This window comes from Klebsiella sp. 10-1, assembly GCF_009758445.1.
GTDB classification, from domain to species: Bacteria; Pseudomonadota; Gammaproteobacteria; order Enterobacterales; family Enterobacteriaceae; genus Klebsiella; species Klebsiella scottii.
On record NZ_WQRE01000008.1, the window covers coordinates 227,868 to 285,538 of the forward strand.

Genomic DNA, 57,671 nt, shown 5'->3' on the forward strand with positions numbered 1-57,671 from the left:
CGCAGCCGGAACCGCTGACCGCCAAACAGCGTCAGCGCTTCCTCCCGGAGCTGATCCCGCTGCTGAATAGCCGCTGTGACGACTGGCAAAACAAAGATATTCCCGCGCAGGAGCGGCAAATCACCGCCACCGTTCTCGATAAAAGCCACTGGCTTCTCCAGGCGCTGTGCTGGCGAGCCGCCTATAACGACGGTTACGCCATGTGGGTGGTGGATAGCGCGCCGCAGGCTAAACCTCAGCCGATCTCCACCGATGCCTCCAGCTATGCCGATGGCGTCATCGCGTTCTTCAGCAAAGGCCGCGGTATCGCCGACTGCGTGAGCGGAGAGGAGCGGGTCTGGAACGGCAAAGCGTTTGTCCAGAGCCTGAAATATACCACCGGCATGTGTCGTGAAATCACGCCCGGCGGGACCTGGATGCTGCCAACCTTCGTCAGCCAGGTGCGTCCTAAGCAGCAGAAAGACGCCGATAATAGCGCGCTCAAAGCGCTGTATAGCGCCGTGCTGAAAGAGCAAAAGGCCAATCCGGAGCTGGAGCTAAATAAAATCGCCGAGCAGTTCCCGCTCACCGGGCACGTCACCAACTTTACGCTGACCTACGCCGACGATACCTTAGTGTCAACAAACAAGCCTTCCGCCGATATTAGCGACGATGAATGGCAGGCGTTTCTTCATTCTGATATCAGCGCTGACTCGGAAAACGGCAAGGTTAGCTTCACGCTTATCGACCTCGATAACGACGGCAGGCGCGATTTAATTATCGACAGCTACGTCGGCGGAACCGGCTTATTCAGCTATACCGGGGTCTTAAAACGCGGTGATGACACCTTCGATAGCGTCAACGGCAGCGATAGCGATGACGACGATGATTTTGACGCCGGCGTGCCCGGCGCGCTGTACTCCCTCAACGGGCGCGGTGCCAACCAGTGGAGTCGGTGGGTCAGAATTAACGGCCAGGTATATGCGCTTTGGTACAACGGCCAGTTTGGCGAGGATAATCTGTATCTGCTGCGTCCGTTCAGCCCGACGGACAGGACCCCTGCGGTGACGATTCGCTACCGCTATACGCTGGATACCATCAGCTCGCCGGAGAAAGACCAGCCGTTAACGCCGGCGCTGAATGCCAGGGATAAGGCGGATTTACTTAAGTCGCTGGAGATCATGCAGGGCAGCCTGCTGAAGGATAAACCGCAAACCGATAGCGACGCGCCGATTTGCCCCATTCCTCCCGGCACCTCCTCCGACGACGCGGATAACTACTACAGCGGCATCCCCTCAAACTATATCTATGAAACGGTGGCCTATATTCCCGTCTGGCTGAATGATAAGTGCTTCATAGGCACGATTTTTAGCCACCACGGAACCTACCGCCACGGCGTCGATGCGGAGATTACCATCAGCTCTCCGCGCGAAGATGAAGAGGTGATCGGCGACTATACCCTTTCCGGCTTACGCCACGTCATCTCTGCGGTTAGCGGCTGGAAAATCCGTCAGGGCGACAACGGTATGATGTGAATTATGGCCAAAACGCGGCTTCCGATGCAAAACTGCCGTAAAGTTAAGCAATCGGCAGGAAAATCAAGAAATGTGGTTGACGCGCGAAGTGTATTACGGTTTAATTCGCCCCGTTGCCCGGATAGCTCAGTCGGTAGAGCAGGGGATTGAAAATCCCCGTGTCCTTGGTTCGATTCCGAGTCCGGGCACCACTATTCAGAGAACCCAGCCTATGGCTGGGTTTTTGCATTTCTGCGGCCGGACTCTCCATCGAACTGCGTTCGATTATTCGCCGCCAGCGGCTCACCCCTTCGGGGCCGGCGCGACAGGCGCGCCGTTCAACGCCTTCGGCGTTAGTCCGAGCCGGGCACCACTATTCAGAGAACCCAGCCTATGGCTGGGTTTTTGCATTTCTACGGCCGGACTCTCCATCGAACTGCGTTCGATTATTCGCCGCCAGCGGCTCACCCCTTCGGGGCCGGCGCGGCAGGCGCGCCGTTCAACGCCTTCGGCGTTAGTCCGAGTCCGGGCACCACTGTTCAGAGAACCCGCCCAAAAGGCGGGTTTTTGCGTTTCTGCGGCCGGACTCTCCATCGAACTACGAAGGATTTCGTCTGCGCCAGCACTTCCACTCCGGCACGATGGTTAACCCCGTGACAGTAATGCCAGCCCTGCATCAGCCCCGTTGCCACACAGGAGATCCACAACCTGCGGCGACGGGAGTGATAAAGCCACTGGCCGTTTTCACTTGCCAGGTTAGGCTCTAAAAACAGAACGTCACGAAACCCGTTGTGTTTTATCCAGTGACTGGAACATCGCATTTTTAGCGCAGGGGTATTTCCCATAAACGTCCGAGTCGTGAAAGCTTGTCCGGGTTGCGTACAATAAATATCTGCGCAAGATGGCCATCGATATCAAGAGCAAAACTGACTGCCGCTGCGATATGGTTTTGGTCAAAGAGCAAAACGCCTTGCAGGCCGTTGATGCGCGCGGGTCGCCATTCATAGGTTCGCCAAAACGCAGACAGTTTACCGCCGATGAACTCAAGAACGTCGATTTTGCCGATAATCGGTGTCAGATTGGCGGAAACTTTGCCGCCGCCATCAGCTCTGAGCGCAATATCTTCTGACAGCAGAGCAGAAAGCGGTTTGATATTCCCGGTTTCCACCGCGGCTTTGAAAGAGGCAAGCAACGCTTCCTGCCGTTCCTCTGGAATAACGCTACATACCTGCGGGTGGCCAACCTTTTCCCGCGCACGTGACACCAGTTTACGACAGGTTGCCTCTTCTGCGTCCAGAGTTATGGCAAGATCTGCATAGGGGAGGTCAAAGATATCATGAAGCAAATACGCCGCACGTTCGCGGGGCGTAAGCCTTTCGAGCAGTAGCATAAAGGCCATTGATAGCGATGATGAAAGGTCCAGCATTTGCTGCTCGGATGTTTCAACGGCCATTGTCTGAAGAGGTTCCGGAAGCCAAACGCCGATATAGTCAGTGCGAGCCTGCTGCGCGCCGCGCAGCAGATCAAGGCAGCGACGAGTACAGACCGTAGTCAGCCAGGCAGCTGGATTCAGGATTGGGCGGCGATCCACATGCAGCCACTTAATAAAGGTGTCTTGCACAGCATCTTCCGCATCGGCCAAAGAGCCTAAAATGCGATAGGCGAGGCCGTTCAGAAACGGCCTTCTGGATTCGAACAGATCTGCGTACTTTTCGTCTTGCATATTAATGGCCGGAAATATGGATTCTATTCCAAAGATTTATCATAGTGATATTGGCGGTCAGCGCACTAATTTCCTCCTCAGAAAAGTGCTCACGCAACTCCGCGCGCAGAGGGCCATAATCGGTGTGACGTTCAAGCCGCGTTAGCGCCTCCGTCCAGGCTAACGCCGCCCGTTCGCGAGGCGTGAAATCATCGACATGCCTCCATACTATCAAGCTGTCCAGACGAGCATCGGTTTCACCGTCCTCGCGTGCCTCTTTAGTATGCATTTTGACACAGTAGCCACAGCCGTTGATTTGCGAAGCACACAACAACACGAGATGGTAGATCTTACGTTCCAGACCGTGCGAGTCGATACTGCCATGCACTTTCAGCAGGGCGGAGAAAACATTGGCAATAGTTTGCGAGTGATTTACCGGGGCGGTATTCATTAAAGGTGTCGACATTTCAATTCCTCATTTATGTAGTTAGCACATAAAGATGACGAATGAGAGAGGTGAGTTGTGACCGTCCGGACAATAAAATTTATTAGCTCAGACCTGATCTGACAGTTACCGGTTATTTATACAGGTGCCTTTTCCAGCTCTCAGGAATGAAATCCCGTGAAGCTGACGGGGAATCTTTCGTAGCTTCTTACAATACATCTCACGGATAGTATCGAGGGCGTCATTAAGAGGTAAGGCGGCCGGAGTGCCCCTCAGTTACAGGGCCGAACCGGCAGCAACTGGCCAGTATCCTGCAGCAGCTGGCATCCACAATGTGATATCCAGCGCGTGGCCGTTCAGAAGTCAGAAGGTCATGTAAAACCACATCCATACATTGATAAGGAACGGCGCGGATTTAATAAAACGACCGTGGCGGTCGCTAACAAAAACGCGAGAATAATCTGGTCGATGCTGAAAAATGAGACCGAGTATCAGGCAGTGGGAAGTTACTACCCGGCCAGAAAAGTTGCAGCGTACTGAGAAATGGCGACAGGTTGCACCTGCACAATCGGAACCTGATTTTTATACTGGCCTTTGAGGCCGTCCAGTTGTTGAAGCGATTGCGTACGGATTACCCATTTGGGCACAGATTTTCCTGATGCCGGATAGATGTAAGTAACAACCCAAAACCAGATTCAGTACTTGCAAAACAGAAGTAGTCCATGGATGTAAAATGTTGTCTCGGAAATCCCCATCTTTCTGCAGACTTCCCCGACGCGGGTGCCGGTTTCAGCGCAAATGCAATCTGTTCTTCGGTATAGCGGATCTTTTTCATGGCAATAAGCCTCTCTGTGAGCAGGAATAAAGACCGGACACTTCAGTTTAGACTGGCACTGTTTTCAGGGAGGAGATCAAGTCCAAAAATGACTCTGAGGTGGCTGTTAAACCCGTGGCGATTCAAAAGAATCGCCGATATAAGTGAGAATAATTATCGTTTCCTCTTGTTCGTTATATCTCTTTGGTCTGATAATACTTCACTATCGTTTCCTGATTTCCTGTGACGAACATGACCAATCATCACGCCGCCACGCCGTCGGCGCAATCATTCTTAGTTGAAGACTTCTTAGATTTTGGCGAACGTTATGGAATCGACTATCGTTTTCCGGCGCTTTCGTCGCGCTACAGTAGCGATAAAGATCGGCGCATTGTCGTACGGGGGAGCGTTGAAGAGATGCTGCTGCCATCCGGCATTCGGCTCACCCATTCCCACGTGCAGGTTATGCAGCCGTATGAATCCACTTCGCTGCGTAGTTCACCGATGTACACGCTAATTATTCTGGAGGGCTGCTTACGCATTCGTCTGGGAGAACGGTATTTTATCGTGCGTCCGGGGATGGCGCTAACCACCCGATTAGGCGAGCAATGGGTGATGAATGTCAGTCATCTGGCGGATACGCAGTTGAAGACGATAGTGCTGGGATTCTCTCCTGAGACCCTGCAGCTATTGCCGGCAATGACTGAGCTGCTATTCGAATGGGGGCAGATGAAATGTCCTTGTTATCTGTGGTCTGTGCCGGAGTACTTACTGGCCGGCATCCATGCCGCTCTGGCGTCCAACTCCCCGCTCATAACACGCCAGTTAATGTTGAACGGAGTGGCGATGCAGGTTCTGGGGCATGCAATGACGGCGGAATGTCCGGTATCGCCCCTGTTCTCTCCCGGCGAGTGGGGACGGCTTGAAAGCGTACGCCAGCGACTGGAACAGCAGCCACAACAAGAGCATACGCTGTGTGAGCTGGCGCGCAACGCGGCAATGAGCCCCAGCAGTCTGAGCGCCAAGTTTCGTCAGGCGTATGGCGACTCGGTGTTCGATTACCTACGTGACTGTAGACTGGCGCTGGCGTATCACCATCTGCAACAGGGTTACAGCGTCCAGCAGGCGGCCTGGATGTCCGGCTATCAACACGCCACGAATTTTGCCACTGCTTTTCGCCGCCGCTACGGTATCGCGCCAAGCGCGGTACGCAATAGTTAACCCTCTTTTGTTGTTGCTCATACATAACTCATCGCCGCGCATAGCCTGAAAACGGCACGATGCAGTGATAATGACGTTTCCTGCGCTTTAAATAATGAGGATTTGATAATGGGGATCGCCTTTACGCTGAAACGTTCTGTTTTTTTGTGTGGTCTGGCAGCCACCGTTCCCTCCTGCGGCTTTGCCGAAGATAGCATGACGGTTATTGGCTCTGCAGTGGACTCTGCGGATGCACCAACCAGCGGCTACACGGTTACCAGCAGTAAAGGAGCGACCAAAACAGACAAACCGTTGATCACCACCGGGCAGTCGATTTCAGTCATTACCCGTCAACAGATGGAAGATCAAGGCGCTTTAACTGTCAATGAAGCGCTGAACTACACCGCCGGAGCTTTCACCAACTTTGCCGGCGCGGCAACGCGCTATGACACGGTGTCTCTGCGAGGGTTCCACGGTAGCGACGTTGACAACGTTTTCCTCGATGGTCTGCGGCTGATGAGTGATGCCGGTAGTTATAACGTGTTACAAGTCGACCCCTGGTTCCTGGAACGTATTGACGTGATTAAAGGGCCGTCCTCCGCACTGTATGGTCAGACTGTCCCTGGAGGTCTGGTGATGGAGACCTCAAAAAATCCGCTGTTCACAGAACAGGGTCATATACGCCTGCTTGGCGGCAGCAATAACACCAAAGGGGCCGCTTTTGATTACACCAACGCGATTAACGATCAGCTGGCGTTTCGCCTGACTGGCCTGACGCGTTCCAGCGATACACAGTACCAGCACACGCGTGAAGAAAAATACGCCATTTCTCCGTCGCTGCTCTGGCAACCCGGTGAAGATACCTCGCTACTACTGCGAGCCTATCTGGAAAAAGCGCCTTCCGGGGGTTACCACAGCGCTGTACCGGGCGAAGGCAGCATTACCGAACATAACGGCTATAAACTGAGTAATGGTTTCTATGATGGCGACAGTAGCCTCGATCAGTTTAAACGCCGCCAGCAGATCTATAGTCTGGCGTTTGCGCATCGCTTCAACGAAACCTGGGCGTTCCGCACTAATGCCAGTTATTCCCACTCTAATGTCGATCTCGATCAGGTGTATCAGATAGGCTGGGACTCCAGCAATTCGGACTTGTTGAATCGCTACTATTCCGGCTCGCGGTCATCCCTGGACGCCTGGGCGATCGATAACCAGTTGGAAGCGGACTTCAACACCGGTGATCTCCAGCATAAAGTCGTGCTCGGCGCGGAATACCATCAGTACAAAAACGATCTCAGAGACGCGAGTGGCTACGCTAATCAGTTGAACGCCCGTACAGGGGAAGCCGTAGGAGCCCGTTATAATTACGACTTCTATGGCAGTCAGCGGCGTTACTATCAGACGGGGATATATCTGCAGGATGAGGCGGTGTGGAACCGTTGGCATTTGGATCTTTCTGGCCGCTATGACCGCATTGTGTCACAGACGGATACCTACTCAACCGGTGTAAAACATCGCCGTCAGGACGACAATGTCGGCGGCCGAGCTTCATTGCTTTATGCTTTCGACCACGGTATTTCACCTTACGTCAGCTATAGTCAGGCTATTACGCCACAGTCGCTGTCCGGGCAGGACGGCAGTATCCTGAAACCCACCACCGCAGAGCAGTATGAAGTCGGGGTGAAATACCAGCCGGTCGGTACCAGGGATCTCTACAGCATTGCGATATACGATCTGACCCAGAAAGACGTGGGGAATCGCATCGTACGTGAGGCTTACTACGAGCCGGTAGGGAAAGTGCATTCGCAAGGGATCGAGCTGGAAGCGCATAACCAGCTGACGTCGAATTTGAGCATCATCGCCAGTTATACCTTAAGCCGGGTGCGCTTTAAGGACGCGGTTGACGGCAACGATGGCCACACACCGTACCTGTCCCCCAACTCTATGGCTTCCGCCTGGGGGCGCTACCAGTTTGATTACGGTTTGTCCGCAGGCGCAGGCGTGCGCTACATCGGTAAACAGTGGGCTGATAACGAAAACAGTACCCGTTTAGCGTCTGTCACGCTGATGGATGCTTCCGTACGCGCGGATCTCGGAGCCTGGAACAGCAGTCTGAAAGGAGCCTGGCTACAGGTGAACGCTAATAACTTGACCGATCGTAAATATGTGGCCGCCTGCTACGGTACCGGCTATTGCTACTGGGGAGCGGAACGCGCCATCGTTGCCACCGTGGGTTACGATTTCTGATCTTTAGCGCCTTGAGCCCTTCGATAACCAGGGTATCCATACCTGTAGCTGGAAGGGTCGTTAAGCAGCAAACTGTAACGGTGTGACTGCTCCTCGCTGTTTATGGCGGGAAGCAGTCGCTGTTCAGATATCTTCGCAACTCATCAATAAATGTTCGAACACGCGCTGGTAGATGTCTGCGGCTGGGATATATGACATGGACGGCGAGCTCTGCCGCACTTATTCCCGGCAAAACTTCTACCAGCTTGCCTTCGCTCAGTCCCCGTTTCACAACAAAGGGGGGGCAAGAGTCCGATCCCATTCCTTCCGTCGCTGCGGCCCGGATGGGGGGGAATTCACCAGCGGGGAGTACATGCAGATGACCGCCGCTCAAAACGTGGCGATGAGTTACGGGCGTTAACCCCCCGATGTGGGCTGATATTTATCGTAGCCCGGAGGTAGGACATTTCGGCGTTGAGAGCCGCCTCAACGCCGATTTTCTTCAGGAGGAGAGCGAACTGGCTGAGATCTTCAGGGATTTTGAGATTTTTGGCCAGTTCGTTAGCCAGAGCCTGCAACTGTTTTTTTGTCCATAACACAACCTGTTTTTGATGGTGGATTGAACCTATCAAAATCAGGCAATGACACAATCTTATGTACAGGCTCACAAGGCCGGCTTTTCCATGCTATTTCAGTTCCCCCAGTCCGAAACCTCAGACGGTAAAAACTCAGTTACTGACAGGGATCACCGCGCCTTTATACTTAGTGCGGATCCAATCCTGAATCTCTTTTGAGTGCAGCACGGCCACCAGTGCCTTAATATCCGGCTTATTCTCATCACCGCGGTGCACGGTAATAATATTAGCATACGGGTTATTCTCACCGCTCTCTACCGCGATAGGATCTTTAACTGGGTTAAGGCCCGCATCAATCGCATAGTTGGCGTTAATCACCACCGCATCGCCTTCATCATTGTTATACATCTGCGGCAGCAACGCGCCCTCAACGTTAGGCAGGAACTTCAGGTGCTTCGGGTTTTCAACGATGTCGGTAATGCGCGCATCGATCTTGCTCACGCCTGGCTTCAGCTTAATCACGCCCTCTTTCTCAAAGATAGACAGAATCCGCCCCTCTTCCGCCACCGCATCACGCATAATCACTTTGCCGTTCTCCGGCAGGTCTTTCAGTGACTTAAACTTCCTGGAATAGATACCGATTGGCTCGATATGAATTGCGCCCGCGCTGACAAAATCATAGGTCTTATCGCCCGCGTGATCTTTCAGTACGCTGTTCAGATACGGAATATGCTGGAAATAGTTAGCATCTATATCATGGCTCGCCAACGCAGTGTTCGGCAGGATGTAATCCTGGAACGGTTTGATCTCCAGATCGATACCCTGCTTCGCCAGAATTGGCTTCGCTTGCTCCAGAATTTCAGCGTGCGGTACGTTGGATGCGCCAACGGTCAACGTGTCCGCCCATGCGCTGAGGCTCATGGCACCCAGGGTTGCTGCAGCCAGCAGCGTCAGTGTTTTTTTCATTTAGATTTTCCTAAAAGTTAACGTTTATCGAGCCATGTGGTCAGAACATCACCTAAAAACTGGATGACAAAAACAATCACCAGAATCATTACCGTCGCTACCAGAGTTACATCACCGTGGTTACGTTGAAAACCCTCAAGATATGCCAGATTACCCAGGCCACCTGCGCCAATGACGCCTGCCATCGCGCTGTAGCTCACCAGCGCAATCAGCGTCACGGTAATACCGGAAACCAGGGCGGGCGAAGACTCCGGCAACAGCACGCGGAAAATCAGCGTACTCAACCGCGCGCCCATTGAGCGCGACGCTTCAATCACGCCTTTATCCACTTCGCGCAGGCCAATCTCCACCAGACGGGCATAGAACGGTGCCGCACCTACAATCAGCGCGGGCAGCGCTGCGTTTGCGCCGAGAATGGTGCCAATCAGCGTTTTGGTAAACGGGATCAGCAAAACGATCAAAATAATGAAAGGAATGGAGCGGAACACATTTACCAGAATGGAAATCACGCCGTAGATGGCGCGGTTCTGGAACAGGCCACCGCGCGCAGTCAGAAACAGCGCCAGTCCAAACAGGATGCCAAGCACAAAGGTCGCCAACCCGGAAAGTGCAGTCATATACAGCGTTTCACCGGTGGCTGCCCACAGCTGGTCAACTTTCAAATGCGGGAACAGAGACTCAAACATGTTTTACCACCTCGGTTGAAATTTCATGGGCGTGCAGATCGGCCAGAATGCTTTCCAGCTGCGTGCCAGAGGCAGGAACCTGCAGCCACAGCTCACCAAAGGTGCCGTTGGCAGTTTGCATCATCTTTCCGTGCAAAATATTAAATGGCAGGGCGTACTTCAGTATCAACTCACCGACGATCGGCTGCTGAGTGTTCTGCCCAACGAAGGTCAGTTTCAGCACAGATCCCGCCCCAGCATCCACCAGGTCAGCATTAAACGGAGTATCGGCGCTGCTGTATACGGCGGTCTGTTTCACGAACTGGCGGGTGATTGGCTGCTGCGGGTGGGTAAAGACTGACAATACCTCGCCCTCTTCCACAATGCGGCCCGCTTCCATCACCGCCACGCGATGACAGATTTTGCGTACCACATGCATCTCGTGAGTGATCAGCACAATGGTCAGCTTCAACTTGCGGTTGATATCCAGCAGCAGATCGAGGATCGCGTCGGTAGTCTGAGGGTCAAGCGCCGAGGTAGCCTCATCGCACAGCAGTACATCCGGGCTGTTGGCCAGCGCACGGGCAATCCCCACTCGCTGCTTCTGACCGCCGCTCAACTGGGAGGGATAAGCACGTTCTTTACCGCTCAGGCCGACCAACTCAATTAGCTCCCGCACCCGGCGCTGGATCATCGCCTTTGGTGCCCCGGCAATTTGCAACGAGAAGGCGATGTTTTCACTTACGGTACGCGACCAAAGCAAATTAAAATGCTGGAACACCATGCTGATTTTCAGCCGTGCCCGGCGCAGCACTTCGCCGCTGGCCTGAGCAATATCCTGGCCGCTAATCATCACACAGCCGGAAGTGGGTTTTTCCAGGCCGTTCAACAGGCGAATTAGGGTACTTTTCCCCGCACCGCTGTAGCCGATAATCCCGTAAATCTGGCCCTGTTCAACCTGCATACTGACGTTGTCAACGGCGGTAACCTGACCGGAACGGACATTAAATATTTTAGAAACGTTGCGTAAAACTATCATCCATCTCCAGCCTGTTTTCTGCCGTCACATCAGCAAATATATTGATTAATTAAACTGATTATTATATGTGAATTATTGATAGAACTAATTCCCAAATGATATTAAGCAGGAAGGAAACTATTGGAAATGACTGAAATGATATGAATTATATCTATAAAGAATATAAACGTAGCTATTGAACCTCTGGCGTTCTGAAAACAGGGGATTTTGGGACAGGGCTGCAACGAAATGATTGCACCACTGGACGGTGGCGCTGAATGTGGTATCAGACCGGCATTTGCACTTCTATGAACTCCTATTTTTTTGATTCAACAGGCTGGCGTAAAAAGTCTTTCCGATCGACAACTGGAATAACCCTCAGATGTTAACTGACAGCAAGATCCGCTCAGCAAAACCTCTCGTAAAATTATACAAACTCCCCGACTCGCAAGGCCTCAGTACCGACCAGCGGCACTAAGCTATAGTATTTCCGCTATAGCCTCAGGGATAAAGAACGCCGTCTGGGCTTTGGCCTCGACCCTCAAACCATGCTGGCAGAAACCCACGCAGATAAAACTCTCAGCTGCCTGAAACGCCTATCTGGAGTACTTATTTAGCGAGGAGAGAATCAACAGAGCTTGCTTTGCAATTTTCGTTATAAGAAAGAATGAATTTCTATTTCATCCCTCATCCTTATGCTGCTAGCTTCGCTGGTTTGTATATACAAGTAAATTCATGCTTTTTTTTCGGAGATACCGGGGATGAACATAAAAAACAAACTGGCAGCATCCTGGCTGGCGCTGGGTCTGATTACCGTGCAGGCGCAGGCAGCAGATTTCGTTGTTGGCAGTAAAAACTTTACCGAACAATATATCCTGGCGGAAATTTATGCCCGTGCGCTGGAGCAGTCGGGCCTCTCCGTTGAGCGTAAAACAAACCTGGGCGGAACCTTAATCGCCCACGCGGCTCTGCTGAAAGGCGAAATTGATATGTATCCGGAATATACCGGTACGGCGCTCAGCGCGGTGGTGAAAGGCACTCCCTCCTCCGACGCCGCACAGGTATTTAAACAGGTCAGCGACGCCTACCAGCAGCAATACCATCTTACCTGGCTACAGCCTGCCCGCGTGAACAACGGCTACGCGCTGCTGGTTAGCAAACAGACGGCAGAAAAATACCACCTGAAAACGCTCTCCGATCTCGCTAAAGCCGCTCCGCAACTGACTATTGGGGCAGGCGCAGAGTTTGGCGATCGCCAGGACGGTCTGAAAGGGCTGGAGCAAACCTATGGCATTAAATTTAAAGCCTTCCGCCAGTTTGCCAAAGTCGGCCTGCGTTACGACGCCCTTGCTGCCGGGCAAATCGACGTAGCAAACGGCTTTGCCACCGACTGGCAAATCGCTGAAAACCAGTACGTTGCGCTTGACGATGACAAACACCTCTTCCCTCCTTACGAAGTTGCGCCGGTTGTGCGCGACGCGGCGCTGCAGGCGCATCCCCAGGTTCGCGACATTTTAAATAACGTCAGCCAACTGCTTGATAACGCCACCATGCAAAAACTGAATGCGGAAGTGGAAAAGAATAAAGAAGAACCGAGCGATGTGGCGGAAGACTTTTTGCGCAAAAAGGGCCTAATCAAATAGGGTACGATCGTGACAACGACACTTATGCTGGGTGATGCACCGCTCACGCTTGAAGACGTGCGGGCGGTCGCCGACTGCGGCCAGACTGTCGCGCTGGGAACGCAGGCGCAGCAGGCCATTGGCGCATCTTTTGATTTTCTGATGCGCAGCATCAGCGCCGGAAAGCGTATCTATGGAGTCACCACCGGACTCGGCGCAAATGTCGATACCACGGTACTGCACGCGCAGGGCGGCCGCCACGATGAGGATCTGCTACAGGCAATTCAGCGGCGAATCCCGCTGGCGCGGGCAGTGGGCGTAGGGCCGCAGGCAACGCCTGCACAGGTCCGCGCGATAATGCTGGCGCGTCTTGCGGGCCTGGCACAGGGCGCATCGGGCATTTCTTTGCCCGTGGTGCAGACGTTGCTGGCCTTTCTCAACGAAGGTATTCATCCCCGAGTTCCGCTTATCGGTTCGATCGGCGAAGCGGATCTCGCGCCGCTGGCGCATATCGGCCGTGCGCTCGTTGCCGATGGCGAGGCCGAATATCGGGGCTCGGTGGAATCGGTCTCCACATTGCTGAACCAGACTAGAGTGGCGCCTGCACCGCTGCGCGGAAAAGACGGGCTGGCGCTTGTCTCATCCAATGCCGCAAGCGTCGGCCTCGGTGCGCTGCTTCTGCTGGATATAGCCCGGTTAATAAACGCTCACGCGGGTGCCATAGCGCTCTCGTTTGAATCGTTTCGCGCCAACGTTACGCCGCTAACGCCCTGGGCGGCGCGAATGCGCCCTGCGCCGCAGCAGGCAGAAACCGCCGCCTGGCTGCTGTCGCTTCTGGATGGCAGCCCGCTGCTCCAGCCCGACGGCGCACGCGCCTTGCAGGATCCGCTCAGCTTCCGCTGCGTCGCACCGGTGCTGGCCTGCGTGCGCCACGCCTGGCTAAATGCGCGCGCGGCGGTCGAACTGGAACTCAACAGCGCCGACGACAACCCCGGCCTGCTGGCAGAGCCGGAACTGGTGCTGGCAAATGCCAATTTTGACGTCACGCATCTGGCGCTGGCGCTGGAAAGCCTCGGGCTGGCCCTCGCCCGCCATGCCGCGTGCAGCGGTGAACGCATCATGAAACTGATGTCGCCCGCCGCCAGCGGCCTGCCGCGTTTTCTCACCCGCCACACCGGGCAGACAGGTTTCGCCACGCTGCAAAAAACGGTTTCCGCACTGGTCAGCGATATCGCGCACCATGCCCAGCCGCTCTCCCCACTGACAATACCGGTGGCCGATCGGGTTGAAGATTACGCCTCGCAGGCAATGGGCATCGTAGCCAAAACCACGCGACTCATGGAAAGCCTACGCTATCTGGTAGCAATTGAACTTTTGGTGGCTGCGCAGGCGCTGGATCTTCAGGAGGCCCCGCAGCCCGGGCGCTATGCAGCGGCGCTACATGACAAAATCCGCGCCCGGGTGGCGCCGCTGGATGAAGACCGCGCCAGCGCTGGCGACATTTCCATTCTGGCCGACGCGATAATGCAGCCGGAATGGCTTGCAGGCCAGGCCGTATTGCTGGAGACCTCCTGATGCGCTGGGCGACACGACACTATGACGACATTCTACTGGCGCTCTGGCAGCACCTGGTACTGGTCGGCGCCGCGATGCTGATGGCGTTCGTTATTTCGCTGTTTCTCGGCATTACCACCGCCCGCCGCCCGCGGCTGTACGCGCTGGTGATGACGGTAACCGGCATGATTTTTTCCATTCCTGGGCTGGCGCTATTCGCCCTGCTCATTCCGTGGCTCGGCATCGGCATGCTGCCGGCTATCGTCGGATTGACGGCCTATGCGCTGATGATCCTCACCCGCAATATTGCTGCCGGTTTTCACGCTGTTCCGCTGGACGTCCGCGAAGCGGCGCGGGGAATGGGGTACGGCACCTGGCGCAATCTGCGCGAAGTGGAGCTGCCGCTGGCGCTACCGTTCATCATCACCGGCCTGCGCATTGCCACCACCACGCTTATCGGCATCGCTACGGTCGCGGCATATATCAACGCCGGTGGGCTTGGCTCGATTATTCTCGCCGGGCTGGATCAGCGCTATCCGGAGAAAATATTTATCGGCGGCGGATTAACGTCACTGCTGGCGATCGGCGCGGATCTGTTTTTTGTCCGGCTCCAGCGGCGTATTTCACAAGGGAGAAGCCAATGATAACGCAGGCATGGCAATGGGTGCTGGATAACCAGCCGCTGTTCTGGCAGGCGGTGTGGCAGCATCTGACGATGTGTGGGCTTGCGCTCAGCATCGCCCTGATTATTGCGATCCCGACGGGTGTGCTGATCGCAAACCTCCCTCGCCTCGCCTTTATCATCACCAGCGGCACCAGCACGCTGCGGACGATCCCAAGCCTTGCGATCCTTGCGGCAGTTATGCCGTTTCTCGGCATTGGCCTGCTGCCCTCGGTCGTCGCGCTGGTGGTGCTGGCCGTGCCGCCGATTTTGCTCAACACGTGCACCAGCATTCAGTCCGTTAACCCGGATACGCTCTCAGCGGCGCACGGCATGGGGCTCACCCCCTGGCAGGTAACAGGCAGAATCGTGCTGCCTTTGGCGGCCCCCGGTATCCTCGCCGGCTGTCGTACCGCCGCCGTACAGGTGGTCGGCGGAGCGGCACTGGCGTCATTTATCGGCGGCGGCGGTCTGGGTGATTTTGTCACCACCGGCATTGCCATCATGGACATGTCGCGCCTGTTAGTAGGCGCGGTGCCAATTATTCTGCTCGCTGTGGGTATCGAAGCGCTTTTCGCCCTGCTAGAGCGTCTGTGTTATCGACCTGGTTAAAGGGCTAATCTAATGATTAAACTGGAAAATATTAGCAAAATTTATCCCGGTTCGCCGCGTAAAGCGCTTGACGATCTCTCCATGACGTTTGAAGAGGGAACCACCACGGCCCTGATTGGTCCTTCCGGCTGCGGCAAAACCACCACCATGCGCCTAATTAACCGCCTGGAACAGCCCACCTCCGGGCGTGTCTGGGTAAACGGGCACGATGTCGCAGCGGAAGATCCGGTGATGCTGCGTCGGCATATCGGCTACGTCATTCAGAACGTCGGGCTGTTTCCGCATATGACCGTCGCGGACAACATTGCCACGGTGCCGCGTCTGCTGGGCTGGAGCACCGCGCGCATTCAGACACGGGTGGAAACGTTGCTTGAGCTGGTAGGACTGGATGCCCGGCAATACGCCAGCCGCTTTCCTGCGGCGCTTTCCGGCGGTCAGCGACAACGGGTAGGCGTTGCCCGCGCGCTGGCAGCGGACCCGCCCGTCATGCTGATGGATGAACCGTTCGGCGCCATCGACCCCTTGGTTCGCGGGCGATTACAGACCGAGTTTAAGCAGATTCTGCAGCGCGTGAAAAAGACGGTGATTATCGTCACTCACGATCTTGATGAGGCCATCAAAATGGGCGATCGCATCGCCATTATGCGCGAAGGGCGACTGTGCCAATACGCCCCTCCCGCCGAAGTGCTCTCAGCTCCGGCAGATGAGTTCGTCGCGGCTTTCGTCGGCAGCGATGCAGCGCTGAAACTTCTGGCTATTACCCCGGTGGCCCAGGCGATGGAAACGTCTCTGACCGCTAATCATCCGCAGCGGCTTGACGTGAACGCCACCCTGAAAGACGCGCTGGCGCTGATGCTTTCCCGGCACGCCGACAGCATCACCGTCACCGAATACGGCTCGCCCGTCGGCGTATTAACCCGCCAGCGGCTTTTCACCCACGTGCGGCCCGATGCGGACCATACGACCTATGAGAGAAATTTATGACTCAAAGCATACACTTAACCTGGCTAAACGGCCCTGATGTTGACCAACTGCAGCTCACGGACGCGGAAATCCTCGCGGCGGTGGAGAACGAGCTGCGGGCGCAGGGGCAGAAAAAAACCGTCATTGAACCGCGCGTGCATTTAATTCCCGATAAAGCGTTTAACGGCCACTTTAACGTACTGCGCGGTTATATCGAGCCGCTGGGGCTCGCGGGGGTAAAAATCGTCGGCGATTATGTCAATAACTATACGCTCGGGCTGCCCTCGGAAATGGCTCTGCTGAACCTTTTCGATCCGCGCACCGGCATGCCGGTTGCCATTCTGGATGCGTCGGCGATTACCGATATGCGCACCGGCGCGCTTACCGCGCTTGGCGCGCGCCACCTCGCCCGCCGCGACAGTAAGGTGCTGGGGCATATCGGCGCACGGGGCACCGCTTACTGGAACGTTCGTCTGCTCAACAGCATTTATGATTTTGATGAAATCCGCATTCATTCCCGTCGCCCGGAAAGCCGTGACGCTTTTGCACGCCGTCTGGAGCAGGATCTCGGCAAAAAAGTCATCGTCACCGACGACTGGGAAAGCTGCGTGCGTAACGCGGATATTGTGGTCGAAGCCTCGCGTCTTGATGCGCCGACGCCGCTGTTAAAAACAGAGTGGATAAAACCCGGCGCCTTTGTCGTGCCCTACGGCACCATGAGCGCCGTGGAGCTGTCGCTTACCGACATTATGGATAAGCTGGTGGTGGACGATTGGGGACAGTGCAAAGGAGGCATGTTTGGATCGCTACGGGCCCATGTAGAGGCCGGAAAATTAAGCGAGCATACTCTGCATGCCGAGCTGGGCGAAATTGTCGCCGGGGCGAAACCCGGTCGTGAAAACGATGGCGAAACCATCCTCTTCTGGCATCGCGGGCTGTCGCTAAGCGATATTGCACTGGGGCATGCGATGCTGGAGAAAGCTCGCGCGCTGGGTGTTGGTCAGGAGCTACGCTACCGGTGATCGTTAACGCGCGAATGTACTCGGTCACCCCGACGGCCGCAGAGGGGTGGAAAAGGCTCCTGCTCGAAGCAGTACGTCGCGCCGGGCTGAAGGCAGAGATTTTTGACTACCCTGCCCCAGCCAGGCTGGAAGGGCTGTGGACTCGTTCCGATCTGCTGGCGGTATTCATGTGTGGCTGGCCCTTCGCGCAGCGGCGCTTTCCGGTACGCCCCGTGGCCGTGCCGATTACGGAAGACGCCGCCGGAGAAGGAATACCAGGGCACTACCGTACCCTGTTTATGGTGCCGAAGTCGTCTACCGCCGAAAGGCTGGAAGAGACCTTCGGCGGGCGGCTGGCGTATACCAACCCTGAGTCGCACTCCGGCTATAACGCGGTGCGCTATCATCTGTCGGCGTACCTTAGGGAATCGCGAAAAACGCTTTATAGCACCCTTGTCGGGCCGCTGGTGACCCCGCGACGCGTGCTGGAAACGCTGGCGGCGGGCGAAGCGGATGTCGGCCCGCTGGATAGCTATGCCTGGTCGCTGCTGCGCCGGTATGAACAGGAATTAACGCGCCATGTGCGTATCCTGGCGCGCAGCGCGCCCGCACCGATGCCTTTACTGGTGGCAAGCGATATGGTTGACCAGCAGGTCATTATGGCGCTGCAAACGGCGTTGCTGACGCTGAATACAGAACAAGATGCCACGCTATTATGGCCTCTGGGGCTTCGGGGATTTATCGCCCCCTCCGCCGACGCCTGGCAAGTGCTTTGCGACCGGGAAGAAGTTGCGTTCTCCAGAGGCTATGACATGCTGCGCTGAAAACGGCGTTTCATGCTGTCGCTCCATTATTCGCGCCGTATGCTATTACATCGTTACATGATAGCCGCGTCTTGAACCGCTCGATAATAGTTTGCCACCCTTGCGCACGCACAAACAGTAGTCTCGACCACCATCTATTGGCAGTTCAAAAATATTCACCAGACAGGCCCTTATCCAGATATGGCATAATGAATAGGTACCGGGCAGAAGCGCTGTCAGTGATAATTCATTGTATCATTGGGGGTACTTTAGCGTTCTTCGGTAATAGCGTAATTGCATGGCTGAATATTACCTACATTATCATAGCGCACGGCCCTTCCACTATTGCCTCGGCCGATCGGACCATCACATTATTATTAATAACCGAGGGATAGCCACTGATGCTTTAAAGCGTCTGCGGCTATTCACCCAACAAATACACAGGAAAAACTGGAACTCATAGCAAACAGAATGTTAATCGTGGATATGATTCCGGGTCCAGCACCACTCCACGCCAGCGTAATAAACGAAGCCGCGCGTCCGGCGCGGAACATCCTCGCTACTGCAGCTGCCGCACGCCTTTCATAAAACCACCTCGAAAGCCCTCTTCTCACCCGATCGCATTGCCTACTTTTTTTTCTCCACATTAAATGTTACGTTATAACATAACATTTAATAATTTGATGCCGATCGATGAAAATTAAGCCCTCTTTGCTGGCTCTCGCAGTCGCAGTAAACATTTCACCTCTGACTTATGCAGCAGATGAAACCCTGGTGGTCACCGGCAGCGGCGCGTCCGACGATGCCGTCCTGTCCGATTCTGCGCTTCTGTCATCCGGTTCGGCCTCGCGCCTCGGTCTGAGCGATAAACAGACGCCGCGCCATACGGAAACCCTCAGCGCCAGAACTATCAAGGCGCAGGGGAAACGGACCCTCACCGAAGTCGTCGAGAGCGCGCCGGGGATGTCCGGCACCAGCTCGCCAACGCTCGCCAACAGCGTTTCGCTGCGCGGCTTCTCCGGCGTCTCCTGGCTGCTAAACGGCGTGGCGGTACCCGGCAGCACGATTCAAATTGCCGATCCGGTGCATTACGAAAACGTCGATATCCTGTACGGCACCGGCTCGGTTCTGAATGGCCTGAGCTCTGCCGGCGGCAGCGTCAACCTGACCTCGCGTAAAGCCACCTTCGGTCGCCAGCCGGTGGAGGCCGACTATAGCTGGTCAAGCTATAACAGCCATCGCGCCCACATCGGCGCGGGAGGCACGCTGGTTGAGGGTATAGCCGCCGGCCGCGTGGATGTCAGCGCCGCCAGTAACGGCACCCAGGTTGAGAAAGAGCGCAGCCGTCCGGAACGCGTCAGCGCGCAGCTTCTGCTGACGCCGACCGCTAACACCCAGATAACCTTTGATATCGATCGTAGCTTAACGGACATGCGCAATCCCTATTTCGGCACGCCGGTTATCAATGGCAAAGTCGATCGCGATTTACGTCATGTGAACTACAACAACCTTCAGGATGCGCATATCCGCAGCCAGGCGACCTCGTTCCAGTCAACCCAGTCCTGGTATGCAACGCCTGATTTGACCTTTGAAAACCAGTTCTACTATTACAAAGGCTTCCGCGAATGGCAGAACGTTGAGCGCTACTACCCGGCGCAGAAAGCAGGCTACGTGACCCGCGATTCTTATGGCGATCTTGCGCATGATGACAAGCTGACGGGCAACCGGACCATGATCGTCTGGGATCGCCCGATTGCGTCATTCGCCAACCGCGTGACCGCCGGCGTCGATTTTTCAAAACGTGAGTTCCAGTACTATTCCAACGGCTTTTCGGGCGGGGAAGATGTTCTCCTGACCCACCCTGCCACCGGTGATTTCCGCACCGGCGCCGGCGGCAAGATGCGCTCTCCCGTCCGCCACATCACCCAGAATCAGTATGCGCTGCTGCTGGAAGATAACCTCAATATCACCGACGCCGTCGCCCTGTTAAGCCAGGCGCGCTACACCAACCTGGACATGCACTGGCACTATCAGCAGGATAATCAAACCATCAATCGGAGCTATAGCTTCATAAGCGTCGGCGTGGGGCCGAGCTGGGCCATTAACGATAGCTGGACGCTGTATGCCAGCTACTCAACGGGTAAAGAACCCGGCAGCGATATCTTCTTTATCAGCCCCGCGCAAACGTCGCTCCCGCTTACCGCCGTTCAGCAATATGAAGCGGGTGTAAAAGGAACGTTCGAGCGCGGCGCAATGAAGCTCGCCGTTTACGATCTGCAGAAAAAGAATATTTACCAGCAGTCGGCAACCCAGGCGGAGGTATGGAACGCGGTTGGTAAACAGACCTCTCGCGGCATCGAATTGAGCTGGTCGATTAAGCCGCTGGATAGCGTCACGCTGACAGGTAATGCCGCCTATACCCACGCGCGCTTTGACGATTTCAAACAGGGTACGCAGGACCTTTCCGGCAACCGGCCGCGCTACATTCCGGAGTGGACAGCGAACCTTGCCGGGCGCTATATGCCGACCGACAAACTGGGTCTCGGCGCGCAGCTCCACTATGTGGGCAGCAGCTATAACGATGACGCCAACACCAACAAAATGGGTGATTACACCACTCTCGACCTGAATGCCGATTATGCCGTGCTGAAGGACGTTATCGTGGGCACCCGCGTGCGTAACCTGACGGATCGTTTCTACACCTGGCAGCGAACCTATGCCGGGCAGGAGATGATTGCGCCAGGTCGCACGTATGAAGCCTATATCAACATGCGTTTCTGATGAAACGCCTTGCCGCCCTCGCCCTGCTGGCAGCCTCTGCCAGCTTTGCGCATCCCGTGACCTTGCAAAACTGTGGGCACTCCTGGACGTTTGCGCGTGTCCCACAGCGGACCATTGTCTATATGCCGACCGCGATGGAAAACATGCTCGCGCTGCGTCTGGGCGATGCCATTATCAGCGCCGTCGGCTATCGGCCGGATGAAGATACCGCGCCGTCTCCCTGGTACAAACCGCTAACGGCCCGTCTCGATGATGCTCCCTGGTCGGCGGAAACCCTGCTGGCCTCGCGGCCAGATTTTATCTATTCCGGCAGCTACTACTGGTTTAACAGCCCGGAAACCGCCGGTCGCGAAAGGATGGCCGAATGGGGCATCGCCAGCTGGCTGATTGAAGGGATGTGCAATGGCCTGCAAAGCGCTTCCCCTGCGTCCGCCACCTTCGCCAGCATCTATGCCGAGCTGCGCAATATTGCGCGTATTTATGCCGTAGAGCCGCGCGCCGAGGCGCTGATCGCTGAGCTGAAGCAGCGGGTCGCTGCCGACAGCCGCATAAAGCTGCCGCCGAGAACGCTGATGTGGTGGTATTCCGGGACGGCGACCCCTTACGTGGCGGGCGGTCATGGCGCGGCGGAGCTGCTAACCCAAACCATCGGCAGCAGAAATATCTTTTCTGATAGCAAGGAACTGTGGCCCGCCATGAGCTGGGAGGCGATCGCCGAACGAGATCCCGACTACCTGATTCTGGGCGACCTGCGCCGGGGCGGAGCCGGCGACAGCGCCCGCAGCAAAATCGATTTTCTTGAACATTACCCGCTCACCGCCGGCATGAAGGCGGTGAAAGCAAAGCATTACATCATCTTACCCGGCTATGACATGGACGCCTCCGCGCGTTCGGTTCTGGCCCTGCACCGGCTTGTCACACAAATACACGCTAAGGAACAACAATGACCTTTCCCGCCCGCGAATTACTGAAGAACTGGGATGAACAACAAAGCGCCTACATCGCCCACCGCGAAGCGCGCTATAACGCCGCGCTGGATGTGCTGGCGATGAGCTATGGAGAAGCCTTCCACGTGGTGGATCTGGCCTGCGGCCCGGGCTCGTTCAGCCTGCGTCTTTTGCAACGTTTTCCGGCCGCAACCGTAACGGCTATTGACCTCGATCCGCTGCTGATGGCGCTGGCTAAAGAAGCGCTGGCGGAATACCGGGACCGCATTCAGTTCTTCAGCGGCGATATGGCATCAGCAGATTGCTTCACCGTCATCGCCAGTAAGCCCCAGGCCGTGGTTTCCAGCACCGCCATCCACTGGCTGCTGCCGGAGCAGCAGGTGGCGCTGTATCGCAACGTTTTTAACCTGCTGGATGAAGGAGGGATGTTCATCAACGCCGACCACCAGCGCTTTGACCAGCGTAGCCCGCGTCAGACGCTGCTTGCCCGGACTCATGACGAAAGCACCCAGGAAAAGGCCTGGGCCGCCGGCGTGCAGGACTGGGACAGCTGGTTTGCAGCGGCCACCCGTTATCCCGAGCTGGCCGATGTAATCGATGCGCGCGCCGCCATCTTTGCCGACCGCCCGACGCCGCTGGCCACCACGGTAGAATTCCAGCTTGCCGCCCTGCGCCAGGCCGGTTTTACGGAAACGGGTACGCTGTGGCAATTCCTCGATGACTATATCGTCGCCGGCTGGAAATAATCATGCTGCGTTCCCCTGTTTTTCGCCTCGCCATGCTGCTTCCGGCGCTGCTGCTGGCCCTGTGCATTGCCGTAATGTATGGCCCGGTGACCTTCTCCATGCAGGAGGTGGCACACGCCATCCTGGCAGGCTACTGGCATAGCGATACGGCGGGAACGCTTCATCAGCGGATCGTCTGGTCCCTGCGCATTCCGCGCTCCCTGCTTGCGGCCCTCGCCGGCGCCACGCTGGCGCTGGCCGGGACGGTTCTCCAGTCGCTGACCCGCAATCCCCTTGCCGACCCCTGGGTGCTGGGCATTTCATCCGGCGCGGGCCTCGGGGCGGTGCTGGTCATCGCGCTCGGCCTCAGCGTGGGCTGGGCCGCGGTGCCTGCCGGCGCTTTCTGCGGCGCAATGCTGGCTTTTTCTTTGGTGCTGCTGATGGCGCGTAAATCGCTATCCGGCCAGTCCAGCCGCTTTGTGCTGACCGGCGTCGCGGTAACGCAGCTGCTCTCTGCAGCCACATCATTGATTACGCTCTGGAAAACGGATGCCGATACCACGCGAGGCGTGATGTTCTGGCTGCTGGGGAGCTTCGCTCAGGCATCCTGGCTACAGGTAGCGCTCTGCGCGGCGGCGCTGCTGCCGATATTTCTGATCTGCTGGTGGCGGGCAACAGAGCTGGATGTCCTGACGTTCGGCAGCGCGACGGCGGCGTCGCTCGGCGTGGAGGTCGGTACTATCAAGCTGGCCATGTACTGCCTGCTGACCCTGTTAACGGCGGTGGTTGTCGCCTGCTGTGGGGCTATCGGTTTTATTGGGCTGACCGTGCCCCATATCGCCCGCATGCTCATTGGATACCGCCATCGCTCGCTGCTGCCGGCATCCATGCTGTGCGGGGCTATCTTTACCGTTCTGGCCGATACCCTCGCCCGCACGCTGTTTACGCCGCGTGAACTCCCCGTCGGTATCCTGACGGCGATGCTCGGGGTCCCGATATTTCTTTTTCTGATCGCCCGCACGTCGCGATAGCCGGCGGCGCTGAGCAGCCGCGCAATGAGCGCTCCGGATTTTTTGTAACATTCAAAATGCGAATGAGATACACTCAATCAAATTACTCTGACATCTGGCTGCATTTTGCACGAACGCACACGAACCTATCCCATAGCTGCATGGCTGGCGCTGCTTGCCATCGCTATGTTGTTCGTTGCTCCCGTCGTCTCGAAGTCCATTGCCCGCCAGGCAGCCTGCCAGCACTTCTCCGCCGTCTCGTCGATGCCCATGCCGGCTATGCACCATGACATGCCGATGGCGGCGCACTGCGCTGAGAGCGTGGCTATGGATCATCAGATGATGTCCGGTCAGGCGATGTCGCCAATGGAAGAGATCGCCTGCGGCTACTGTCAGCTGCTGGTCCATCTGCCGTTTGTCCAGCTACTGCTGGCGATGCTGCTCTGGCTGCTGCTGCTTTTTATTGTCCGTCATCCGTTAATTCCGATCGTTTGCGCGCCGATTTTCCGCGCCTGGACGCCTCAGCGCGCCCGCGCGCCTCCTGCGGTTTTTCTCTCTTCGTTTAACGACTAATAACCGATATTGCGTAGCTTTTGCCCATCGCCTGATGAGCAGGATATTGCTACGCCAGAAAAACAGCAGGCCATGTAATGAAAAAACTCACTCTCGTGCGCACTCCGCTCGCCTCTCTGATCCTGATGACGCTGCTTGCAAACGCGGCGTCCGCGGATGAACAGCACCATCAGGATACGATGCAAGATGACGCCGTCATGATCGTCACGGCGCCGGTCTCCTCTCCGCTGGAGATTGTCACCTCGCCCAAAACGCCGCGTCAGCCGGTCCCCGCCAGCGATGGCTCCGATTACCTGAAAACGATCCCCGGCTTTTCGCAGATTCGTAACGGCGGGACCAACGGCGATCCCGTTTTCCGCGGCATGTTCGGATCGCGCCTGCGCATCCTGACCAATAATGGCGAAATGCTGGGCGCCTGCCCGGCGCGCATGGACGCACCCAGCTCCTATATTTCCCCGGAAAGCTATGATCTCCTGACGCTGATTAAAGGGCCGGAAACCGTACTGTGGGGACCGGGAAATTCAGCCGGAACCCTGCGCTTTGACCGCGAGCCGCCGCGTTTCGACAAGCCCGGCATTCAGGGCACTGCCAGCCTGCTGGCCGGTTCAAATAACCGCTGGGATGAGAATGCGGACCTCAGCCTGGGGAGCGAGCTGGGCTACCTGCGCCTGACGGGGAATAAATCGCGCGCCGATGACTACAAGGACGGGAATGGCGATCGCGTACCGGCAAAATGGGATAAGTGGAACGGCGATATGGCGCTCGGCTGGACGCCGGACAAAGATACCTTAGTCGAGCTCTCGGCAGGAAAAGGGGATGGCGAAGCCCGCTACGCCGGGCGCAGCATGGATGGCTCCCGCTTCAAACGCGAAAGCCTCGGCATGCGCGTCGAAAAGTCCAATATTGGCGAGGTCTTCGATAAATTCGAAGCCAATATCTATTACAACTACGCCGATCATGTCATGGACAACTACTCCCTGCGCTCACCTGGGGGCGGAATGTCGGGGATGGATATGTCCGCCGGAATGGGCGACATGGGGGGCGGGATGGATTCCGGCTCCTCGATGAACATGAGTATGCCGATGGCGATGGAGCTGGACCGCAGAACCGTAGGCGGCCGGATGATGGGAACCTGGCTGTGGTCTGACTTTGAGCTACGCAGCGGCGCCGATACGCAGCTCAATACCCACCGCAGCAAAGGCGACGATGGCTGGGCGAAAGATGCCCGCTTCCATGATTACGGTCTGTTCAGCGAGCTGACGTGGCATGCCACGGAGCAGAGTAAAGTGGTCAGCGGCGCGCGGCTGGATCGGGTGCTGGTCGACAATTTCAGCGACGCGGGATCCGCTGAGCGAACCGATACGCTGCCCGCCGGTTTTGTCCGCATCGAACACAACCTGGTCGGGACGCCGGTCATGTTTTATGCCGGTATCGGCTATACCGAGCGCTTCCCTGATTACTGGGAGCTGTTCTCGCCGACCTACGGCCCGGATGGCTCCACCGACGCCTTTGATAAAGTCAAAACGGAAAAAACGACGCAGATCGATATCGGGGCGCAGTACAAAGGGGAGCGGCTTAACGGCTGGGTGTCGGCCTATGTTGGACGGGTGAACGATTTTATTCTCTTCCGCTACGACCCCAGCAACGCCTATATCAGCCAGGTCGATAACGTGAATGCCACCATTATGGGCGGCGAAGCCGGCGCCAGCTACCAGCTCAGCGACGCCTGGAAAGCCGACGCCAGTCTGGCCTATTCATGGGGCCAAAATACCGCTGACCATCAGCCGCTACCGCAAATCCCGCCGCTGGAGGCGCGACTGGGGCTCACCTGGGAACGCGGCGACTGGAGCAGCACCGGGCTGCTGCGCATGGTCAGCAGTCAGCATCGCGTCGCCATCAACGAAGGCAACGTCGTCGGCAAGGATTTTGCCAACAGCGCCGGTTTTGCGGTCTTTTCGGCGAACGCGGCTTATCGGGTCAACAAGTCGGTTAAGCTGAGCGCAGGCGTGGATAACCTGTTCGACAAGGCTTACAGCGAGCATTTAAATCTGGCCGGGAACAGCAGCTTTGGCTATTCCGCAAATACGTCGGTTAACGAACCAGGAAGAACCTTCTGGGGCAAGCTGAACGTCACATTCTGACAGGCTCCCGGCCCGTACTGGCCGGGAATACCGTTCAGCAGCCGTTGTCCAGCCGGCCTGTTCTCAGCGCCAGTAAGCCCCGGTCACCCGGGGTTTATCAACCTCATCCGCGCGCCGCTCTTGACGCCGATGGCGATCAGTTACCGCCGGCTTTTTTGATTGCCGCATCCAGGGAGTCTTTATCGGCAAGACCCGGGAAGACGGTAATATTCGCCTCCGTGGCGCCGGTGGTCGGCATCACGATCACCCCAGGCGTTCCGCTTAAGCCGATCTCCTGCGCCAGCTGGTTAGTCGCCTCAAGCGCTGGCTCAACGTCTGCGGCCTTCTTCGCGTCGAAATTGACCTTCTTCACCTGCTGCTGAATATCCGCCGCCGTCAGCTTGCCCTCGTTATGCCCGGTGGCATAAATCCCGTTATGGTAGGTCAGGTAGGCTTCCGCCCCCTTCTGCTGATAAATTTGCAGGCCGGTTTTCGCCGCGGTCAGCGACGTTTCCCAGCGGCTGCCGAAAATAGGCCACTCTTTAAACGCGAAGCGGGTCTGCGGATTTTCCTTAATCACCTGAGCCATCACCGGCGCCAGACGGCTACAGTAAATGCACTGGTAATCAAAGAATTCGATAACGGTAACCTTGCCATCCGCCGGTCCGTAGGTCGGCGTATTTTTATCCTGAGTCAGCGCGGCCTGATTTTTAATTACCGCCTGGGTCGCGGCGCTGGCCTGCTGCTCCTGCTGAATCTGCTGTAGCTTCTGGCTTGCCTGCAGCAGAACCTCCGGATGGGCGACTAAATAATCCGCCGCAATCTTGCCGATACGGGCCTCCTGCTCCGGCGTAAAGGTGGCAGCAGGGGCATCAGCGGCCATAGCCAGGGCCGGAAGCAGCGTGGCGCCAATCAAGGCGATGGTCACTATTTTTTTAGAGCCGGACATGAGGATGATCCTTGCGATAGGTAAACGGCAGGTGAGTCTGATAAGACAAAGTAGCATCCTTTGCCGGCGAATAATCATCAGGCGATGCATTGATTCGTAACTTTATTTTTCAATACCGGGCAGACGTCGCGCCGCTCATATTCACCCGAACGGTAGGCAACACGATCGAACGGCGCTACGCTTGCCCCTCATTTTACCCTTGAGAAGGGCGTTTTTCCGGTTAGATGAGTCAGGCATGAACCAGCTAGTTATTCAGTGGGATTTTACCGTCAGGAAGGGCTGCGTCGAAATTAGCGTAAAAATTCAGGCCAACGGGCCAGCCGCCGCATCCTCTTTCGCCGTCGACCCCGACGGCGTCAAGTTTCAGGCACATTCCTCTCACAGGCGTTCTCATTTGCCCTAAGCTTAATGGGGAAAGCTGTTACCACCCCATTCAGTGAAAATGAGATAACGATATGGAATTAAAGGATTATTATGCCATTTTAGGGGTTAAGCCAACGGACGATCTAAAAACCATTAAGACCGCCTACCGTCGCCTGGCTCGTAAATATCACCCCGACGTCAGCAAAGAAAGCGATGCTGAAGCCCAATTTAAAGATCTTGCCGAGGCCTGGGAGGTGCTGAAAGATGAGCAGCGCCGTGCGGAATACGACGAGCTCTGGCAGCATCGCAACGATCCGCACTTTGGTCAGCAGCAGGCCCCCCACGAGCAGAACTACAGCCAGCAGGATTTCGACGATATCTTCTCCTCGATGTTTGGCCAGCAGGCACACCACGCCCGGCGCCAGAAGGCCGCACGCGGCCACGATTTAGAAATTGAAGTCGCGGTATTCCTCGAAGAGACGCTCGCCGAGCAGACCCGCACCATCAGCTACAGGCTGCCGGTGTACAACATTTTCGGGATGGTCGAGAGCGAAACGCCTAAAACGCTGAACGTGAAAATTCCCGCAGGCGTCAGCGACGGCCAGCGCATCCGCCTGAAAGGCCAGGGTACGCCGGGAGAAAACGGCGGCCCGAATGGCGACCTGTGGCTGGTTATCCATATTGCCCCGCATCCGCTGTTCGATATCGTGGGCCATAACCTGGAAATCGTTCTGCCGCTGGCCCCGTGGGAAGCCGCGCTGGGCGCCAGGGTGACAGTCCCCACCCTCAAAGAGAGCATTCTGCTGACGATCCCCCCGGGCAGCCAGCCGGGTCAACGCCTGCGGATCAAAGGCAAGGGGCTGGCGAGCAAAACCGCCACCGGCGACCTGTTTGCGGTGATCAAAATCGTTATGCCGCCGAAGCCAAACGAAAAAGCCAGCGCGCTCTGGCAGCAGCTCGCGGATGCAGAGGCGAGCTTCGAGCCGCGTAAGACATGGGGGAAAGCATAATGGCTAAGATGACAGTGACGTTCTCAATCACCGAGTTTTGTCTGCATACCGGCATTTCTGAAGACGAGCTTAGCGAAATTGTCGGCCTCGGGATGATTGAACCGCGTCAGCCGCAAACCGAGGTTTGGCTGTTTGATGACAGCGCGGTAACGATAATGCACCGCGCGGTGCGCCTGCGCCGCGAGCTGGAGCTGGACTGGCCCGGTATCGCCGTGGCGCTGACGCTGCTGGATGAGAACGCGCGCCTGACCCGCGAGAACCGGCTGCTGCACCAGCAGCTGGCGCGCTTTCTGACCCACAGCTAATCCACCAGCCCGGCAGGCGCAGCGCCTGGCCGGGTTTGGTTTGAGTTAACGCCGGACCCATTCGGGCAGCCACTCGCCGTGGCTGGCAATCAGATCGTCCACCAGCGCATAGATCTCCTCGATCCCCAGCACCGCCGCGGTGTGCGGATCCATCATCGTCGCGTAATAGACGTAATCGCGGTTCTCGGTGAGGATCGCCTCGGTCAGCAGGGTCTGGACGTTGATGTTGGTTTGCATCATGGCCGCCAGGTGAGCAGGCAGCTTGCCTGCTTTAGTCGGCTGAATACCGTTGGCATCAACCAGGCAGGCGACCTCTACGCAGCATCCTTGCGGCAGGTTATCGATCAGCCCGTCGTTGCGCACGTTGCCGTACACCACATTCGGCTCGCCGGTCCAGATCGCGTTCATAATCGTGCTGGCGTACTCGCGCGAGGGCTTAATATCGATGCGATCGCTGGTTTTATACATCTCCAGCTCTTTATGCCAGTTCGCCACCTGCTCTACGCAGCGTTTCGGATATTCATCCAGCGGCACCTGATAGCGGGCGAGCAGGTCTTCACGCCCCGGTTTGATAAACCACGGGGTATATTCTGCGAAGTGCTCCGACGACTCCGTCACGAAGTAGCCCAGCTTTTTGAACATCTCATAGCGAACGATATTCTGACAGCGCGAGTTCTCGCGGTGCTTCGGCGCGCGCCCTTCGGCAAAGGCCTGCAGCATATCCGGATAAATGCTGACGTAACTGCCGTCGCCTGTCTTTTTCTCCAGTGACAGGTAGAACGCCATATGGTTGATACCCGCGCAGCGGTAGCGCAAATCCGCCGGGTCGAGGTCAAGGTCGTGCGCCAGCTCTTCCGCCGTTCCCTGCACGGAATGGCACAGGCCAACCTGCTTGATATGCGGATAGCGCGCGTACATCGCCCAGGTATTCATCGCCATCGGGTTGACGTAGTTCAGCATCGTCGCGTTCGGGCAGACCTCGGTCATATCGTCACAGATGCGCCACAGGTGCGGAATCGTCCGCAGCGCCCGCATGATCCCGCCCGGCCCGAGCGTATCGGCGATGGTCTGCTCCAGCCCGTGCAGCTTGCAGACCTCAAAATCGGTTACCGTACACGGCTGGTAGCCGCCAATCTGGAAAGCGACCACCACAAAATCCGCGTCCATCAGCGCGGTTCTCTGGTCGCGATGGCAGCTAATTTCGCCGTGAGCGCCGACGGAATCCATCAGCTTTTGCACCACGATATACGACTCTTCCAGACGGGTCGCGTCGATATCCATTAGCGCGATATGCGCCGATTTCAGCGCCGGGCGCTGAAAAACGTCGCCGAGAATATTTTTAACGAAAACCGTTGAGCCAGCGCCGATAAAGGTAATTTTTGGGGCAGACATAGTGCTCTCTCCGTAAAGTCATTGAACACCCGCAGCGTGACACGCCGGACGCGCCGCGCGCTGCCCTCTTCCCGACGGAGCATTCCCAAAAGCTCAGATCGAGCGCTGCCCGACATAAAATCTGAGTTTTCGGGAATAATATGGCGGAAAAGGAGAGAAAACGGGCCGTTTAATCCGCTAAGATAGGCGCATATCGGTGCAAAAAAACAGCAACTATGACGATTCAGGAATCCGAAACCTCATGGAAAAAACCCTTACGCCGCAGCCTCCCAACCCGCATATGAGCAGCAGTGACGAGAAAAATACCCGCAGCCCGCTGGCGCTCTATTCTGAGTATCAGCGCATGGATATCGAACTGCGCACCCCGCATGCCATGACCACCAGCCACTGGCACGGTCAGGTGGAGGTTAACGTCCCCTTCGACGGCGACGTGGAGTATCTGATCAACAATGAGGTGGTGAGCATTAAGCAGGGCTATATCACCCTGTTCTGGGCCTGTACGCCGCATCAGCTCACCCGCCCCGGCAGCTGCCGGCAAATGGCCATCTTCAACCTGCCGATGCATCTGTTTTTGTCCTGGCCGCTGGACCGGGAGCTGATCAACAACGTGACCCACGGGATGGTCATTAAATCCCTCGCGGCGCAGCAGCTCAGCGTCTTTGAAATCCAGCGCTGGCAGCAGGAGCTCGCCAGCGACAACGAGCAGATCCGCCAGCTGGCGATCGAAGAGATCGCCCTGATGCTCAAGCGCTTTAGCCTCTCAGGCTGGCAGCCGATTCTGGTTAACAAAACCTCGCGAACGCATAAGCACAGCGTCTCGCGGCACGCGCAGTTTTACGTCAGCCAGATGCTCGAATTTATCGCCGCACACTACGATCGGGCGCTGACCGTCGATGCGGTTGCCGAACACGTTAAGCTCAACCCCAACTATGCGATGGGCATTTTTCAACGGGTGATGCAGCAAACCATGAAGCAGTACATCACCGCCATGCGAATTAACCACGTACGCGCCCTGCTCAGCGACACCGACAAAACCATCCTTGATATCGCCCTCACCGCCGGCTTTCGTTCCAGCAGCCGCTTCTACAGCACCTTTAGCAAGTACGTCGGCATGCCGCCGCAGCAGTACCGCAGGCTCAGCCAGCAGCGTCGGCAAAGCCTGCCGCCGAATGAGGCCTAAGCGCGCATAAAAAATGCCGCCGGGGGAGGCCCGCGGCGGCATTGTTCACACTCCTGGCGAATTAATTAGTCGTTAATTCGCGGGTGCTGCTGCACCAGTCGGGAGCGTTTTTCCTGCAAATCGGCGATTTCCTGATCGAGATCTTCGATTTTGTTTTCAATGTTATCGTAGTGCTCACCGAGGATTTCTTTCGCTTCCTGAATATCCGAAGCCGCCGGCGTCGCCCCTTTCAGCGGACGGTTCGCCGTCTCCTTCATCGTCAGGCCGGTCATCAAACCAATCGCCGCAATCACCATCAGATAGTAGGCCGGCATCATCAGGTTCTGCGTGGTTTCCACCAGCCAGGCCGCCAGAGTTGGCGTCAGACCGGCAATCAGCACCGAGATGTTAAAGGCGCTGGCCAGCGCGCTAAAGCGGATATGGGTCGGGAACATCGCGGGCAGTGAAGAAGCCATCACCCCGATAAAGCAGTTAAGCACCACCGCCAGCAGCAGCAGACCGCCGAAAATCAGGCCGATAACGTCGCTGTTAATCATGATAAAGGCCGGAATCGACAGCGAGAACAGCGCCACGCTGCCGATCAGGATAAACGGACGACGGCCGAAGCGGTCGCTGAGCATCCCGATAACCGGCTGCACAAAGAGCATCCCGACCATAATCGCGATGATAATCAGCACCCCGTGATCTTCCGAGTAGTGCAGGTTATGCGACAGGTAGCTCGGCATATAGGTCAGCAGCATGTAGTAGGTCACGTTGGTGGAAATCACCAGACCGATACAGGTCAGCAGGCTACGCCAGTGCTTGGTCGCAATCTCTCTGAACGATACCTTCGGCCCTTCCTGCAGCCCTTCGCGATCGCCCTGCTCCAGGGTGTCAACGTGCTGCTGGAACGCCGGAGTCTCTTCCAGAGCGTGACGCAGATAGAGGCCGATAAGCCCTAACGGCAGCGCGAGGAAGAACGGCAGGCGCCAGCCCCAGCTGAGGAAGTTTTCCTCGCCGACCACGCTTGAAATCAGCACCACCACGCCCGCGCCGAGGACAAACCCGGCGATGGAGCCGAAGTCCAGCCAGCTGCCCATAAAGCCGCGTTTACGGTCAGGCGAGTATTCCGCGACGAAGATCGAGGCGCCGGTATACTCTCCGCCCACCGAGAAGCCCTGCGCCATCTTACACAGCAGCAGCAGAATCGGTGCCCAGATACCAATCGACGCGTACGACGGAATAAGACCAATACAGAAGGTACTGATCGACATGATAACGATGGTTATCGCCAGAATCTTTTGTCGACCGTATTTATCGCCCAGCATGCCAAAGAACAGGCCGCCTAGCGGACGAATCAGGAACGGAACTGAGAATGTCCCTAGCGCGGCGATCATCTGCACGCTGGGATCGGCATCGGGGAAGAAGACCTTACCTAAGGCGTACGCTACGAAGCCGTACACGCCGAAATCGAACCACTCCATCGCATTGCCTAGCGATGCTGCGGTGATAGCTTTTTTCAGCTTGCCATCGTCAATGATGGTCACATCCCGCAGAGTGATTGGCTTTACTTTTTTCCTTTTAAGCATATTTTTCCTCTAAAGCTTCGCCGTGAGCGCACAGATCTCCGCCAAACGGCAATACCGTTTGCGTCGTGCGTTGGGAGCGGCGAATTGCCGTGCTCCTCTTCTCAAGCGTAGCAGGTTTGCCTGCACTGTCTGCTGACAGTCCGTACAACCGAACCTGTTGACGCCTGCTCTGGCGTAAATGAATCAATAAATAGAGCTACGAATAAACCTGATGGATTTACGAACTCGCCTTTTTACCCTAACAGCGTTTAAATTTGGGATCAACTTCACGAAAAATTGTTCGCCATATTACAGAGCCGAGCGGCATTAATAAGTTCAATGAATATGCACAGGCAGTGATTTATTTTTGGATATTCCCCGTCCGGCAGCACATCAAATATCGCTGATTTTTGATCGCGAAATAGAATATTCCCGCAGCGGTACTATTTGAAAAAGTGGCCGACAAATGGCCGACGGTGCGCTATAATAGCAATAACTTTCGGCTATCAGCCGCCTTTTAATGGGCCAACGGCCTGTTTTATACAGTAATCATGAGGAACGTCATGCAACTCCCACAGTGTCCTAAATGCCATTCTGAGTACACCTATGAAGACAACGGCATGTTTATCTGCCCGGAATGCGCCCATGAATGGAACAATTCCGAGCCGGCTGAAGATAATGATGCATTGACGGTGAAAGATGCCAACGGCAATTTACTCGTCGACGGCGACAGCGTCACCGTGATTAAAGATCTGAAGGTTAAAGGTAGCTCTTCGATGCTGAAAATCGGCACTAAAGTGAAGAATATCCGCCTGGTAGAAGGCGATCATAACATCGACTGCAAAATTGATGGTTTTGGTCAGATGAAGCTCAAATCCGAGTTCGTCAAAAAGAACTAACGCTATTTCCTCCTCGCAGGATCGTTATTTTCCCGGCAATACCTCACCGGCCGGGAAAATGAACGAATATACCCCCGCGCCACCGCCCCATTATTTCCCGCCTCCTCTGCGATGACAGCCGGCCGCATCGCGCTTAGCGCACTGCCGGTATTTTCGCCATTCCGTCGCCTGACCTCGCCGCCTGGCTTAAATCGCCAACCACCCTCTACGCTTAATAAGTCATTCGTTATCTGAGGTCATGATTATGTCTTTAAGCCCCCATATCGCCTTTAGCGGCAACTGCGCTGCGGCCATCGCGTTCTACCAGCAGGCGCTGGGCGCGGAGCTTGTCCACCAAATCACCTACGGCGAGATGCCGCAGAACGGGCAGGATGCCGAGGACGGCTGCCCTTCCGGCCAGCATCTCGCCGCCGACTGTATCGCCCACGCCAGCCTGCGCGTGGCGGGTAGCGAGCTGATGCTGTGCGACAGCCCCACCAGCGACAGCGAACGCTATGCCGGCTTCACCCTGGTGCTGGATACTCAGGACCTGGATGAGGGTAAACGCTGGTTTGACGGCCTCGCCGCTGAAGGACGTATCGAAATGGCCTGGCAGGAAACCTTCTGGGCCCACGGCTTCGGCAAAGTTTTCGATCGCTTCGGCATCCCGTGGATGGTGAACGTCGTCAAGCAGCCTTAATGCTTTTCCCTGCGGGCGGGCTCTCCCGCCCTGTCATCTCCCTGGCGCTAACTCTTCATCCTGCGGTCATTATGTTTTAACCGGAATGTAACAAAAACAGGTCAGGATCGGGCCACTCTCAGAGGGAAATCCCTTCTTCTGCTTAGTGAGGCTCGACTGACATGTACTTATCCAGACATCCGACCAGTTATCCTACCCGGTATCAGGAAATTGCCGCCAGGCTTGAGCAAGAGCTTCGTCATAACTACCGCTGCGGCGACTATCTTCCTGCGGAACAGCAGCTGGCCACGCGCTTTGAGGTCAACCGCCATACCCTGCGCCGGGCGATAGACCAGCTGGTTGAACGCGGCTGGGTACAGCGCCGTCAGGGCATCGGCGTGCTGGTGCTGATGCGGCCGATCGACTATCCGCTGAACGCCCAGGCGCGCTTCAGCCAGAACTTACTCGAGCAGGGAAGCCATCCGACCAGCGAAAAGCTGCTGTCGGTGCTGCGCCCGGCCAGCAGCCACGTCGCCGAGGCCTTTGCTATCAACGAAGGCGATAACGTCATTCATCTGCGCACCCTGCGCCGGGTGAACGGCGTCGCGCTGTGCCTGATCGACCACTACTTCACCGACCTGCGTTTCTGGCCCGCGCTGCAAACCTTCAGCCAGGGCTCACTGCACGATTTTCTGCGCCAGCAGCTGGACGTCGAGCTCACCCGCACGCGCACCAAAATCAGCGCCCGCCGCGCGCAGGCCAAAGAGAGCAACATTCTGGGGATCCCCAACATGGCGCCGCTGCTGTGCGTAAGAACCCTGAACCACCGTCCTGGCGAGCAAAACGCGACGGAGTATTCCGTCAGCCTGACCCGGGCGGACATGATCGAATTCACCATGGAGCACTGAATGCACTTTGATACCGCAACCCGCCAGCGCTGGATGTCCGTGCTGGCCCACAGTGAACCGCAAGAGCTTCAGGCGCGGATGCAGACCCTGCAGCTGGCGCCGCAGTACGAATCCATTCGCGCCCCGGAAACCGGCCTGGTGCAGCTGCAGGCGCGCATGGGGGGCATCGGCGATCGTTTCTTCGCCGGGGACGCCACCCTGACCCGGGCGGCGATCCGTCTCGCCGACGGCACGCTCGGCTACAGCTGGATACTGGGGCGCGATCGCCTCCATGCCGAACGCTGCGCGGCCATCGATGCGCTGATGCAGTCGCCGCACCACTTTCATTCCTTAATGGAAACCCTGATTACCCCGCTGGAAGAACTACGAAGCGCGCGCATTGAAGCCCGACGCGCCGAAGTCAACGCCAGCCGGGTAGATTTCTTTACTCTGGTTCGCGGAGATAACGCATGACCTTACAAACCGCTTTTACCCTACCGGCGCAGGATGCCCAACACAGTTTTCGTCGCCTGCTGAAGGCCATGAGCGAGCCGGGCGTTATCGTCTCCCTGCAGCAGCTTCAGCACGGCTGGCAGCCGCTGAACGTCGCCTCTACCAGCCTCCTGCTGACCCTCGCCGATCGCGACACGCCGGTATGGTTTACCGCAGCGCTGCATAACGATCTTGTCGGCCAGAACCTGCGTTTTCATACCGGCGCGCCGCTGGTTGAACAGCCGCAGCAGGCGGTATTCGCCGTCACCAACGAGCGTATCAGCGCGGAACAGCTGAACGAGCTCTCCGCCGGCACCGTTGTCGCTCCGGAAACCGGCGTAACGCTGATCGTCCAGCTCCCCAGCCTTAGCGGCGGGCGCATGCTGCGTCTGACCGGCGCCGGAATTGCCGAAGAGCGGATGATCGCCCCGCAGCTGCCGGATTGCATCATTGATGAACTGACCGAGCGCCCGCACCCGTTCCCCTTAGGCATTGACCTGATCCTCACCTGTGGAGAACGTCTGCTGGCCATCCCGCGCACCACCCACGTGGAGGTTTGCTAATGTACGTTGCCGTCAAAGGCGGTGAGAAGGCGATAGTCGCCGCTCACGCCCTTCAGGAACACAAACGACGAGGCGATGGACGGCTTCCTGAAATTAGCGTGGAACAGATTACCCAGCAGCTGAACCTGGCGGTTGACCGGGTGATGACCGAAGGCGGCATCGCCGATCGCGAGCTGGCGGCGCTGGCGCTCAAGCAGGCCAGCGGCGACAGCGTCGAGGCCATTTTTTTACTCCGCGCCTACCGCACCACCCTGCAGCGGCTGGCGGTGAGCGAGCCGGTAAATACCGCCGAAATGCGTCTGGAGCGCCGCATTTCGGCGGTCTATAAGGATATTCCCGGCGGCCAGATGCTCGGCCCGACCTATGACTACACCCACCGCCTGCTCGATTTTACCCTGCTGGCCAACGGCGAGACGCCGGCGCTGAAAACCGCCGGGCAGCCGCCGGAAGCCACTCCGCACGTCTTTAACCTGCTGGTCCAGCAGGGGCTGGCGAAAGCGGAACGGCAAACCCTCGCCCAACCTGACGATATCACCCGCAGCCCGCCGGTTTACCCCTGCTCGCGCTCATCGCGCCTGCAGCAGCTGGTGCGCGGCGACGAAGGCTACCTGCTGGCGCTGGCCTACTCGACCCAGCGCGGCTACGGCCGCAATCACCCGTTTGCCGGCGAAATACGCAGCGGCTACGTGGCGGTGGAGATCGTCCCGGAGGAGCTGGGCTTTGCGGTCAATATTGGCGAGCTGCTGATGACCGAATGCGAAATGGTCAACGGGTTTGTCGCCCCGGAAGACGAGCCCCCGCACTTCACCCGCGGCTACGGCCTGACCTTCGGCATGAGCGAGCGCAAAGCGATGGCGATGGCGCTGGTTGACCGCGCGCTCCAGGCGCCGGACTACGGCGAGGAGGCGGCCGGCCCGGCGCAGGACGAAGAGTTTGTGCTGGCCCATGCCGATAACGTCGAGGCCGCGGGCTTCGTCTCGCACCTTAAGCTGCCCCACTATGTCGATTTCCAGGCCGAACTGGCGCTGCTGAAACGCCTGCAACGGGAGAACGAACGTGGCTAACACCCTCTCCGGCTATAACTTCGCCTATCTTGATGAGCAAACCAAGCGCATGATCCGCCGCGCCATTCTTAAAGCCGTCGCCATCCCCGGCTATCAGGTCCCGTTCGGCGGCCGCGAAATGCCGATGCCCTACGGCTGGGGGACCGGCGGCATCCAGCTGACCGCCAGCCTGATTGGCGAGAACGACGTGCTGAAGGTGATTGACCAGGGCGCCGATGACACCACCAACGCGGTATCGATTCGCCAGTTCTTCACCCGCGTGACCGGCGTCGCCACCACCGAGCGCACCGAAGACGCGACGCTGATCCAGACCCGCCACCGGATCCCGGAAACGCCGTTGACGGAAGATCAGATCCTGATCTTCCAGGTGCCGATCCCGGAGCCGCTGCGCTTTATCGAGCCGCGCGAAACCGAAACCCGCACCATGCACGCGCTGGAAGAGTACGGCGTGATGCAGGTAAAACTGTATGAAGATATTGCCCGCTTCGGCCACATTGCGACCACCTACGCCTACCCGGTGAAGGTCAACGGCCGCTACGTGATGGACCCATCGCCAATCCCGAAATTCGATAACCCGAAAATGCACATGATGCCGGCGCTGCAGCTGTTCGGCGCCGGGCGCGAAAAGCGCATCTACGCGGTCCCGCCGTTTACGCCGGTGGAAAGCCTCGATTTTGACGATCATCCGTTCACCGTGCAGGAGTGGGATGAGCCCTGCGCCATCTGCGGCTCGCGCCACAGCTATCTTGATGAAGTGGTGCTGGATGACAGCGGCAAGCGCATGTTTGTCTGCTCCGATACCGACTACTGCCGCCAACAGAGCGAGGCGCAACAAAAATGAGCCAACCGTTACTTGCGGTCAATAATCTGACCCACCTCTATGCGCCGGGCAAAGGCTTCAGCGACGTCTCTTTTGAACTGTTCCCGGGGGAAGTGCTGGGCATCGTCGGCGAATCCGGCTCCGGCAAAACGACCCTGCTGAAGGCCATCTCCGCGCGCCTGGCGCCGCAGCAGGGCGAGGTGATGTACCACAACCGCTCGCTGTACGCGATGAGCGAGGCGGATCGCCGCCGCCTGCTGCGCACCGAGTGGGGCGTGGTGCATCAGCACCCGATGGACGGCCTGCGGCGCCAGGTTTCAGCGGGCGGCAATATCGGCGAACGCCTGATGGCCACCGGCTCACGCCACTACGGCAATATTCGCGCCACCGCCGGGCGCTGGCTGGAAGAGGTGGAGATCCCGGCATCGCGCATCGACGACCTGCCGACCACCTTTTCCGGCGGCATGCAGCAGCGCCTGCAGATCGCCCGCAATCTCGTCACCCAGCCGAAGCTGGTGTTTATGGATGAACCCACCGGCGGACTGGATGTGTCGGTACAGGCTCGCCTGCTCGACCTGCTGCGCGGCCTGGTGGTGGAGCTGAACCTCGCGGTGGTTATTGTCACCCACGATCTCGGCGTTGCGCGCCTGCTGGCTCACCGCCTGCTGGTGATGAAGCAGGGTCAGGTGGTGGAAAGTGGTTTAACCGACCGGGTGCTCGACGATCCGCACCATCCCTATACCCAGCTGCTGGTGTCGTCGGTCTTGCAGAACTAGCCCACTAACAATCCGCTGGGTCAGGTAGCCCGGACGGGCGCATCGCGCCGCCTCCGGGGAAACTCAGGCACTATGAGGCAACAAATGAACGCTATCCGCGTTGAAAACGTACATAAAACCTTTGTCCTGCATCAGCAAAACGGCGTTCGCCTGCCGGTGCTCGCCGACGCTTCGCTAACGGTTAACGCCGGAGAGTGCGTGGTGCTGCACGGCCATTCCGGCAGCGGTAAATCAACCCTGCTGCGCTCGCTTTACGCCAACTACCTGCCGGATACCGGGCATATTCACATCCGCCACGGCGACGAGTGGGTTGACCTGGTGAACGCCTCGGCGCGCAAGGTGCTGGAAGTCCGTAAAACCACCATCGGCTGGGTCAGCCAGTTCCTGCGGGTCATCCCGCGGATTTCAGCGCTGGAGGTGGTGATGCAACCGCTGCTGGATCTCGGCATCCCGCGCGAAGAGTGCGCCGCTAAGGCCGCGCGCCTGCTGACGCGCCTGAACGTCCCGGAACGCCTGTGGCACCTTGCCCCGTCCACCTTCTCCGGCGGCGAGCAGCAGCGGGTCAACATCGCCCGCGGCTTCGCCGTTGACTATCCGATCCTCTTACTCGACGAGCCTACCGCCTCCCTGGACGCCAAAAACAGCGCCGCGGTGGTGGAGCTGATTAACGAAGCCAAAGCGCGCGGCGCGGCTATTGTCGGCATTTTCCATGATGAAACGATACGCAACCTGGTCGCCGACCGGCTGCATCCGATGGGAATAACAGCATGATTATCAACAACGTAAAACTGGTTCTCGAAGATGAAGTGGTGAACGGTTCGCTGGAGGTGCAGGAGGGCATGATTTACGCGTTTGCCGAAAGCCAAAGCCAGCTGCCGCAGGCTATCGACGGCGAGGGCGGCTGGCTGCTGCCGGGGCTCATCGAGCTGCATACCGATAATCTGGACAAGTTTTTTACCCCGCGCCCGAAGGTTGACTGGCCCGCCCACTCGGCGATGAGCAGCCACGATGCGCTGATGATCGCCAGCGGGATCACCACCGTGCTGGATGCGGTGGCCATTGGCGACGTCCGCGACGGCGGCGACCGGCTGGAAAATCTGGAAAAGATGATCAACGCCATCGAAGAGACGCAAAAGCGCGGCGTTAACCGCGCCGAGCACCGCCTGCACCTGCGCTGCGAGCTGCCGCACCACACCACCCTGCCGCTGTTTGAGAAGCTGGTTGGCCGCGAGCCGGTGAGCATGGTCTCCCTGATGGACCACTCTCCAGGGCAGCGCCAGTACGCCGACCGCAGCAAGTACCGCGATTACTATCAGGGAAAATATCATCTGACCAACGAAGAGATGGACCGCTTCGAGGAGGAGCAGATGGCGCTGGCGGCGACCTGGTCGCAACCGAACCGCGAGACCATCGCCGCCATCTGCCGCGAGCGTAAGATCGCCCTCGCCAGCCACGATGACGCCACCCGTGAACATGTCGTCGAATCGCACCAGCTTGGCAGCGTGATCGCCGAATTTCCTACCACCTTAGCCGCCGCAGAGGCCTCGCGTCAGCACGGCATGAACGTGCTGATGGGGGCGCCGAATATCGTGCGCGGCGGCTCGCACTCCGGCAACGTCGCCGCCCATCAGCTGGCGGCCGATAATCTGCTGGATATTCTGTCATCCGACTACTATCCCGCCAGCCTGCTGGATGCCGCCTTCCGCATCGCCGATGACGATAGCAACCGCTTCACGCTGCCGCAGGCGATTCGCCTGGTGAGCAAAAATCCGGCGCAGGCGCTGGGGTTAGGCGACCGCGGAGCCATTGCCGAAGGTAAACGTGCCGACCTCGTGCTGGCCCATCGCCGCGGGGAGCATGTGCATATCGACCACGTCTGGCGTCAAGGAAAGAGGGTTTTCTAATGTCCGGGAAACTGATTTGGCTGGTGGGGCCTTCCGGCTCTGGAAAAGATAGCCTGCTGGCGGCGCTCCGCCAGCGCGAGCACTCGCAGCTGCTGGTTGCGCATCGCTATATTACGCGCCCCTTTAACGCCGGGAGCGAGAATCATATCGCCCTCAGCAAGCCGGAGTTTTTCAGCCGCGCCGAGCGCCAGCTTTTTGCTCTCAGCTGGCACGCCAATAACAATTACTACGGGATTGGCATCGAAATTGACCTCTGGCTGCACGCCGGTTTCGACGTGGTGGCCAACGGCTCCCGCGCGCATCTGCCGCAGGCCCGGGCGCGCTACGCCGACGCTCTGCTGCCCATCTGCCTGCAGGTCACGCCGGAAGTGCTGCGCCAGCGTCTGCAGCAGCGCGGCCGGGAGAACGAAACGGAGATCGCCCAGCGGCTTGAGCGCGCCGCGCGCTACGCGCCAACGGACTGCCTGACGCTCAATAACGACGGCACCCTCGGGCAATCGGTCGAGCAATTCTTCACGCTGCTGCGCCGCCGCTACGCCCGACAAGAGAATCAGCATGCCTGACCGCAAGCGACGCGAAGTCGTCGTTTTAAAAAAGCGCTGTGAGGAGGGGGTATGAGCCTGACTATTCGCTTAAGCGGAACCGGCGGCGCCCAGCTGGTGCCGGTCTTCGGCTGCGACTGCGCCGCCTGTCGCCGCGCCCGTATTAATGAGGCCCACCGCCGCCGTCCCTGCAGCGCGGCGGTGAAGTTCAACCACGCCGTGACGCTGCTGGACGCCGGTCTCCCGGACCTGATGGAGCGCTGGCCCGCCGGAACTTTTCAGCAGTTTTTGCTCACCCACTACCATATGGATCATGTGCAGGGCCTGTTCCCGCTGCGCTGGGGCGTGGGCGCGCAGATCCCGGTTTTTGGTCCGCCGGATGAAGAGGGCTGCGACGATCTCTTTAAGCATCCCGGGCTGCTGGATTTTAGCCATACCGTCGCGCCCTTCGTGGTTTTTGAGCTGCAGGGGCTCAGGGTGACCCCGCTGCCGCTGAACCATTCAAAGCTGACGTTCGGCTATCTGCTGGAGTCGGCGCACAGCCGCGTGGCGTGGCTGTCGGATACCGCCGGGCTGCCGGAAAAGACGCTGAAGTTCCTGCTCAATAACCAGCCGCAGGTGATTATTATCGACTGCAGCCACGAACCGCGTCCGCAAACCCCGCGCAACCACTGTGATTTAAATACGGTGCGGGCAATCAACCTGATCGTTGGCTGCCCGCGCGTCATTCTCACCCATATCAGCCATCAGTTTGATGCCTGGATGATGGAAAACGCGCTGCCGCCGGGGTTTGAGGCGGGCTACGACGGTATGGAGATCGTGCTGGATTAGTAGTCGTCATCCAGCCGCCGGCGATCGTTCTCTAACTGCCGACGGTCCTGATCCAGCTGGCGCTGGCGATCGTCAAGCTCTCGGCGGCGATCGTCCAGCTGACGCTGCCGATCGTCGTACTGCCGCTGGCGATCGCTGCTTTGCTGACGGCTCTCCTGATAGCGGCCATCGTTGTACCGATCGTCGTCGTCGGAGCGGCTATCGCCGGGACGCCAGGCGTCATTAATCGCCTGCTGAATATTGCCGATGGCGTCGTCAATAAGATCGGCGCGCGCAAGCTGGCTGCTCAGCGACAGGGTGCAGAGGATCAAAGCGGTCAAATAGCGTTTCATAGGGCCAGTCTCTTCGGGGGGCTGGCCCTACGGTAATCAACGGCCGCCGCGGCGAGTAGCGGAGGAATCTCAAATCCGCTGCTGCTCAATCGCCGCTATCGCGTCAATTCGCGCCTGATGCCGACCGCCTTCAAATTCACTATCCAGCCAGGCGTCTACGATCATTTTTGCCAGCTCCAGGCCTATGACGCGCGCGCCGAATGCCAGCACGTTAGTATTGTTATGCTGGCGCGAAAGCTGGGCTGAATAGGGTTCGCTGCACACGACCGCACGAATGCCGGGATGCTTATTGGCGGTAATCGAGATCCCAACGCCGGTGCCGCAGATCAGGAGCCCGCCATCAGCTTCACCAGTCACAATGGCCTGGGCGACGGCGCTGGCGTAGCGGGGATAGTCCGTCCGCTCGGACGACCACGTCCCCTTATCCACAGTCTCGATACCCCGCTGCTGCAGGTGCGCAAGGATCTCGTCCTTCAGGATAAACCCCACGTGATCGCAGCCAATGGCAATCCTTTTCATACTTAGCCTCGCCTGTTGTTAACTTTACAAACATGGTTGATATTGTGATTTAAGCCGTGAATAACGGCGAGAAAGCGATCAAAAAACCGCCTTTAAGCGTCTTTCTACACGGCAATTTTTCACAAATCAAGCGCATTAAACGAGCTATCCACGGCATACGCTAGCGACAAACGAAGACGTAAATCACACAATCAATTGTTTTATATTTAATTTTATAAAAAAGCACATCTCCATACTCCGCTAAACTTCACAGAACATACAACTTTATAAAATTTATGTTTTTGTGAAGTAGATTGTATATTTTCTGTTTGGAGTGTGGTGATATAGTGTCGTCTTCATTTTATGGACAAGAGAAAGCGATGAGCCAGTCAGAATCCAGTTCGCTCCCCAACGGTATCGGTCTCGCCCCCTGGTTGCGTATGAAGCAAGAAGGGATGACCGAAAATGAAAGCCGGATCGTCGAGTGGTTGCTTAAACCCGGCAACCTAAGCGATGCCCCCGCCATTAAAGATGTGGCGGAAGCGCTATCGGTATCCGAAGCGATGATCGTCAAGGTTTCCAAACTGCTGGGTTTCAGCGGTTTTCGTAACCTGCGCAGCGCCCTGGTGGAGTATTTCTCTCAATCTGAACAGGTACTCCCTGCCGAACTCTCCTTTGATGAAGCGCCGCAGGACGTGGTGAATAAGGTGTTTAACATCACCTTGCGTACCATTATGGAAGGCCAGTCGATCGTGAACGTCGATGAGATCCATCGCGCGGCGCGCTTTTTCGCCCAGGCCAACCAGCGCGATCTGTACGGGGCGGGCGGCTCGAACGCCATCTGTGCCGACGTCCAGCACAAGTTTCTGCGCATCGGCATGCGCTGCCAGACCTATCCGGATGCACATATCATGATGATGTCCGCCTCGTTATTGAAAAAAGGCGATGTCGTGCTGGTCGTCACCCACTCCGGGCGCACCAGCGATATTAAATCCGCAGTGGAACTGGCGAAAAAGAACGGGGCTAAAATTATCTGTATTACACACAGCTACCATTCGCCGATCGCCAAATTAGCTGATTTTATTATTTGTTCGCCAGCACCAGAAACGCCATTATTAGGCAGAAACGCCTCTGCGCGTATATTACAACTAACATTATTAGATGCTTTTTTTGTTTCCGTTGCCCAACAGAATATTGAACAGGCTACTTTAAATATGCAAAAAACCGGCGCTATTGTTGATTTCTTTTCACCAGGTGCGCTGAAGTAAATACTCGTCATATTTCAAGCCGCAGTTGCGTTGGCTACGCTCGTTCGCCCCAGTCAGATAGTTTTATGCTGCTGGGGACTGACCCGCTTGCCGCCCTTCTGTAACCTGAATTATTCCGAGGATTAATAATCTGCTCCTGCCCAAGGAGCAATATCCTACACCGAGAATACTGCTATGAATAAATATCTGAAAATCTTCAGCGGCGTGGCTATGGGCGTAATGTTATCCACCAGCGCTTTCGCCGCCGCCGATTATGCTGTGGTATTAAAAACATTATCGAACCCGTTTTGGGTTGATATGAAAAAAGGTATTGAAGACGAGGCCAAAACCCTGGGCGTCAGCGTCGATGTTTTTGCCTCCCCCTCGGAAGGCGATTTTCAGTCACAGCTGCAGCTGTTTGAAGATTTAAGCAACAAGAACTACAAAGGTATCGCTTTCGCCCCGCTCTCCTCGGTAAACCTGGTCATGCCGGTAGCCAAAGCCTGGAAGAAAGGTATTTTTCTGGTCAACCTCGATGAAAAGATCGATATGGATAACCTGAAGAAGGCCGGCGGTAACGTTGAGGGATTCGTCACCACTGACAACGTCGCGGTCGGTGCGAAAGGGGCCGACTTTATTATCGGCAAGCTGGGCGCTGAGGGAGGCGAAGTTGCCATCATCGAAGGTAAAGCCGGCAATGCCTCAGGGGAAGCTCGCCGCAACGGTGCGACGGAGACCTTCAAAAAAGCCAGCCAGATCAAGCTGGTCTCCAGCCAGCCTGCCGACTGGGATCGCATTAAAGCGCTGGATGTCGCCACCAATGTTCTGCAGCGTAACCCCAACCTGAAAGCCTTTTACTGCGCTAACGATACGATGGCAATGGGCGTTGCCCAGGCCGTGGCCAACGCCGGTAAAAGCAAAACGGTACTGGTCGTCGGCACCGACGGTATTCCCGAGGCGCGCAAAATGGTCGCCGCCGGACAGATGACCGCCACCATCGCCCAGAACCCAACGAATATCGGCGCAACGGGCCTGAAAATGATGGTCGATGCCGCGAAGACCGGTAAGGTCATTCCCCTGGATAAAACGCCAGAATTTAGGCTGGTGGATTCTATTCTGGTCACGAAGTAATTTTCCTGCGGGTGATTTAATGCCCCTTACCCTTATGCTCACCAGCGGGTAAGAATGAATAAGGAGTGATTATGGTCACGCCATATATTTCAATGGCGGGGATCGGCAAATCCTTTGGTCCGGTTCACGCATTAAAATCGGTCGATTTAACCGTTTACCCGCATGAAATACACGCATTGCTCGGGGAAAATGGTGCGGGTAAATCAACGCTAATGAAAGTTTTGTCGGGGATCCATGAACCGACCAAAGGTACCATTACGATTAATAACGTTAATTATGACAAGCTCGATCATAAATTAGCTGCCCGGCTTGGCATCGGCATTATTTATCAAGAGCTCAGCGTGATCGATGAATTAACGGTGCTGGAAAATTTATATATTGGCCGACATCTGACGAAAAAAGTCTGCGGCGTCAATATCATCGACTGGAAGGAGATGCGCTTACGGGCGGCAATGATGCTGCTGCGCATCGGATTAAAAGTCGATTTAGACCAGAAGGTGGCGAACCTCTCGATCAGCCACAAGCAGATGCTGGAAATCGCCAAAACGCTGATGCTGGATGCCAAAGTGCTAATTATGGACGAACCGACCTCCTCTCTGACCAACAAAGAGGTCGACTACCTGTTCCTGATCATGAACCAGCTGCGCAAAGAGGGCACCGCCATCGTCTATATCTCGCACAAGCTGGCGGAGATCCGCCGCATCTGCGACCGCTACACGGTGATGAAGGACGGCAGCAGCGTCTGCAGCGGAATGGTCAGCGAGGTCAACAACGAAGATATCGTCCGCCTGATGGTCGGCCGCGAGCTGCAAAACCGTTTTAACGCGATGAAAGAGAGCGCCGGAAATGTCGCAAGCGAAACGGTTTTCGAGGTCAAAAACGTCACCAGCCGGGACAAGAAAAAGGTCCGCGATATCTCCTTTAGCGTTAGCCGCGGCGAAATCCTCGGCTTCGCCGGCCTGGTGGGCTCCGGACGCACGGAGCTGATGGACTGCCTGTTCGGCGTGGACAGGCGTAGCGGCGGTGAAATCCTCCTCAACGGCAAAGCGATCACCCCGCGCTCGCCGCTGGACGCCTTGAAGAAAGGCATGGGCTACATCACCGAGAGCCGCCGCGACAACGGCTTCTTCGGCAATTTCTCCATCGCCCAGAACATGGCGGTCAGCCGGAGCCTGAAGCATGGCGGCTATAAGGGGGCGATGGGGCTGTTTCGCGAAGGGGACGAGCGCAAGACGGCGGAAGAGCAGCGCCGGCTGCTGGCGCTGAAGTGCCATTCGGTCGATCAGAACATTGGCGAGCTTTCCGGCGGAAACCAACAAAAGGTCCTCATTTCCAAATGGCTATGCTGCAACCCCGAAGTCCTCATTTTTGATGAGCCGACGCGCGGTATCGATGTCGGCGCGAAAGCCGAAATTTATAAAGTGATGCGCCAGCTGGCCGATGACGGAAAAGTCATTCTGATGGTGTCATCCGAACTTCCTGAAATTATCACCGTCTGCGACCGCATTGCCGTGTTCTGCGAAGGGCGACTGACGCAAATTCTGACCAATCGCGACGACATGAGCGAAGAGGAGATTATGGTATGGGCACTGCCGCAAGAGTAAAAGACGAGACCGACGGCAAAAAGCCGTTCAACTTCGCGCTGTTCTGGGATAAATACGGCACCTTTTTTATCCTCGCGATTATCGTCGCAATTTTCGGCACGCTGTCGCCGGAATACTTTCTGACCACCAACAACATCACGCAAATATTTGTCCAGAGCTCGGTAACGGTGCTTATCGGCATGGGCGAGTTCTTCGCGATCCTGGTGGCCGGCATCGACCTCTCCGTCGGCGCCATTCTGGCGCTTTCCGGCATGGTCACCGCCAAGCTGATGCTGGCAGGGGTCGATCCGTTCCTCGCGGCGCTGATTGGCGGCGTGCTGGTCGGCGGCGCGCTGGGAGCGATTAACGGCTGCCTGGTCAACTGGACAGGCCTGCATCCGTTCATTATTACCCTCGGCACCAACGCCATCTTCCGCGGCATCACCCTGGTTATCTCCGATGCCAACTCGGTATACGGCTTCTCTTTTGATTTCGTTAACTTCTTTGCCGCCAGCGTGCTGGGGATCCCGGTGCCGGTCATCTTCTCGCTCATCGTGGCCGTCATTTTATGGTTCCTGACCACCCGCATGCGGCTGGGCCGCAACATCTACGCCCTCGGCGGCAATAAAAACTCCGCCTTCTATTCCGGCATCGACGTCAAGTTCCACATGCTGCTGGTATTCATTATTTCCGGCGTCTGCGCCGGGCTGGCGGGGGTGGTCTCAACGGCGCGCCTCGGGGCAGCGGAGCCTCTGGCCGGAATGGGTTTTGAAACCTACGCCATCGCCAGCGCCATTATCGGCGGCACCAGCTTCTTCGGGGGAAAGGGACGTATTTTCTCGGTGGTGATCGGCGGTCTGATCATCGGCACCATCAACAACGGACTGAACATTCTCCAGGTACAAACCTACTACCAGCTGGTGGTGATGGGTGGATTAATTATCGCGGCTGTCGCCCTCGACCGTCTTATCAGTAAGTAAGGAATTTATGATGAAAATTGCCCCCTCTTTAATGTGTATGGATCTGCTGAAATTCAAAGAACAGATTGAGTTTATCGACCAGCATGCAGATTACTTTCACATCGACATTATGGATGGCCACTTTGTCCCTAACCTGACGCTATCGCCGTTCTTCGTCAGCCAGGTGAAGAAGCTGGCCAGCAAACCGCTCGATTGTCATCTGATGGTCACCCGGCCGCAGGATTACATCAGCCAGCTGGCGCAGGCGGGTGCGGACTTTATCACCCTGCATCCGGAGACCATTAACGGTCAGGCCTTCCGCCTGATAGAAGAGATCCGCCGCCACGGTATGAAGGTTGGGCTGATTCTCAACCCGGAAACGCCGGTCGAGGCCATGAAGTATTACATCCACAAAGCCGACAAAATCACGGTGATGACCGTCGATCCGGGCTTCGCGGGACAGCCGTTTATCCCGGAGATGCTGGCTAAAATCAGTGAGCTGAAGGCCTGGCGCGAACGCGAAGGGCTGGATTACGAAATTGAGATCGACGGCTCATGCAATAAAGCGACCTATGAAAGCCTCATGACGGCAGGCGCGGACGTCTTTATCGTCGGCACCTCCGGGCTGTTTAACCATGCAGATAACATTCACGAAGCGTGGCAGGTCATGGCTGAGCAAATTCTGGCGGCAAAAAACGAGGTATTCCCTCATGCAAAAACGGCTTAACGTCGTCGCGGGCGTGGATATGGGGGCAACCCATATCCGCTTTTGCCTGCAGACGGCACAGGGCGAGGCGCTACACTGCGAGAAGCTTCGCACCGCCGATGTGCTAACGGCGGGCGGCCTGGTCAGCGGCATCACCCTGCTGATTCAGCCGCTGCTCGATCGCTATCAGGCACATTGCTGTGGTCTGGTGATGGGCTTACCGGCGCTGGTCGGCAAGGATAAACGGACGATTATCTCCACCCCTAACCTGCCGTTACCGCCAGAAATAGTGCGGACGCTAGCCGATGAGCTGGAACATTCGCTGGCCTGCCCGGTCGAATTCTCCCGCGATGTCAATCTGCAGCTCTCTTTCGACGTGCAGGAAAACGGTCTGCAGGCGCAGCAGGTCTTAGCCGCGTATCTCGGCACCGGCATGGGCTTCGCCATCTGGCTGAACGGCGGGCCGTGGACCGGCGCCCACGGTGTAGCGGGAGAGCTGGGGCATATTCCACAGGGCGACGCCGCGCTTATCTGCGGTTGCGGTAATTCCGGCTGCCTGGAAACCGTCTGTTCAGGTATCGCGCTCAAGCGCTGGTATGAGCAGCAGCCGCGCGGCTATGAGCTTGGCGAGCTGTTTGTTCACGCCGCGGAGGAACCCTTTGTCCAGGCCCTTCTGCACCATGCCGCCCGCGCCATCGCCACCAGCATCAACCTCTTCGACCCCGATGCGGTGATCCTCGGCGGCGGCGTGATAGATATGCCCGACTTTCCGCGCGAGACGCTGATAGCCATGATAAAAACGCATATTCGCCGTCCGCTGCCTTACCAGGCGGTGCGGTTTATCGCGGCATCGTCCTCGGCGTTTAACGGTGCCCAGGGGGCGGCGGCTCTGGCTCGCTACCATTATTTACCGCAACCTGTCGCAGCGCCTGCTGCAGCTGTGCGCGGGTGAAGGGTTTACGCAGCAGCTCGACGTCCGGCAGCGCGGGATTATGCGCCGGGCGCAGATCCTGACCGCTGATTAACAGCAGCGCCACCGTCGGGAAGCGACGCTGCGTTTCGTTAATGACCTCCGCGCCGCTCAGCCTTCCCGGCAGCATCAGATCGCTGATAAGCAGCGCAATATCCGGCGAGGCCTCCAGCATCTGCAGCGCCTGCTCGCCGCTGGCGGTTTCCAGCGTCAGCCAGCCAAGCTGATGCAGCTGCTCGCACAGGGTCTGGCGCACGTCCGCCTCATCCTCAAGCACCAGCGCCAGCCGCTCGGCGCCGATCTCCTGCTCCGCCTCAGGCAGCAGCCCGCTGGCCGTCGCCTGTACCGCCGCGCGCGGCAGCTGCAGGCGCACCGTCGTCCCCTGACCCGGGGCGCTTTCAATCGTCACCCTTCCCCCCGACTGGCGCACAAAGCCATACACCATCGATAGCCCCAGGCCGCTGCCGCTGCCGGTTTGTTTGGTGGTAAAGAACGGTTCAAACACCTGCGCTTTCACCTCCAGCGACATCCCGCAGCCGTGATCGACCACCTCCAGCGCCACCATATCCTGCCGCCGCCCGTCGCTGCGCGCCACGCGCTGATTCCAGCTGCGTATTCTTATCACGCCGGGCCGCCCTTCCATCGCATCCCGCGCGTTCATCACCAGGTTGATAATGGCGTTTTCCAGCTGGCCGACGTCAATCCACGCCGGCCAGGCGGGGGACTGCGCCTCAATCTCGAGGCTCAGCGCCGCTGGCAGAGAGTGGCGCATCAGTTCGCCGAGGTTCTCCAGCAGCGGCTTCATCTCAACGGCGTGCGGGTGCAGCGACTGCTTGCGCGAGAAGGCCAGCAGCCGCTGGGTCAGCAGCGCGCCGCGTTCGGCGGCCTTGCGCGCTCTTGAGATGCGCGCCGCGTCGCCCTCATGGGGCTGAACCAGCTCAAGGCTGCCGATTATCACCGCCAGCAGGTTATTAAAATCATGCGCCAGGCCGCCGGTCAGCTGGCCGACGGCCTTCATTTTCTGGCTATGGACCAGCGCCTGCTCCAGCCCCTTGCGCTCGGTGCGATCGAGCACCACGTTGACCAGACCGCGCCCCGGCACCGGGCTGAAGCGCAGCTCAATCGTCCGGTCGTTCGCCAGCTGCAGCTCCTGCGGCTTCGGCAGCGGTGAAGCGAGGTTGGCCCGCACGTGCTCCGCGAGGGTCGCCGCCCGGCTCAGCAGCTGCTGGTAGTGCATGCCGCGCTGCAGATCGTTTGCCGCCAGCCCGAGCAGCAGCGGATACTGCGGATTCCACACCACCAGCTGCCCCTGATTATCAAACAGGGCAAAGCCGTCACGCATCGCGTGAAAGGTGGTCTCCAGCAGCGTGCTTTTCTCTTTCAGCAGCAGGGAAGTGTGGGCCAGCGAGGCGGTATTGCGGGCGAAGACGTTGAAAGCGCGCGCCAGCTCGCCCAGCTCATCGCGCCGCTGCAGCGCGGGCACCGAGACGTGGTTCTCACCGTGAGCCAGCCGCGACATGGCGCGAGAAATGGCGGTCAGGTTGGAGCCAAGATTGCGGTAGATATACCAGCCGGCGCAGCCGGTGATCGCCAGCGCCAGCAGCGCTGACAGCAGAATAAACATGCTGATGGAGCGCAGCTCCTGATGGCTTTGCGCCGCCCGCAGCTCCGACGCCTGCGCCACCCTGGCGACATACTGATTAATATCGCTGTTCAGCAGCGCCACCAGCGCCTTGATATGGAACATATACCAGCCGATCGCCAGATCGCTCTCCTCAAGCTGGGCCGACAGCGGCTCCAGCCTGGCAAGCTCGATCTTAAAATCCGCGAGGATCAGGGCCTGCGTCGGGTCCGCGCTGGTTTGCGGCAGAAAGCCCATCACCTCATCCAGCTGCTGGACGATCGAACGCGGCGTCGAGGTGTGGATGGCGGCGGTAATCAGCCGATCCATCTCCTCCAGCCGGCGCGGATCGATCGCCGGCGCGCCAGGCCGATCGCTAAGATCCTGCAGATGGCGCAGATAGCTCTGGTTCTGATACAGCGAGCTGAGCAGCTCATTGCGCTGCAAATGGCGACGCTGGCCGCGCTCCAGCATTCCGCCTACGCTCTGCTGCAGCTCGTTGCTGCGGCGAATAATGCTGGCGACCAGCGCCAGCTCCTGCTGCGCCAGCGGCGCGGCGGCAAGCTGGGACAACGAGTGCTTCAGCGCCTGCTGGGTCTCCAGCAGACGCTCGGCCTCGCTTTTATACTCCAGCGCCCCCACTACCTGCGAAAGCCGAACCGCCGCGGTGGCGACGTTGGCGGTATCGCGCGCGAGGTTCATGCTGCCGGTCATATCGTCCAGCGTCTGGCGCTGCACCTGCTCCTGCAGCAGGCTGGCGTGGCGAAAACCCAGCACCGCCACCCCGGCGACCATCAGCGTCACCGCCACCATCAGCAGGTTAAACGAAAGCAGGCGTCCGCGGGCGCTGGTGAAAAACGGATAACGATGGGATGACATGGTCGGCTCCGCGCTAGTTTTGTTTATCCTGGCGGCTGGCGGCAGCGACGGGGAGAGTAACGTTGCGTAATTGTGATCAAGATTAACTATTCATCAATATGACAAATATGAACGGCTTCTGACATTTTGCATTTATCAGCCTGTGGTGCACTGCCGCTATCGACCGCTCTCGCAGGAGACCCCTTATGCCAGCAACGCCGGTACTATCCATGCGCAATATTGCCAAAGCCTTTGGCAAATTTTATGCGCTGAAAGGCGTCGATTTGACGGTCTGGCCCGGCGAGATCCACGCCCTGATGGGCGAAAACGGCGCCGGGAAAAGCACGCTAATGAAGATCCTCGCCGGCGCCTATACCGCGACCAGCGGTGAGATCCTGATCGACGGGAAACCGCACACCATCAAAGGGCCAAAAGACGCGCTTGCGGCGGGCATCACGCTGATTTATCAGGAGATGCAGCTGGCGCCCAACCTCACCGTCGCCGAAAATATTTTTCTCGGCAGCGAGCTGGCGCGCGGCGGAATGGTGCAGCGCAAAGAGATGCAAATCCAGGCCCAGGCGGTGATTGATCGTCTTGGCGCCCAGTTTAAGGCCAGCGATCGGGTGATGAAGCTGACCATTGCCGAACAGCAGCAGGTGGAGATCGCCCGCGCCCTGCACCGCAACAGCCGAATTCTGGTGATGGATGAGCCTACCGCCGCCCTCTCTTCGCGTGAAACCCAGCGCCTGTTTGAGCTGATTCTGCGCCTGCGCGATGAGGGCATGGCGATTATCTATATCAGCCACCGCATGGCGGAGGTCTATGAGCTGTCCGATCGCGTCAGCGTCCTGCGCGACGGTCAGTACGTCGGCAGCCTGACCCGCGACAGGCTCAACGCCTCCGAGCTGGTGCGCATGATGGTGGGCCGTCCGCTCAGCGACCTGTTCAACAAAGAACGCGATATCCCGCTCGGCCAGCCGCGCCTGCGGGTACAGGATTTGACCGACGGCAGCAAGGTGAAGCCGAGCAGCCTGGTGGTGCACGCCGGAGAAATCGTCGGCCTCGCCGGGCTGGTCGGCGCGGGCCGCTCCGAGCTGGCGCAGCTGATTTTCGGCGTGCGCAAGGCGAGCGGCGGCATGATTGAAATCGACGGCGAGCCGGTGGTGATCCACTCGCCGCGCGAGGCCATCGATCTCGGCATCGGCTTTCTTACCGAGAACCGCAAGGAGCAGGGGCTGTTCCTCGAACTGGCGGCGCAGGAAAACATCACTATGGCGACGCTGGAGCGCGACGCCAGCTGGGGCATGCTCAACCGTAAAAAGGCGCAGACCATCTCCGATGACGCCATCTCTTTGCTCAATATTCGCGTCCCGCATTCGCAGGTGCGGGCGGGCGGCCTTTCCGGCGGCAACCAGCAAAAGCTGCTGATCTCCCGCTGGGTGGCGATCGGCCCGCGGCTCCTGATCCTCGATGAGCCCACGCGCGGCGTCGACGTCGGCGCCAAAAGCGAAATTTACCGCATCATGAACCAGATGGCGCGTCAGGGCGTGGCCATTTTAATGATCTCCAGCGAATTACCGGAAGTGGTCGGTATGAGCGACCGGGTATACGTGATGCGCGAAGGCGCTATTGTCGGCGAACTGCAGGCCGACGAGATCGGCCAGGAAAGCATCATGACGCTGGCCACCGGCGTTAACGACTCTCACCTTAAGGCGGAACAACCATGACAACGCAAAAAGAGACCGCCGCCCGGCCGGTGGCAAAATCAGCATCGGCGAAAAAAATTCTGATGGGCGATTTGATGCAAACGGTCGGCATCCTGCCGATTTTAATCCTGATCGTCGCGGTATTTGGCTTTATTGCCCCGAACTTCTTTACCGAAAGCAACCTGCTGAACATTACCCGCCAGGCGTCCATCAACATCGTGCTCGCGGCGGGCATGACCTTTATTATTTTAACCGGCGGGATCGACCTGTCGGTCGGCTCTATTCTCGGCACCACCGCGGTGGCGGCGATGGTGGTCTCGCTGATGCCGGAGCTCTCCCTGCTCTCCATTCCGGCGGCGCTGATGCTCGGCCTGCTGCTGGGCCTGTTTAACGGCGCGCTGGTCGCCTTCGCCGGGCTGCCGCCGTTTATCGTTACGCTAGGCACCTATACGGCGCTGCGCGGGGCCGCCTATCTGCTGGCCGACGGCACCACGGTGATCAACTCCGATATCAGCTTTGAATGGATCGGCAACGATTATCTCGGGCCGGTGCCGTGGCTGGTGGTGATCGCCCTGGCGGTGATTGCGGTGTGCTGGTTCATTCTGCGCCGCACCACGCTCGGCGTGCATATCTACGCGGTGGGCGGCAATATGCAAGCCGCAAGGCTGACCGGCATCAAGGTGTGGCTGGTGCTGCTGTTCGTCTACGGCATGAGCGGACTGCTCTCCGGGCTGGGCGGGGTGATGAGCGCCTCGCGGCTGTACAGCGCCAACGGCAACCTCGGCGTGGGCTATGAGCTGGACGCCATCGCCGCGGTTATCCTCGGCGGCACCAGCTTCGTCGGCGGTATCGGCACCATCACCGGTACCCTGGTGGGGGCGCTGATTATCGCCACCCTCAATAACGGCATGACGCTGATGGGCGTCTCCTATTTCTGGCAACTGGTGATCAAAGGGGCGGTGATCATCATTGCGGTACTGATCGACAAATACCGTACCCGACACCATCAAAGTGCATAACAACAATACCAATACCCTACGAGTGAGGAAGACAATATGCGTTTGAAACCGTTAGCGATCGCGCTCTGTGCCGGCACGCTGCTGGCCGCAGCGCCGTTCACCCAGGCTAAAGAACTCAAATCCATCGGCGTGACGGTCGGCGATCTGGCCAACCCGTTCTTCGTCCAGATCACCAAAGGCGCCGAGCTGGAAGCCCGCAAGCTGGCCGGGGATGGCGTCAAAGTGACGCTGGTTTCCAGCGGCTACGATCTCGGTCAGCAGGTCGCGCAGATCGATAACTTTATCGCCGCGAAGGTCGACATGATTATCCTTAACGCCGCCGACTCCAAGGGCATCGGCCCGGCGGTGAAACGGGCGAAAGACGCCGGCATCGTGGTGGTGGCGGTGGACGTGGCCGCCGAAGGGGCGGACGCCACGATTACCTCCGACAACACCCAGGCGGGCGAAATGGCCTGTAAATACATCACCGACCGCCTGAAAGGGAAAGGCAACGTGGTGATTATCAACGGGCCGCCGGTTTCTGCGGTGCAGAACCGCGTCGAGGGCTGCCAGACGGAGTTCAAGCGCCACCCGGATATCAAAGTGCTGTCGTATAACCAGAACGCCAAGGGCAGCCGCGAAGGCGGCCTGGAAATTATGACCTCGCTGCTGGCCGCCAATCCGAAAATCGACGGCGTATTTGCGATTAACGACCCTACCGCCATCGGCGCGGACCTGGCGGCCAAACAGGCCCAGCGCCGTGAGTTCTTTATCGTCGGCGTCGACGGTAGTCCGGACGGGGAAGAAGCGTTGAAGCGTAAGAATTCGCTGTTTGTCGCCACCCCGGCCCAGGACCCGCAGGTGATGGCGGCGAAGGCGGTAGAGATTGGCTACGACATCCTGCAGGGCAAACCGGCGCCAACGGCTCCGGTGCTGATCCCGGTGACGATGATCGATAAAAACAACATTGGTACTTATAAAGGCTGGACCGTGAAGTAAGCGGAATCGGCCAGGCAATGCCCCGGGAAGCGCCCGGGGTTAGCCCCTTCGCGGCTACGCCGCCTTATCGCCGTGGATAACGTCTGCGGCGAACACATAGCCCAGGCCGCGCATGGTTTTGATCAGCGCCGGCTGATGCGGATTAAGCTCAATTTTGCGCCGCAGGCGCATGATCAGCACGTCAATCGTGCGATCAAACACCTCGATGCTCTCGCTATGGGTCAACGTCAGCAGCTGTTCGCGGTTCAGCACCCGCCGGGCGTTCTGCGCCAGCGCCAGCAGCAGGCCATATTCACCCTGAGTCAGCGGCACCGGCTGCTGCTGAGGGTTAAATAGCTCGCAGCGGCCGGTATCCAGCCGCCAGCCGTTAAAAATCAGCCCCGTACCGCCGCCAACGCCGCTCTCAGCGGCCAGCGCGCCGCTGCGTCTGAGCACCGCTTTCACCCGCGCCACCACCACCCGGGAGTTAAACGGCTTGCCGATGTAGTCGTCGGCGCCCATCTCCAGCCCCACCACGACGTCGGCTTCGCTCCCGAGACCGGTGAGCATCACCACCGGCAGATCGGGTCTGCTGCGCTGCAGCTGCTGCAGCACCAGCAGGCCGTTGGTATCAGGCAAAATCATGTCCAGCAGGACGAGGGAAATATCCGCCCGCTGCGCCGCCACCGCCAGCGCTTCGCCGCCGGTTTGGCGCACCAGCACGTCAAAAACGTGCGCGCTGAGCACGTCGCACAGCAGTTCGCAGATTGCGCTGTCGTCATCAACAACCAAAATGACCGGTTTCATAGCTTGCCTCTGCCCGCCGGGAGGATGTCTGTATGATTAATTCAGCAAACCAACTCCGACAAATCCATTGCCGGATAGCGTTTCTTCAACCCATGTCACAACTCCGCCCGCTTCGACACGTCAAAACTGACGACGCCCTGCTTTTCGTCAGCACTTCGCCCAAAAATCCGGCGTATCATCAGGAAATACCCACAATGAAAACATGGCATAGAAGATGCATAGTGACGGCGTGATAGCGCGTATGCGTCAACTGATTAACGGGAGCAAGACCGATGAAAAAAGTCGTCACGGTTTGTCCGTATTGCGCATCAGGTTGCAAAATCAACCTGGTGGTCGATAACGGCAAAATCGTCCGGGCTGAGGCGGCCCAGGGGAAAACCAACCAGGGAACCCTGTGCCTGAAGGGCTACTACGGCTGGGACTTTATTAACGATACCCAAATCCTCACCCCGCGCCTGAAAACCCCGATGATCCGCCGCCAGCGCGGCGGCAGGCTGGAATCCGTCTCCTGGGACGAGGCCCTCGACTACGTCGCCGCCCGCCTCAGCGCGATTAAAGAGAAGTACGGCCCGGATGCCATCCAGACCACCGGCTCCTCCCGCGGAACCGGGAATGAAAC

General features: G+C 57.7%; 54 protein-coding genes, 1 tRNA gene and 2 pseudogenes (2 of these 57 cut by a window edge). 42 read left to right on the forward strand and 15 right to left on the reverse strand.

Translation table 11 applies throughout. The annotated features are described in order from the left end of the window. On the forward strand, positions 1-1,514 hold the 3' portion of the coding sequence (locus GO007_RS24390; protein ID WP_095104457.1) for a DUF1176 domain-containing protein. It extends 574 nt beyond the left edge of the window; the window shows 1,514 of its 2,088 coding nt (coding positions 575-2,088); its start codon lies beyond the left edge, outside the window; the stop codon is at positions 1,512-1,514. 115 nt (positions 1,515-1,629) lie between these two features. Continuing rightward, positions 1,630-1,705: transfer RNA gene (locus GO007_RS24395), tRNA-Phe, on the forward strand. A 611-nt stretch (positions 1,706-2,316) separates the two neighbouring features. On the opposite strand, the gene sigJ is transcribed toward GO007_RS24395, so the two are convergent. The 3 genes and pseudogenes from sigJ to GO007_RS29275 all read right to left on the reverse strand — a co-directional run. Continuing rightward, entirely contained in the window at positions 2,317-3,216 is a 900-nt protein-coding gene (gene sigJ, locus GO007_RS24400) for an RNA polymerase sigma factor SigJ (RefSeq protein WP_095104458.1), read from the reverse strand. Between the two features lies 1 nt (position 3,217). After that, on the reverse strand, positions 3,218-3,661 hold the full coding sequence (locus tag GO007_RS24405; RefSeq protein WP_095104460.1) for a carboxymuconolactone decarboxylase family protein: 444 nt from the start codon (positions 3,659-3,661) through the stop codon (positions 3,218-3,220). 707 nt (positions 3,662-4,368) lie between these two features. Then, positions 4,369-4,475, reverse strand: a pseudogene (locus tag GO007_RS29275) (transposase); the annotation flags it as partial. A 231-nt stretch (positions 4,476-4,706) separates the two neighbouring features. Here GO007_RS29275 and GO007_RS24415 point away from each other — a divergent pair. Beyond that, positions 4,707-5,675, forward strand: a complete 969-nt coding sequence (locus GO007_RS24415) for a helix-turn-helix transcriptional regulator (protein WP_095104462.1) — start codon at positions 4,707-4,709, stop codon at positions 5,673-5,675. Between the two features lie 195 nt (positions 5,676-5,870). Then, positions 5,871-7,901: a TonB-dependent siderophore receptor gene (locus GO007_RS24420; protein WP_370525602.1), complete on the forward strand. Its 2,031-nt coding sequence runs from the start codon at positions 5,871-5,873 to the stop codon at positions 7,899-7,901. Between the two features lie 100 nt (positions 7,902-8,001). Here the strand turns inward: GO007_RS24420 and GO007_RS29620 are convergent, their stop codons facing one another. From GO007_RS29620 to GO007_RS24445, 5 genes and pseudogenes are all read right to left on the reverse strand, one after another. Then, positions 8,002-8,274, reverse strand: a complete 273-nt coding sequence (locus GO007_RS29620; RefSeq protein ID WP_223261821.1) for a LysR substrate-binding domain-containing protein — start codon at positions 8,272-8,274, stop codon at positions 8,002-8,004. A gap of 13 nt (positions 8,275-8,287) precedes the next feature. Then, positions 8,288-8,479, reverse strand: a pseudogene (locus GO007_RS29625) (hypothetical protein); the annotation flags it as partial. A gap of 129 nt (positions 8,480-8,608) precedes the next feature. Then, the gene (locus GO007_RS24435; protein WP_095104466.1) at positions 8,609-9,421 is read right to left on the reverse strand and encodes a MetQ/NlpA family ABC transporter substrate-binding protein; all 813 of its coding nucleotides are present in this window, start codon (positions 9,419-9,421) and stop codon (positions 8,609-8,611) included. Between the two features lie 17 nt (positions 9,422-9,438). Continuing rightward, positions 9,439-10,107 carry a methionine ABC transporter permease gene (locus GO007_RS24440; protein ID WP_045856968.1) on the reverse strand — a complete coding sequence of 223 codons (669 nt, stop codon included), beginning with the start codon at positions 10,105-10,107 and terminating at the stop codon, positions 9,439-9,441. Then, positions 10,100-11,125 (reverse strand): methionine ABC transporter ATP-binding protein, encoded by a 1,026-nt coding sequence (locus GO007_RS24445; protein ID WP_095104468.1) that lies wholly within the window; start codon positions 11,123-11,125, stop codon positions 10,100-10,102. The genes GO007_RS24440 and GO007_RS24445 overlap by 8 nt, the downstream gene beginning before the upstream one ends. A gap of 740 nt (positions 11,126-11,865) precedes the next feature. On the opposite strand from GO007_RS24445, the gene GO007_RS24450 reads away from it, so the two are divergent. From GO007_RS24450 to GO007_RS24510, 13 genes are all read left to right on the forward strand, one after another. After that, a complete protein-coding gene (locus GO007_RS24450; RefSeq protein ID WP_095104471.1) occupies positions 11,866-12,747 on the forward strand; it encodes a glycine betaine ABC transporter substrate-binding protein in 882 nt (293 codons plus the stop codon). Between the two features lie 9 nt (positions 12,748-12,756). Beyond that, the gene (locus GO007_RS24455; protein ID WP_095104473.1) at positions 12,757-14,301 is read left to right on the forward strand and encodes an HAL/PAL/TAL family ammonia-lyase; all 1,545 of its coding nucleotides are present in this window, start codon (positions 12,757-12,759) and stop codon (positions 14,299-14,301) included. Beyond that, positions 14,301-14,924, forward strand: a complete 624-nt coding sequence (locus GO007_RS24460) for an ABC transporter permease (protein ID WP_045856957.1) — start codon at positions 14,301-14,303, stop codon at positions 14,922-14,924. The genes GO007_RS24455 and GO007_RS24460 overlap by 1 nt, the downstream gene beginning before the upstream one ends. Continuing rightward, complete coding sequence (locus GO007_RS24465) at positions 14,921-15,553, forward strand: ABC transporter permease (RefSeq protein WP_095104477.1); 633 nt, start codon at positions 14,921-14,923, stop codon at positions 15,551-15,553. Before GO007_RS24460 ends, GO007_RS24465 begins: the two co-directional genes overlap by 4 nt. Before the next feature lie 12 nt (positions 15,554-15,565). Continuing rightward, the gene (locus tag GO007_RS24470; protein ID WP_095104479.1) at positions 15,566-16,537 is read left to right on the forward strand and encodes an ABC transporter ATP-binding protein; all 972 of its coding nucleotides are present in this window, start codon (positions 15,566-15,568) and stop codon (positions 16,535-16,537) included. Further along, positions 16,534-17,538 carry an ornithine cyclodeaminase family protein gene (locus GO007_RS24475; RefSeq protein ID WP_095104481.1) on the forward strand — a complete coding sequence of 335 codons (1,005 nt, stop codon included), beginning with the start codon at positions 16,534-16,536 and terminating at the stop codon, positions 17,536-17,538. Before GO007_RS24470 ends, GO007_RS24475 begins: the two co-directional genes overlap by 4 nt. Next, positions 17,535-18,341, forward strand: coding sequence for a phosphate/phosphite/phosphonate ABC transporter substrate-binding protein (locus GO007_RS24480; RefSeq protein ID WP_143350197.1), 807 nt, complete (start codon positions 17,535-17,537; stop codon positions 18,339-18,341). The genes GO007_RS24475 and GO007_RS24480 overlap by 4 nt, the downstream gene beginning before the upstream one ends. Positions 18,342-19,094: 753 nt before the next feature. Next, entirely contained in the window at positions 19,095-21,101 is a 2,007-nt protein-coding gene (locus GO007_RS24485) for a TonB-dependent receptor (protein WP_223261822.1), read from the forward strand. Next, entirely contained in the window at positions 21,101-22,048 is a 948-nt protein-coding gene (locus tag GO007_RS24490; protein WP_223261823.1) for an ABC transporter substrate-binding protein, read from the forward strand. Before GO007_RS24485 ends, GO007_RS24490 begins: the two co-directional genes overlap by 1 nt. Next, the gene (locus GO007_RS24495) at positions 22,045-22,794 is read left to right on the forward strand and encodes a class I SAM-dependent methyltransferase (RefSeq protein WP_095104487.1); all 750 of its coding nucleotides are present in this window, start codon (positions 22,045-22,047) and stop codon (positions 22,792-22,794) included. The genes GO007_RS24490 and GO007_RS24495 overlap by 4 nt, the downstream gene beginning before the upstream one ends. Before the next feature lie 2 nt (positions 22,795-22,796). Beyond that, complete coding sequence (locus tag GO007_RS24500; protein WP_223261824.1) at positions 22,797-23,804, forward strand: FecCD family ABC transporter permease; 1,008 nt, start codon at positions 22,797-22,799, stop codon at positions 23,802-23,804. A 105-nt stretch (positions 23,805-23,909) separates the two neighbouring features. Next, the gene (locus GO007_RS24505; protein WP_223261825.1) at positions 23,910-24,356 is read left to right on the forward strand and encodes a DUF2946 family protein; all 447 of its coding nucleotides are present in this window, start codon (positions 23,910-23,912) and stop codon (positions 24,354-24,356) included. Between the two features lie 77 nt (positions 24,357-24,433). Next, positions 24,434-26,497 carry a TonB-dependent copper receptor gene (locus tag GO007_RS24510; RefSeq protein WP_095104491.1) on the forward strand — a complete coding sequence of 688 codons (2,064 nt, stop codon included), beginning with the start codon at positions 24,434-24,436 and terminating at the stop codon, positions 26,495-26,497. Positions 26,498-26,633: 136 nt separating this feature from the next. Here GO007_RS24510 and GO007_RS24515 read toward each other — a convergent pair whose 3' ends face one another. Further along, a complete protein-coding gene (locus tag GO007_RS24515) occupies positions 26,634-27,425 on the reverse strand; it encodes a DsbA family protein (protein WP_095104493.1) in 792 nt (263 codons plus the stop codon). 455 nt (positions 27,426-27,880) lie between these two features. Between GO007_RS24515 and cbpA the strand changes: the two genes are divergently transcribed. Further along, the gene (gene cbpA / locus GO007_RS24520; protein WP_095104495.1) at positions 27,881-28,798 is read left to right on the forward strand and encodes a curved DNA-binding protein; all 918 of its coding nucleotides are present in this window, start codon (positions 27,881-27,883) and stop codon (positions 28,796-28,798) included. Next, on the forward strand, positions 28,798-29,103 hold the full coding sequence (gene cbpM, locus GO007_RS24525; RefSeq protein WP_041143674.1) for a chaperone modulator CbpM: 306 nt from the start codon (positions 28,798-28,800) through the stop codon (positions 29,101-29,103). The genes cbpA and cbpM overlap by 1 nt, the downstream gene beginning before the upstream one ends. 45 nt (positions 29,104-29,148) lie before the next feature. Here cbpM and melA read toward each other — a convergent pair whose 3' ends face one another. Beyond that, complete coding sequence (gene melA, locus GO007_RS24530) at positions 29,149-30,495, reverse strand: alpha-glucosidase/alpha-galactosidase (protein ID WP_095104497.1); 1,347 nt, start codon at positions 30,493-30,495, stop codon at positions 29,149-29,151. Between the two features lie 241 nt (positions 30,496-30,736). Between melA and melR the strand changes: the two genes are divergently transcribed. Next, positions 30,737-31,675 carry a transcriptional regulator MelR gene (gene melR / locus GO007_RS24535; RefSeq protein ID WP_095104499.1) on the forward strand — a complete coding sequence of 313 codons (939 nt, stop codon included), beginning with the start codon at positions 30,737-30,739 and terminating at the stop codon, positions 31,673-31,675. A 65-nt stretch (positions 31,676-31,740) separates the two neighbouring features. Here the strand turns inward: melR and proP are convergent, their stop codons facing one another. Continuing rightward, positions 31,741-33,243: a glycine betaine/L-proline transporter ProP gene (proP, locus tag GO007_RS24540; RefSeq protein WP_095104501.1), complete on the reverse strand. Its 1,503-nt coding sequence runs from the start codon at positions 33,241-33,243 to the stop codon at positions 31,741-31,743. A gap of 542 nt (positions 33,244-33,785) precedes the next feature. On the opposite strand from proP, the gene GO007_RS24545 reads away from it, so the two are divergent. From GO007_RS24545 to phnP, 12 genes are all read left to right on the forward strand, one after another. Next, complete coding sequence (locus GO007_RS24545; RefSeq protein WP_095104503.1) at positions 33,786-34,121, forward strand: zinc ribbon domain-containing protein YjdM; 336 nt, start codon at positions 33,786-33,788, stop codon at positions 34,119-34,121. A gap of 244 nt (positions 34,122-34,365) precedes the next feature. After that, on the forward strand, positions 34,366-34,800 hold the full coding sequence (yjdN, locus tag GO007_RS24550) for a VOC family metalloprotein YjdN (protein WP_095104561.1): 435 nt from the start codon (positions 34,366-34,368) through the stop codon (positions 34,798-34,800). Positions 34,801-34,961: 161 nt separating this feature from the next. After that, entirely contained in the window at positions 34,962-35,687 is a 726-nt protein-coding gene (gene phnF / locus GO007_RS24555) for a phosphonate metabolism transcriptional regulator PhnF (protein ID WP_095104505.1), read from the forward strand. Continuing rightward, the gene (gene phnG, locus GO007_RS24560) at positions 35,688-36,140 is read left to right on the forward strand and encodes a phosphonate C-P lyase system protein PhnG (RefSeq protein WP_095104507.1); all 453 of its coding nucleotides are present in this window, start codon (positions 35,688-35,690) and stop codon (positions 36,138-36,140) included. Next, a complete protein-coding gene (gene phnH, locus GO007_RS24565; RefSeq protein ID WP_041143665.1) occupies positions 36,137-36,721 on the forward strand; it encodes a phosphonate C-P lyase system protein PhnH in 585 nt (194 codons plus the stop codon). The genes phnG and phnH overlap by 4 nt, the downstream gene beginning before the upstream one ends. After that, positions 36,721-37,785, forward strand: coding sequence for a carbon-phosphorus lyase complex subunit (locus GO007_RS24570; RefSeq protein WP_095104509.1), 1,065 nt, complete (start codon positions 36,721-36,723; stop codon positions 37,783-37,785). Before phnH ends, GO007_RS24570 begins: the two co-directional genes overlap by 1 nt. Continuing rightward, positions 37,778-38,626 (forward strand): alpha-D-ribose 1-methylphosphonate 5-phosphate C-P-lyase PhnJ, encoded by an 849-nt coding sequence (locus GO007_RS24575; protein ID WP_095104511.1) that lies wholly within the window; start codon positions 37,778-37,780, stop codon positions 38,624-38,626. Before GO007_RS24570 ends, GO007_RS24575 begins: the two co-directional genes overlap by 8 nt. Then, positions 38,623-39,381: a phosphonate C-P lyase system protein PhnK gene (gene phnK / locus GO007_RS24580; RefSeq protein WP_095104513.1), complete on the forward strand. Its 759-nt coding sequence runs from the start codon at positions 38,623-38,625 to the stop codon at positions 39,379-39,381. Before GO007_RS24575 ends, phnK begins: the two co-directional genes overlap by 4 nt. Positions 39,382-39,465: 84 nt before the next feature. Beyond that, on the forward strand, positions 39,466-40,152 hold the full coding sequence (gene phnL / locus GO007_RS24585) for a phosphonate C-P lyase system protein PhnL (RefSeq protein ID WP_095104515.1): 687 nt from the start codon (positions 39,466-39,468) through the stop codon (positions 40,150-40,152). After that, positions 40,149-41,285 carry an alpha-D-ribose 1-methylphosphonate 5-triphosphate diphosphatase gene (gene phnM, locus GO007_RS24590; protein ID WP_095104517.1) on the forward strand — a complete coding sequence of 379 codons (1,137 nt, stop codon included), beginning with the start codon at positions 40,149-40,151 and terminating at the stop codon, positions 41,283-41,285. The genes phnL and phnM overlap by 4 nt, the downstream gene beginning before the upstream one ends. Beyond that, positions 41,285-41,848, forward strand: coding sequence for a ribose 1,5-bisphosphokinase (gene phnN / locus GO007_RS24595; RefSeq protein WP_095104519.1), 564 nt, complete (start codon positions 41,285-41,287; stop codon positions 41,846-41,848). Before phnM ends, phnN begins: the two co-directional genes overlap by 1 nt. Before the next feature lie 51 nt (positions 41,849-41,899). Continuing rightward, positions 41,900-42,658, forward strand: coding sequence for a phosphonate metabolism protein PhnP (gene phnP / locus GO007_RS24600; RefSeq protein WP_095104521.1), 759 nt, complete (start codon positions 41,900-41,902; stop codon positions 42,656-42,658). Here phnP and yjdP read toward each other — a convergent pair. Next, positions 42,655-42,990, reverse strand: a complete 336-nt coding sequence (gene yjdP, locus GO007_RS24605; RefSeq protein ID WP_095104523.1) for a DDRRRQL repeat protein YjdP — start codon at positions 42,988-42,990, stop codon at positions 42,655-42,657. The genes phnP and yjdP overlap by 4 nt on opposite strands. Before the next feature lie 69 nt (positions 42,991-43,059). Next, the gene (rpiB, locus tag GO007_RS24610; RefSeq protein WP_095104525.1) at positions 43,060-43,509 is read right to left on the reverse strand and encodes a bifunctional allose-6-phosphate isomerase/ribose-5-phosphate isomerase RpiB; all 450 of its coding nucleotides are present in this window, start codon (positions 43,507-43,509) and stop codon (positions 43,060-43,062) included. Between the two features lie 359 nt (positions 43,510-43,868). On the opposite strand from rpiB, the gene GO007_RS24615 reads away from it, so the two are divergent. From GO007_RS24615 to alsK, 6 genes are all read left to right on the forward strand, one after another. After that, complete coding sequence (locus GO007_RS24615) at positions 43,869-44,756, forward strand: MurR/RpiR family transcriptional regulator (protein ID WP_095104527.1); 888 nt, start codon at positions 43,869-43,871, stop codon at positions 44,754-44,756. A 174-nt stretch (positions 44,757-44,930) separates the two neighbouring features. Beyond that, positions 44,931-45,866, forward strand: coding sequence for a D-allose transporter substrate-binding protein (gene alsB, locus GO007_RS24620; protein WP_095104529.1), 936 nt, complete (start codon positions 44,931-44,933; stop codon positions 45,864-45,866). 71 nt (positions 45,867-45,937) lie between these two features. Continuing rightward, on the forward strand, positions 45,938-47,470 hold the full coding sequence (gene alsA, locus GO007_RS24625; RefSeq protein WP_095104531.1) for a D-allose ABC transporter ATP-binding protein AlsA: 1,533 nt from the start codon (positions 45,938-45,940) through the stop codon (positions 47,468-47,470). After that, positions 47,449-48,429 (forward strand): D-allose ABC transporter permease, encoded by a 981-nt coding sequence (alsC, locus tag GO007_RS24630; protein WP_095104535.1) that lies wholly within the window; start codon positions 47,449-47,451, stop codon positions 48,427-48,429. The genes alsA and alsC overlap by 22 nt, the downstream gene beginning before the upstream one ends. Before the next feature lie 10 nt (positions 48,430-48,439). Beyond that, on the forward strand, positions 48,440-49,135 hold the full coding sequence (gene alsE / locus GO007_RS24635) for a D-allulose 6-phosphate 3-epimerase (RefSeq protein ID WP_095104537.1): 696 nt from the start codon (positions 48,440-48,442) through the stop codon (positions 49,133-49,135). Then, a complete protein-coding gene (gene alsK / locus GO007_RS24640; RefSeq protein WP_095104538.1) occupies positions 49,119-50,066 on the forward strand; it encodes an allose kinase in 948 nt (315 codons plus the stop codon). The genes alsE and alsK overlap by 17 nt, the downstream gene beginning before the upstream one ends. Here alsK and GO007_RS24645 read toward each other — a convergent pair. Further along, positions 49,978-52,584, reverse strand: coding sequence for an ATP-binding protein (locus GO007_RS24645; RefSeq protein ID WP_095104540.1), 2,607 nt, complete (start codon positions 52,582-52,584; stop codon positions 49,978-49,980). The two genes, alsK and GO007_RS24645, sit on opposite strands and share 89 nt — an antisense overlap. Before the next feature lie 185 nt (positions 52,585-52,769). Between GO007_RS24645 and GO007_RS24650 the strand changes: the two genes are divergently transcribed. Genes GO007_RS24650 through GO007_RS24660 form a run of 3 tightly spaced genes read left to right on the forward strand, consistent with a single transcriptional unit; the run spans position 52,770 to position 56,266 of the window. Further along, complete coding sequence (locus GO007_RS24650; RefSeq protein ID WP_095104542.1) at positions 52,770-54,290, forward strand: sugar ABC transporter ATP-binding protein; 1,521 nt, start codon at positions 52,770-52,772, stop codon at positions 54,288-54,290. Beyond that, positions 54,287-55,288 (forward strand): ABC transporter permease subunit, encoded by a 1,002-nt coding sequence (locus tag GO007_RS24655; protein ID WP_095104544.1) that lies wholly within the window; start codon positions 54,287-54,289, stop codon positions 55,286-55,288. The genes GO007_RS24650 and GO007_RS24655 overlap by 4 nt, the downstream gene beginning before the upstream one ends. 36 nt (positions 55,289-55,324) lie before the next feature. Then, the gene (locus GO007_RS24660) at positions 55,325-56,266 is read left to right on the forward strand and encodes an ABC transporter substrate-binding protein (RefSeq protein ID WP_095104546.1); all 942 of its coding nucleotides are present in this window, start codon (positions 55,325-55,327) and stop codon (positions 56,264-56,266) included. Between the two features lie 54 nt (positions 56,267-56,320). On the opposite strand, the gene GO007_RS24665 is transcribed toward GO007_RS24660, so the two are convergent. Beyond that, positions 56,321-57,052, reverse strand: coding sequence for a response regulator (locus GO007_RS24665; protein WP_095104548.1), 732 nt, complete (start codon positions 57,050-57,052; stop codon positions 56,321-56,323). Positions 57,053-57,324: 272 nt separating this feature from the next. Here GO007_RS24665 and GO007_RS24670 point away from each other — a divergent pair. After that, positions 57,325-57,671, forward strand: part of the annotated coding region (locus GO007_RS24670; RefSeq protein ID WP_145980614.1) for a molybdopterin-dependent oxidoreductase (this coding region is incomplete at its 3' end). 597 nt of the annotated region lie beyond the right edge of the window; 347 of its 944 annotated nt are in view.

Bases quoted from the DNA above. Each gene is read 5' to 3' on its own strand.
- GO007_RS24470 (WP_095104479.1), top strand. From the start codon at position 15,566: ATGATTAAACTGGAAAATATTAGCAAAATTTATCCCGGTTCGCCGCGT.
- GO007_RS24495 (WP_095104487.1), top strand. From the start codon at position 22,045: ATGACCTTTCCCGCCCGCGAATTACTGAAGAACTGGGATGAACAACAA.
- phnK (WP_095104513.1), top strand. From the start codon at position 38,623: ATGAGCCAACCGTTACTTGCGGTCAATAATCTGACCCACCTCTATGCG.
- cbpA (WP_095104495.1), top strand. From the start codon at position 27,881: ATGGAATTAAAGGATTATTATGCCATTTTAGGGGTTAAGCCAACGGAC.
- GO007_RS24615 (WP_095104527.1), top strand. From the start codon at position 43,869: ATGAGCCAGTCAGAATCCAGTTCGCTCCCCAACGGTATCGGTCTCGCC.
- phnM (WP_095104517.1), top strand. From the start codon at position 40,149: ATGATTATCAACAACGTAAAACTGGTTCTCGAAGATGAAGTGGTGAAC.
- phnL (WP_095104515.1), top strand. From the start codon at position 39,466: ATGAACGCTATCCGCGTTGAAAACGTACATAAAACCTTTGTCCTGCAT.
- GO007_RS24515 (WP_095104493.1), bottom strand. From the start codon at position 27,425: ATGTCCGGCTCTAAAAAAATAGTGACCATCGCCTTGATTGGCGCCACG.
- melA (WP_095104497.1), bottom strand. From the start codon at position 30,495: ATGTCTGCCCCAAAAATTACCTTTATCGGCGCTGGCTCAACGGTTTTC.
- GO007_RS24665 (WP_095104548.1), bottom strand. From the start codon at position 57,052: ATGAAACCGGTCATTTTGGTTGTTGATGACGACAGCGCAATCTGCGAA.
- GO007_RS24545 (WP_095104503.1), top strand. From the start codon at position 33,786: ATGCAACTCCCACAGTGTCCTAAATGCCATTCTGAGTACACCTATGAA.
- phnN (WP_095104519.1), top strand. From the start codon at position 41,285: ATGTCCGGGAAACTGATTTGGCTGGTGGGGCCTTCCGGCTCTGGAAAA.
- GO007_RS24445 (WP_095104468.1), bottom strand. From the start codon at position 11,125: ATGATAGTTTTACGCAACGTTTCTAAAATATTTAATGTCCGTTCCGGT.
- GO007_RS24645 (WP_095104540.1), bottom strand. From the start codon at position 52,584: ATGTCATCCCATCGTTATCCGTTTTTCACCAGCGCCCGCGGACGCCTG.
- alsK (WP_095104538.1), top strand. From the start codon at position 49,119: ATGCAAAAACGGCTTAACGTCGTCGCGGGCGTGGATATGGGGGCAACC.
- phnF (WP_095104505.1), top strand. From the start codon at position 34,962: ATGTACTTATCCAGACATCCGACCAGTTATCCTACCCGGTATCAGGAA.
- phnP (WP_095104521.1), top strand. From the start codon at position 41,900: ATGAGCCTGACTATTCGCTTAAGCGGAACCGGCGGCGCCCAGCTGGTG.
- GO007_RS24660 (WP_095104546.1), top strand. From the start codon at position 55,325: ATGCGTTTGAAACCGTTAGCGATCGCGCTCTGTGCCGGCACGCTGCTG.
- GO007_RS24450 (WP_095104471.1), top strand. From the start codon at position 11,866: ATGAACATAAAAAACAAACTGGCAGCATCCTGGCTGGCGCTGGGTCTG.
- GO007_RS24510 (WP_095104491.1), top strand. From the start codon at position 24,434: ATGAAAAAACTCACTCTCGTGCGCACTCCGCTCGCCTCTCTGATCCTG.
- sigJ (WP_095104458.1), bottom strand. From the start codon at position 3,216: ATGCAAGACGAAAAGTACGCAGATCTGTTCGAATCCAGAAGGCCGTTT.
- yjdP (WP_095104523.1), bottom strand. From the start codon at position 42,990: ATGAAACGCTATTTGACCGCTTTGATCCTCTGCACCCTGTCGCTGAGC.
- alsE (WP_095104537.1), top strand. From the start codon at position 48,440: ATGAAAATTGCCCCCTCTTTAATGTGTATGGATCTGCTGAAATTCAAA.
- GO007_RS24650 (WP_095104542.1), top strand. From the start codon at position 52,770: ATGCCAGCAACGCCGGTACTATCCATGCGCAATATTGCCAAAGCCTTT.
- melR (WP_095104499.1), top strand. From the start codon at position 30,737: ATGGAAAAAACCCTTACGCCGCAGCCTCCCAACCCGCATATGAGCAGC.
- GO007_RS24490 (WP_223261823.1), top strand. From the start codon at position 21,101: ATGAAACGCCTTGCCGCCCTCGCCCTGCTGGCAGCCTCTGCCAGCTTT.
- GO007_RS24435 (WP_095104466.1), bottom strand. From the start codon at position 9,421: ATGAAAAAAACACTGACGCTGCTGGCTGCAGCAACCCTGGGTGCCATG.
- GO007_RS24655 (WP_095104544.1), top strand. From the start codon at position 54,287: ATGACAACGCAAAAAGAGACCGCCGCCCGGCCGGTGGCAAAATCAGCA.
- yjdN (WP_095104561.1), top strand. From the start codon at position 34,366: ATGTCTTTAAGCCCCCATATCGCCTTTAGCGGCAACTGCGCTGCGGCC.
- proP (WP_095104501.1), bottom strand. From the start codon at position 33,243: ATGCTTAAAAGGAAAAAAGTAAAGCCAATCACTCTGCGGGATGTGACC.
- GO007_RS24420 (WP_370525602.1), top strand. From the start codon at position 5,871: ATGACGGTTATTGGCTCTGCAGTGGACTCTGCGGATGCACCAACCAGC.
- alsC (WP_095104535.1), top strand. From the start codon at position 47,449: ATGGGCACTGCCGCAAGAGTAAAAGACGAGACCGACGGCAAAAAGCCG.
- GO007_RS24460 (WP_045856957.1), top strand. From the start codon at position 14,301: ATGCGCTGGGCGACACGACACTATGACGACATTCTACTGGCGCTCTGG.
- alsB (WP_095104529.1), top strand. From the start codon at position 44,931: ATGAATAAATATCTGAAAATCTTCAGCGGCGTGGCTATGGGCGTAATG.
- GO007_RS24405 (WP_095104460.1), bottom strand. From the start codon at position 3,661: ATGTCGACACCTTTAATGAATACCGCCCCGGTAAATCACTCGCAAACT.
- GO007_RS24475 (WP_095104481.1), top strand. From the start codon at position 16,534: ATGACTCAAAGCATACACTTAACCTGGCTAAACGGCCCTGATGTTGAC.
- GO007_RS24465 (WP_095104477.1), top strand. From the start codon at position 14,921: ATGATAACGCAGGCATGGCAATGGGTGCTGGATAACCAGCCGCTGTTC.
- rpiB (WP_095104525.1), bottom strand. From the start codon at position 43,509: ATGAAAAGGATTGCCATTGGCTGCGATCACGTGGGGTTTATCCTGAAG.
- cbpM (WP_041143674.1), top strand. From the start codon at position 28,798: ATGGCTAAGATGACAGTGACGTTCTCAATCACCGAGTTTTGTCTGCAT.
- alsA (WP_095104531.1), top strand. From the start codon at position 45,938: ATGGTCACGCCATATATTTCAATGGCGGGGATCGGCAAATCCTTTGGT.
- GO007_RS24500 (WP_223261824.1), top strand. From the start codon at position 22,797: ATGCTGCGTTCCCCTGTTTTTCGCCTCGCCATGCTGCTTCCGGCGCTG.
- GO007_RS24415 (WP_095104462.1), top strand. From the start codon at position 4,707: ATGACCAATCATCACGCCGCCACGCCGTCGGCGCAATCATTCTTAGTT.
- phnH (WP_041143665.1), top strand. From the start codon at position 36,137: ATGACCTTACAAACCGCTTTTACCCTACCGGCGCAGGATGCCCAACAC.
- phnG (WP_095104507.1), top strand. From the start codon at position 35,688: ATGCACTTTGATACCGCAACCCGCCAGCGCTGGATGTCCGTGCTGGCC.
- GO007_RS24440 (WP_045856968.1), bottom strand. From the start codon at position 10,107: ATGTTTGAGTCTCTGTTCCCGCATTTGAAAGTTGACCAGCTGTGGGCA.
- GO007_RS24570 (WP_095104509.1), top strand. From the start codon at position 36,721: ATGTACGTTGCCGTCAAAGGCGGTGAGAAGGCGATAGTCGCCGCTCAC.